The organism is Thalassococcus arenae, assembly GCF_019104745.1.
Classification (GTDB): Bacteria; Pseudomonadota; Alphaproteobacteria; order Rhodobacterales; family Rhodobacteraceae; genus Thalassococcus_B; species Thalassococcus_B arenae.
This window is the reverse complement of the sequence record NZ_JAHRWL010000002.1, coordinates 278,646-334,564: the sequence shown is the minus strand read 5'-3', so window position 1 is coordinate 334,564 and position 55,919 is coordinate 278,646. Positions and strand designations below refer to the sequence as shown.

The 55,919-nt window shown below is 64.9% G+C and carries 57 protein-coding genes (2 of these 57 cut by a window edge); 27 read left to right on the top strand and 30 right to left on the bottom strand.

Annotated features, from left to right (window positions below; genetic code table 11):
- Positions 1-46, bottom strand: partial view of an NAD(P)-dependent oxidoreductase gene (locus KUH32_RS12965; RefSeq protein ID WP_217779005.1) — the 5' portion only. 827 nt of this gene lie to the left of the window's left edge; 46 of the gene's 873 nt are visible here — the first part of the coding sequence; its start codon is at positions 44-46; the stop codon falls past the left edge of the window.
- A 112-nt stretch (positions 47-158) separates the two neighbouring features.
- Between KUH32_RS12965 and KUH32_RS12960 the strand changes: the two genes are divergently transcribed.
- Positions 159-2,621, top strand: coding sequence for a penicillin acylase family protein (locus KUH32_RS12960; RefSeq protein WP_217779003.1), 2,463 nt, complete (start codon positions 159-161; stop codon positions 2,619-2,621).
- Complete coding sequence (locus tag KUH32_RS12955; protein ID WP_217779002.1) at positions 2,618-3,538, top strand: aminoglycoside phosphotransferase family protein; 921 nt, start codon at positions 2,618-2,620, stop codon at positions 3,536-3,538. Before KUH32_RS12960 ends, KUH32_RS12955 begins: the two co-directional genes overlap by 4 nt.
- On the opposite strand, the gene hflX is transcribed toward KUH32_RS12955, so the two are convergent.
- The 9 genes from hflX to dusB all read right to left on the bottom strand — a co-directional run bounded on the left by hflX (position 3,535) and on the right by dusB (position 15,426).
- Complete coding sequence (hflX, locus tag KUH32_RS12950) at positions 3,535-4,788, bottom strand: GTPase HflX (RefSeq protein WP_217779818.1); 1,254 nt, start codon at positions 4,786-4,788, stop codon at positions 3,535-3,537. The genes KUH32_RS12955 and hflX overlap by 4 nt on opposite strands.
- A gap of 17 nt (positions 4,789-4,805) precedes the next feature.
- Positions 4,806-5,045, bottom strand: a complete 240-nt coding sequence (gene hfq, locus KUH32_RS12945) for an RNA chaperone Hfq (RefSeq protein ID WP_217779000.1) — start codon at positions 5,043-5,045, stop codon at positions 4,806-4,808.
- Positions 5,046-5,185: 140 nt separating this feature from the next.
- The gene (locus KUH32_RS12940; protein ID WP_217778998.1) at positions 5,186-6,700 is read right to left on the bottom strand and encodes a TrkH family potassium uptake protein; all 1,515 of its coding nucleotides are present in this window, start codon (positions 6,698-6,700) and stop codon (positions 5,186-5,188) included.
- 3 nt (positions 6,701-6,703) lie between these two features.
- Positions 6,704-8,080, bottom strand: a complete 1,377-nt coding sequence (trkA, locus tag KUH32_RS12935) for a Trk system potassium transporter TrkA (protein ID WP_217778996.1) — start codon at positions 8,078-8,080, stop codon at positions 6,704-6,706.
- A 97-nt stretch (positions 8,081-8,177) separates the two neighbouring features.
- Positions 8,178-9,593: a nitrogen assimilation response regulator NtrX gene (gene ntrX / locus KUH32_RS12930; RefSeq protein WP_217778993.1), complete on the bottom strand. Its 1,416-nt coding sequence runs from the start codon at positions 9,591-9,593 to the stop codon at positions 8,178-8,180.
- A 22-nt stretch (positions 9,594-9,615) separates the two neighbouring features.
- Positions 9,616-11,895, bottom strand: coding sequence for a sensor histidine kinase (locus KUH32_RS12925; protein WP_431358192.1), 2,280 nt, complete (start codon positions 11,893-11,895; stop codon positions 9,616-9,618).
- Between the two features lie 98 nt (positions 11,896-11,993).
- Positions 11,994-13,364, bottom strand: coding sequence for a response regulator (locus tag KUH32_RS12920; RefSeq protein ID WP_217778992.1), 1,371 nt, complete (start codon positions 13,362-13,364; stop codon positions 11,994-11,996).
- A gap of 11 nt (positions 13,365-13,375) precedes the next feature.
- Complete coding sequence (locus KUH32_RS12915; RefSeq protein WP_217778990.1) at positions 13,376-14,443, bottom strand: two-component system sensor histidine kinase NtrB; 1,068 nt, start codon at positions 14,441-14,443, stop codon at positions 13,376-13,378.
- Positions 14,440-15,426 carry a tRNA dihydrouridine synthase DusB gene (gene dusB / locus KUH32_RS12910; RefSeq protein WP_254899164.1) on the bottom strand — a complete coding sequence of 329 codons (987 nt, stop codon included), beginning with the start codon at positions 15,424-15,426 and terminating at the stop codon, positions 14,440-14,442. The genes KUH32_RS12915 and dusB overlap by 4 nt, the downstream gene beginning before the upstream one ends.
- Before the next feature lie 173 nt (positions 15,427-15,599).
- On the opposite strand from dusB, the gene KUH32_RS12905 reads away from it, so the two are divergent.
- From KUH32_RS12905 to KUH32_RS12890, 4 genes are all read left to right on the top strand, one after another.
- Positions 15,600-16,730: a bifunctional 2-C-methyl-D-erythritol 4-phosphate cytidylyltransferase/2-C-methyl-D-erythritol 2,4-cyclodiphosphate synthase gene (locus KUH32_RS12905; protein WP_217778985.1), complete on the top strand. Its 1,131-nt coding sequence runs from the start codon at positions 15,600-15,602 to the stop codon at positions 16,728-16,730.
- Positions 16,727-17,221, top strand: coding sequence for a phosphatidylglycerophosphatase A family protein (locus tag KUH32_RS12900; RefSeq protein WP_217778983.1), 495 nt, complete (start codon positions 16,727-16,729; stop codon positions 17,219-17,221). Before KUH32_RS12905 ends, KUH32_RS12900 begins: the two co-directional genes overlap by 4 nt.
- A complete protein-coding gene (locus tag KUH32_RS12895; protein WP_217778981.1) occupies positions 17,218-17,691 on the top strand; it encodes a CinA family protein in 474 nt (157 codons plus the stop codon). The genes KUH32_RS12900 and KUH32_RS12895 overlap by 4 nt, the downstream gene beginning before the upstream one ends.
- A 172-nt stretch (positions 17,692-17,863) precedes the next feature.
- Positions 17,864-19,045: an ammonium transporter gene (locus tag KUH32_RS12890; protein WP_217778980.1), complete on the top strand. Its 1,182-nt coding sequence runs from the start codon at positions 17,864-17,866 to the stop codon at positions 19,043-19,045.
- Between the two features lie 45 nt (positions 19,046-19,090).
- Here KUH32_RS12890 and KUH32_RS12885 read toward each other — a convergent pair whose 3' ends face one another.
- Positions 19,091-19,543 (bottom strand): type II toxin-antitoxin system RatA family toxin, encoded by a 453-nt coding sequence (locus KUH32_RS12885; protein ID WP_217778978.1) that lies wholly within the window; start codon positions 19,541-19,543, stop codon positions 19,091-19,093.
- 83 nt (positions 19,544-19,626) lie between these two features.
- Here KUH32_RS12885 and hpt point away from each other — a divergent pair, with 83 nt between their 5' ends.
- The 7 genes from hpt to KUH32_RS12850 all read left to right on the top strand — a co-directional run bounded on the left by hpt (position 19,627) and on the right by KUH32_RS12850 (position 22,932).
- On the top strand, positions 19,627-20,166 hold the full coding sequence (hpt, locus tag KUH32_RS12880; protein ID WP_217778976.1) for a hypoxanthine phosphoribosyltransferase: 540 nt from the start codon (positions 19,627-19,629) through the stop codon (positions 20,164-20,166).
- Entirely contained in the window at positions 20,163-20,342 is a 180-nt protein-coding gene (locus KUH32_RS12875; RefSeq protein ID WP_217778975.1) for a hypothetical protein, read from the top strand. Before hpt ends, KUH32_RS12875 begins: the two co-directional genes overlap by 4 nt.
- Positions 20,343-20,403: 61 nt before the next feature.
- Entirely contained in the window at positions 20,404-20,766 is a 363-nt protein-coding gene (locus tag KUH32_RS12870) for an SUF system Fe-S cluster assembly protein (RefSeq protein WP_217778973.1), read from the top strand.
- A gap of 50 nt (positions 20,767-20,816) precedes the next feature.
- Positions 20,817-21,431: a MarR family transcriptional regulator gene (locus KUH32_RS12865; protein ID WP_217778971.1), complete on the top strand. Its 615-nt coding sequence runs from the start codon at positions 20,817-20,819 to the stop codon at positions 21,429-21,431.
- Between the two features lie 62 nt (positions 21,432-21,493).
- Complete coding sequence (locus KUH32_RS12860) at positions 21,494-22,195, top strand: DUF3307 domain-containing protein (RefSeq protein ID WP_217778969.1); 702 nt, start codon at positions 21,494-21,496, stop codon at positions 22,193-22,195.
- A 29-nt stretch (positions 22,196-22,224) separates the two neighbouring features.
- Positions 22,225-22,605, top strand: a complete 381-nt coding sequence (locus KUH32_RS12855) for a HesB/IscA family protein (protein WP_217778967.1) — start codon at positions 22,225-22,227, stop codon at positions 22,603-22,605.
- Between the two features lie 3 nt (positions 22,606-22,608).
- Positions 22,609-22,932 carry a TfoX/Sxy family protein gene (locus tag KUH32_RS12850; protein WP_217778966.1) on the top strand — a complete coding sequence of 108 codons (324 nt, stop codon included), beginning with the start codon at positions 22,609-22,611 and terminating at the stop codon, positions 22,930-22,932.
- 117 nt (positions 22,933-23,049) lie between these two features.
- Here KUH32_RS12850 and KUH32_RS12845 read toward each other — a convergent pair whose 3' ends face one another.
- Positions 23,050-23,943 (bottom strand): isopenicillin N synthase family dioxygenase, encoded by an 894-nt coding sequence (locus tag KUH32_RS12845; RefSeq protein ID WP_348541138.1) that lies wholly within the window; start codon positions 23,941-23,943, stop codon positions 23,050-23,052.
- A 106-nt stretch (positions 23,944-24,049) separates the two neighbouring features.
- On the opposite strand from KUH32_RS12845, the gene tpiA reads away from it, so the two are divergent.
- Positions 24,050-24,796, top strand: a complete 747-nt coding sequence (gene tpiA, locus KUH32_RS12840) for a triose-phosphate isomerase (RefSeq protein WP_217778962.1) — start codon at positions 24,050-24,052, stop codon at positions 24,794-24,796.
- A 160-nt stretch (positions 24,797-24,956) separates the two neighbouring features.
- On the opposite strand, the gene KUH32_RS12835 is transcribed toward tpiA, so the two are convergent.
- The 5 genes from KUH32_RS12835 to KUH32_RS12815 form a co-directional block, all read right to left on the bottom strand.
- Positions 24,957-26,333, bottom strand: coding sequence for a TRAP transporter large permease (locus tag KUH32_RS12835; RefSeq protein WP_217778961.1), 1,377 nt, complete (start codon positions 26,331-26,333; stop codon positions 24,957-24,959).
- A gap of 4 nt (positions 26,334-26,337) precedes the next feature.
- A complete protein-coding gene (locus KUH32_RS12830; protein WP_217778959.1) occupies positions 26,338-27,027 on the bottom strand; it encodes a TRAP transporter small permease in 690 nt (229 codons plus the stop codon).
- A gap of 83 nt (positions 27,028-27,110) precedes the next feature.
- Positions 27,111-28,115 carry a DctP family TRAP transporter solute-binding subunit gene (locus KUH32_RS12825; protein ID WP_217778957.1) on the bottom strand — a complete coding sequence of 335 codons (1,005 nt, stop codon included), beginning with the start codon at positions 28,113-28,115 and terminating at the stop codon, positions 27,111-27,113.
- Between the two features lie 282 nt (positions 28,116-28,397).
- On the bottom strand, positions 28,398-29,630 hold the full coding sequence (locus KUH32_RS12820) for a sigma-54-dependent transcriptional regulator (protein ID WP_217778955.1): 1,233 nt from the start codon (positions 29,628-29,630) through the stop codon (positions 28,398-28,400).
- A gap of 67 nt (positions 29,631-29,697) precedes the next feature.
- Positions 29,698-31,449 carry a sensor histidine kinase gene (locus KUH32_RS12815; protein WP_217778954.1) on the bottom strand — a complete coding sequence of 584 codons (1,752 nt, stop codon included), beginning with the start codon at positions 31,447-31,449 and terminating at the stop codon, positions 29,698-29,700.
- A 60-nt stretch (positions 31,450-31,509) separates the two neighbouring features.
- Between KUH32_RS12815 and KUH32_RS12810 the strand changes: the two genes are divergently transcribed.
- Positions 31,510-32,682, top strand: a complete 1,173-nt coding sequence (locus tag KUH32_RS12810; protein WP_217779816.1) for a cytochrome P450 — start codon at positions 31,510-31,512, stop codon at positions 32,680-32,682.
- A 31-nt stretch (positions 32,683-32,713) separates the two neighbouring features.
- On the opposite strand, the gene KUH32_RS12805 is transcribed toward KUH32_RS12810, so the two are convergent.
- Positions 32,714-33,175, bottom strand: a complete 462-nt coding sequence (locus tag KUH32_RS12805) for an Lrp/AsnC family transcriptional regulator (RefSeq protein ID WP_217779815.1) — start codon at positions 33,173-33,175, stop codon at positions 32,714-32,716.
- A 139-nt stretch (positions 33,176-33,314) separates the two neighbouring features.
- Between KUH32_RS12805 and cobA the strand changes: the two genes are divergently transcribed.
- From cobA to KUH32_RS12775, 6 genes are all read left to right on the top strand, one after another.
- Positions 33,315-34,103, top strand: coding sequence for a uroporphyrinogen-III C-methyltransferase (gene cobA, locus KUH32_RS12800; protein ID WP_217778952.1), 789 nt, complete (start codon positions 33,315-33,317; stop codon positions 34,101-34,103).
- Entirely contained in the window at positions 34,103-34,405 is a 303-nt protein-coding gene (locus KUH32_RS12795) for a DUF2849 domain-containing protein (RefSeq protein WP_217778951.1), read from the top strand. Before cobA ends, KUH32_RS12795 begins: the two co-directional genes overlap by 1 nt.
- A complete protein-coding gene (locus KUH32_RS12790; RefSeq protein ID WP_217778949.1) occupies positions 34,405-36,072 on the top strand; it encodes a nitrite/sulfite reductase in 1,668 nt (555 codons plus the stop codon). Before KUH32_RS12795 ends, KUH32_RS12790 begins: the two co-directional genes overlap by 1 nt.
- Before the next feature lie 3 nt (positions 36,073-36,075).
- Complete coding sequence (locus KUH32_RS12785; protein ID WP_217778947.1) at positions 36,076-36,855, top strand: phosphoadenylyl-sulfate reductase; 780 nt, start codon at positions 36,076-36,078, stop codon at positions 36,853-36,855.
- The gene (locus KUH32_RS12780) at positions 36,852-37,217 is read left to right on the top strand and encodes a DUF934 domain-containing protein (RefSeq protein WP_217778945.1); all 366 of its coding nucleotides are present in this window, start codon (positions 36,852-36,854) and stop codon (positions 37,215-37,217) included. The genes KUH32_RS12785 and KUH32_RS12780 overlap by 4 nt, the downstream gene beginning before the upstream one ends.
- Positions 37,218-37,288: 71 nt before the next feature.
- On the top strand, positions 37,289-38,146 hold the full coding sequence (locus tag KUH32_RS12775) for a ferredoxin--NADP reductase (protein WP_254899162.1): 858 nt from the start codon (positions 37,289-37,291) through the stop codon (positions 38,144-38,146).
- 85 nt (positions 38,147-38,231) lie between these two features.
- Here KUH32_RS12775 and KUH32_RS12770 read toward each other — a convergent pair whose 3' ends face one another.
- Positions 38,232-39,179 (bottom strand): translation initiation factor 3, encoded by a 948-nt coding sequence (locus tag KUH32_RS12770; protein WP_217778943.1) that lies wholly within the window; start codon positions 39,177-39,179, stop codon positions 38,232-38,234.
- A gap of 191 nt (positions 39,180-39,370) precedes the next feature.
- On the opposite strand from KUH32_RS12770, the gene infC reads away from it, so the two are divergent.
- Entirely contained in the window at positions 39,371-39,916 is a 546-nt protein-coding gene (gene infC, locus KUH32_RS12765) for a translation initiation factor IF-3 (RefSeq protein ID WP_217779813.1), read from the top strand.
- Between the two features lie 48 nt (positions 39,917-39,964).
- On the opposite strand, the gene KUH32_RS12760 is transcribed toward infC, so the two are convergent.
- The 4 genes from KUH32_RS12760 to dksA form a co-directional block, all read right to left on the bottom strand.
- Complete coding sequence (locus tag KUH32_RS12760; RefSeq protein ID WP_217778940.1) at positions 39,965-40,954, bottom strand: molybdopterin-binding protein; 990 nt, start codon at positions 40,952-40,954, stop codon at positions 39,965-39,967.
- Positions 40,951-41,919, bottom strand: coding sequence for an XdhC family protein (locus tag KUH32_RS12755; protein ID WP_217778938.1), 969 nt, complete (start codon positions 41,917-41,919; stop codon positions 40,951-40,953). Before KUH32_RS12755 ends, KUH32_RS12760 begins: the two co-directional genes overlap by 4 nt.
- A 69-nt stretch (positions 41,920-41,988) precedes the next feature.
- On the bottom strand, positions 41,989-43,164 hold the full coding sequence (locus KUH32_RS12750; protein WP_217778936.1) for an FAD-dependent monooxygenase: 1,176 nt from the start codon (positions 43,162-43,164) through the stop codon (positions 41,989-41,991).
- Positions 43,165-43,233: 69 nt separating this feature from the next.
- Positions 43,234-43,656 (bottom strand): RNA polymerase-binding protein DksA, encoded by a 423-nt coding sequence (dksA, locus tag KUH32_RS12745; protein ID WP_217778934.1) that lies wholly within the window; start codon positions 43,654-43,656, stop codon positions 43,234-43,236.
- Positions 43,657-43,856: 200 nt separating this feature from the next.
- Between dksA and KUH32_RS12740 the strand changes: the two genes are divergently transcribed.
- On the top strand, positions 43,857-44,696 hold the full coding sequence (locus tag KUH32_RS12740) for an AAA family ATPase (protein ID WP_217778932.1): 840 nt from the start codon (positions 43,857-43,859) through the stop codon (positions 44,694-44,696).
- A gap of 4 nt (positions 44,697-44,700) precedes the next feature.
- Here the strand turns inward: KUH32_RS12740 and KUH32_RS12735 are convergent, their stop codons facing one another.
- Positions 44,701-46,518 carry a serine hydrolase domain-containing protein gene (locus KUH32_RS12735; protein WP_217778930.1) on the bottom strand — a complete coding sequence of 606 codons (1,818 nt, stop codon included), beginning with the start codon at positions 46,516-46,518 and terminating at the stop codon, positions 44,701-44,703.
- Between the two features lie 162 nt (positions 46,519-46,680).
- Here KUH32_RS12735 and KUH32_RS12730 point away from each other — a divergent pair, with 162 nt between their 5' ends.
- The 4 genes from KUH32_RS12730 to KUH32_RS12715 all read left to right on the top strand — a co-directional run bounded on the left by KUH32_RS12730 (position 46,681) and on the right by KUH32_RS12715 (position 50,990).
- Positions 46,681-47,583: an AEC family transporter gene (locus tag KUH32_RS12730; protein ID WP_217778929.1), complete on the top strand. Its 903-nt coding sequence runs from the start codon at positions 46,681-46,683 to the stop codon at positions 47,581-47,583.
- Between the two features lie 473 nt (positions 47,584-48,056).
- Positions 48,057-49,433: a DUF2927 domain-containing protein gene (locus tag KUH32_RS12725; protein ID WP_217778927.1), complete on the top strand. Its 1,377-nt coding sequence runs from the start codon at positions 48,057-48,059 to the stop codon at positions 49,431-49,433.
- Positions 49,430-49,597, top strand: coding sequence for an apolipoprotein acyltransferase (locus tag KUH32_RS12720; protein WP_217778925.1), 168 nt, complete (start codon positions 49,430-49,432; stop codon positions 49,595-49,597). Before KUH32_RS12725 ends, KUH32_RS12720 begins: the two co-directional genes overlap by 4 nt.
- Before the next feature lie 208 nt (positions 49,598-49,805).
- Complete coding sequence (locus tag KUH32_RS12715; RefSeq protein WP_217778923.1) at positions 49,806-50,990, top strand: vWA domain-containing protein; 1,185 nt, start codon at positions 49,806-49,808, stop codon at positions 50,988-50,990.
- Positions 50,991-51,033: 43 nt separating this feature from the next.
- Here KUH32_RS12715 and KUH32_RS12710 read toward each other — a convergent pair whose 3' ends face one another.
- The 6 genes from KUH32_RS12710 to otnC all read right to left on the bottom strand — a co-directional run.
- The gene (locus KUH32_RS12710; RefSeq protein ID WP_217778921.1) at positions 51,034-52,494 is read right to left on the bottom strand and encodes a TRAP transporter large permease; all 1,461 of its coding nucleotides are present in this window, start codon (positions 52,492-52,494) and stop codon (positions 51,034-51,036) included.
- Positions 52,494-53,057 carry a TRAP transporter small permease subunit gene (locus KUH32_RS12705; RefSeq protein ID WP_217778919.1) on the bottom strand — a complete coding sequence of 188 codons (564 nt, stop codon included), beginning with the start codon at positions 53,055-53,057 and terminating at the stop codon, positions 52,494-52,496. Before KUH32_RS12705 ends, KUH32_RS12710 begins: the two co-directional genes overlap by 1 nt.
- A gap of 103 nt (positions 53,058-53,160) precedes the next feature.
- Positions 53,161-54,189, bottom strand: a complete 1,029-nt coding sequence (locus KUH32_RS12700) for a TRAP transporter substrate-binding protein (RefSeq protein WP_217778917.1) — start codon at positions 54,187-54,189, stop codon at positions 53,161-53,163.
- A 79-nt stretch (positions 54,190-54,268) separates the two neighbouring features.
- Positions 54,269-54,592 (bottom strand): putative quinol monooxygenase, encoded by a 324-nt coding sequence (locus KUH32_RS12695; protein ID WP_254899161.1) that lies wholly within the window; start codon positions 54,590-54,592, stop codon positions 54,269-54,271.
- Positions 54,589-55,629 carry a Gfo/Idh/MocA family protein gene (locus KUH32_RS12690; protein ID WP_217778916.1) on the bottom strand — a complete coding sequence of 347 codons (1,041 nt, stop codon included), beginning with the start codon at positions 55,627-55,629 and terminating at the stop codon, positions 54,589-54,591. Before KUH32_RS12690 ends, KUH32_RS12695 begins: the two co-directional genes overlap by 4 nt.
- 2 nt (positions 55,630-55,631) lie before the next feature.
- Positions 55,632-55,919 carry the end of a 3-oxo-tetronate 4-phosphate decarboxylase gene (gene otnC / locus KUH32_RS12685; RefSeq protein WP_217778914.1) on the bottom strand. It continues 351 nt past the right edge of the window, so only the last 288 of its 639 coding nucleotides appear in the window; the start codon falls outside the window, past its right edge; its stop codon occupies positions 55,632-55,634.

The following is a 55,919-nucleotide window of genomic DNA, read 5'->3' as shown; positions in this document are numbered from 1 at the left end:
TCGGATAGCCCATCACGCCCAAACCCAGAAATGCGACCTTTGCCATGACACCCTCCCTGATCGAGTTTCCGCCCGCACCGCCTGCGCCCCTTGGCATCGTGGCGGGGTCGGGCTAAGCCGTCTGGCATCCCAAGTATCGCAGAAGGACGCAAAGGGAAATGGCGCGCGTGTTCCGATGGTTGCTCAGGCTGGTCAGCGCCGCGCTGGTTCTGTCGGTGCTGGCCGTGCTGGTGGTCTATTACCTCGCCTCGCGGTCGCTGCCCGACTACGACAACACCCGTCCCACCGCCGGGATCACCGGCGATATCGAGATCGTGCGCGACAATGCCGGTGTGCCGCATATCTTCGCGCTGTCCGACCGCGACGCGTTCTTCGGCCTGGGTTATGCCCATGCACAGGACCGGCTGTGGCAGATGATGCTGCTACGCCGCACCGCCCAGGGCCGCCTGTCCGAGATGTTCGGCGAACGCACGGTGCGCACCGACACGTTGCTGCGCCGGCTGGATCTCTATCCGCTGGCGGTGCAATCCGTGGAGGCGCAGGACGCCGCGACGCTGGATGCGCTCGAAGCCTATGCCTCCGGGGTCAACGCCCGCATCGACGAAATCAATGCCGACAGTCTGGGCCGCGGCGCACCGGAATTCTTCCTGTTCAGCGCCCCCGTCGCACCGTGGAAACCGGCCGACAGCATCGCCATCGTCAAACTGATGGCATTGCAATTGTCCGGCCATCTGAACGAAGAGGTCCTGCGCGCCCGCACCTCGCTACTGCTGGACGATGCGGCGCGGCTGGCCGATATCCTGCCCGACATGCCCGGCCAGGGCACCGCCGCCCTGCCCGACTATGCCAGCCTGGCGCCCGGTGCACCCGGTCCGACCCGCAGCGCCCGCGCCGATCTGCCGCCTTTCTGGCCGGTGGCACCGCGCGGTCTGGCCGGCGCATCGAACGGCTGGGCCGCGGCGCCGGAACGCTCGGCCGGCGGCGGCACGCTGCTGGCCAATGACCCGCACCTGGGCTTCACTGCGCCCGCGATCTGGTATCTGGCAAGGCTGCAACTGCAATCGGGCGGCGTGATCGGCGGCACGATCCCCGGCATCCCCGCGGTGATGGTGGGACGGTCGGAAAAGCTGGCCTGGGGTCTGACCTCCAGCTATCTCGACGATCAGGATCTGTTCATCGAGGAACTGAACCCCGACAACCCCGAAGAATATCGCGGACCCGACGGGTTCAGGCCCTTCGTCACGCGCAAGTCGATCATCGAGATCAAGGACGCGCCGGCGGTCACCGTTACCCTGCGCTTTACCGATAACGGCCCGGTTCTGCCGGGTTCTCAATTCGACCTTGCCGAAATCACCCCGCCTGGACATGTGGTGTCACTGTCCTGGACCGCGCTCAGCCCGCGCGACACCTCGATGACCGCGGCGATGGGCCTGATGACGGCCGGGTCGGTGCGCGAGGCGATCGAAGTCAGCGCGGCCTATGTCGCACCTTCGCAGGTGTTGACCCTGATCGACCGCGACACGATCGGCATGAAGCTGGTCGGCACCATGCCGCGCCGCGACGCCAACCACCAGAGCCAGGGCCGTCTGCCCAGCCCGGGCTGGATCGCGGCCAATCGCTGGCAAGGCGTGCTGCCCTACAGCGCCAATCCCGGTTTCCTGTCGCCCAGCGGCGGCATCGTCGGCAATACCAACAACAAGATCCTCGACCGTCCTTTCCCGCTGCATGTCAGCTTCGATTGGGGCGACAGTCAGCGGGTGCAGCGCTGGCAGGCGCTGATGCAGGGCCGCAAGGTCCATACCCGCGAAAGTTTCGTCGAGGCACAGCTCGACACCGTTTCACCCGCCGCGCGCACGCTGTTGCCGCTGATCGGTCGCGATCTCTGGTTCACCGGAGAAGCGGCACCCGAAGGCACACCGGAACGGCAGCGCAGACGCGCGCTCGACCTGCTGGCCAACTGGTCCGGCGAGATGAACGAACATCTGCCCGAACCGCTGATCTATGCCGCCTGGATCCGCGCCCTGCAAGACCGACTGATCCGCGACGACCTGGGCCCCTTGGCCGACGCGTTCACGCATGTCGAACCGCTGTTCATCGAACGGGTCTACCGCGACATCGACGGCGCCAGCGCCTGGTGCGACGTGATCCGGTCGGCCGCCGAGGAAAGCTGCACAGACATCGCCCGGCTGGCGCTGGATGATGCCCTGGTCTGGATCGATGAGACCTACGGCACCGCATTGGAAAGCCTGCGTTGGGGCGATGCCCACCAGGCCACCCACGACCACCCGGTCCTGGGCGACGTGCCGTTGCTGCGCCAATTCGTCAACATCCGCCAAAGCACCAGCGGTGGCGATCACACGCTGCAACGCGGACGGACCTCGGGCGATGATCCGAACCCGTTCCTGAACGTGCACGGGGCCGGCTATCGCGGTGTCTACGATTTCGCCGATCCCGACAGTTCGGTCTTCGTCACCTCGACCGGGCAGTCGGGGCATTTCCTGTCGCGGCATTACGACGATCTGGGTCAGCTCTGGCGGCGTGGCGAATACATCCCGATGTCGCTCGACGAAGATCTTGCGCGCGCCGCCTCGGTCGGCATCACGCGTCTGGTCAAGCCGTGACACGGCTGACGATTGCCGAAGCCGAGACACTGGTCCGCGACGCGCTGCGCGCGGCAGGCTGGCCCGCGGATGCGCCGCTCGTCTCGCTCAAGCCGCCGAAAGCCACGCGGCCATCTTGCGTCTTTCGCCTGGACAGTCCGACCCGCCCTGCCGTGCTCAAGGTCTGGTCGCCCGCAATGTCCGCCAAGGCGGCACGGCAAGTGGCGCGACAGGATGCGGTGGCACGCGGTCTTGGCGACGGAGCGTTCCGCGCGCCGGCGATCCTGTTCTTCGACCCCGATCGCCACGTCGTTGCGATGGCACTTGTGGCAGGCCGCGATGCCGGTGCGCTCTGGCAGGACAGCGGTGATCTCGCGCATCTGCGCCGCGCCGGTTCCTGGGTCGCCGCACTGCACGGGCTGAGCGCGGAACAGGTGGCGTTCCGGCCCGCGGGGCTGCTGAACTGGCTGGACAGGTTGCAGGCGGAACTGGTCGAAGGCGGGCGGCCGATTCCGGACGCGGAGAGTTTTCGCGAAGCCGCGGCCGGCGTCCAGGCGCTGGCAAGCACGGTCCGAAAGGCACCGGCGCGCCGCGCCATCACCCACCGCGATCTCAACCTGTCGAACATGATCATCGGCGATATGGTCTGGGGGCTGGATTTCGAAAACGACCGACCCGACGACGCAGCGCGCGACATCGCGCATCTGGCGCTCGATGCCATGGCCCGCGCACCGCAAGCCATCGCGCCGCGAGCCGTTCTGGCGGCGCTGCGTGATGGCTATGGCGACAGCGGCACCGCGCCCGAGGTCACGCTGTTCCTGCAACGCTGTTTTTGCCTGGGCGTCTGGGCCAACACCAAGTTGCAGCCGTCGCGGGTCAACCAGGCTCGGCTGGATGCAGCCCGCTGGCTGCTGAAACAGGACGAACCGCTGATCTAGAGCGCTTCGAACCGCGCGCGGTCGCGGGCCGACCACAGCACATGCAGTCGGACGCCATCCTCGGCCTGTTCCTCGCGCTCGACCAGCCCCTTGTCGAACAGCCACGCCCGGCGTTTGCCATCGGCATGGGCCAATGTGACGACATCGTGCTGCCGCGCACCGCCAAGCGCCTCGGTCGCCGCCTCGAGAAACCGGTCCAATCCCGTCCCTGTCCAAGCCGATACGGCAAAGACGCTGTCCGTCCGGGCGGCGCGCACGCGCACTGCCTCGGCATCGGCTTCCGACAACAGGTCGATCTTGTTCCACAATTCGATCAGCGGAACGTCGTCGCGAACACCAAGCCCATCAAGGATTCCGCGCACGTCCTCGGCCTGCTCCTCGGTGTTGGGATGGGCGATGTCACGCACGTGCACGATCAGATCTGCGGCCAGCACCTCTTCCAGAGTCGCGCGGAAAGCGGCGACCAGTTCGGTCGGCAGGTCCGAGATGAACCCCACCGTATCCGACAGGATGACCTCGAGTCCTGTCGGCAACGTCACCGCCCGCATGGTCGGGTCGAGCGTGGCGAACAGCATGTCCTTGGCCATCACCTCGGCCCCGGTCAGGCGGTTGAACAGCGTCGACTTGCCGGCATTGGTATAGCCCACCAGAGCAACGATCGGATACGGCACCTTGGCGCGCGCCTTGCGGTGCAGGTCGCGCGTTCTGACGACCTTGTCCAGTTGCCGGCGCAGGCGCACCAGCTGTTCGTCGATGGCGCGGCGGTCCGCTTCGATCTGCGTCTCGCCGGGGCCGCCGACGAAACCCAGACCGCCGCGCTGACGTTCCAGGTGGGTCCATGCCCGCACCAGCCGCGTGCGCTGATAGCTGAGCGCCGCCATTTCCACCTGCAACACGCCCTCGCGGGTCGCCGCGCGGTCCGAGAAGATTTCGAGGATCAGCCCGGTCCGGTCCAGCAGCTTCACCCCCCATTCCTTTTCCAGGTTGCGCTGCTGCACGGGGCTGACCGGGCCATCGACGAGCACCAGCTCGACATCGGCGCTTTTCAGCCGACCCTTCAGTTCCGCGATCTTTCCCGACCCGAACAACATGCCGGGTTGCGGTTTCGGAAGCGGCACGACTTCCGACCCCACGACTTCGAGCCCGGGCAAGGCAACGGCCAATGCCACGGCCTCTTCCAGGGCCATGACGGCGTTGCGGCGGTCACGGTCGGACTTGATGTCGGGATGCAGGACCCAGGCGCGGGTCACCGGCGGAGCGTGGTTCTTCAAGCGCCCTCGTCGCCGTCATACAGGTTCACCGGCTGTGACGGCATGATCGTCGAAATCGCGTGTTTGTAGACCAGTTGCGACTGCCCGTCGCGGCGCAGCAGCACGCAGAAATTGTCGAACCAGGTGATGACACCCTGCAGTTTCACACCGTTGATCAGGAAAACGGTGACGGGCACCTTGGTCTTGCGGACATGATTCAGGAATGCGTCTTGCAGATTTTGTCTGTCCGAAGCCATTGAATTGCCTTTGTTCTTGCTTCGCGCCGCATTCGGCACGCCCTCGTTTCAGGCCGGAGTATGTCGCGCAAGGTTCGGAACTTCCAGCGGAAAAAGCGGCGCACCGGCCAACTGCACAAGGATTGGGCAATGCCTTGCCGTCAGTCGCGCCAGATTTCCGGCGTCAACATGACGATGATCGCCAGCAATTCGAGACGGCCCAGCACCATGGCGACGCAAAGCAGCAGCTTGGCGCCCGGTGCCAGGGCGATGAAATCGATCGGCGCCGCCGACGCGATCCCGATCAGCGGACCGGTGTTGGACAGCGTCGCGATGGTCAGCACCATGGCCGGCTCGAACGCGATGCCGAACAGGCCAAGGGCCACGCTGATCGCCGCAATGCAGATCGCGAACAGCATGAAGAAGACCCAGGCGATAAAGGCACCCTCGCGTCGGATGCGCCGGCTGACCAGGCCCGAGCGTGCAACGGATGACGGGTAGACCAGTTTCTCGATCTCGCGCATCCCGTTGACATAAAGCGCGTAGACCCGCAGCAGCTTGACGCCGCCCGCTGTCGTCGCCACCCCGCCGCCGACGATGGCCAGCCCCATCAGGATCAGACCCGGTGTGCTCAACCCCGACCAAGCCTGCGCGGTGTCCCAGTCGGCACTGACAAAGCCGGTCGTGGTCAGAAAGGACAACGCCGTGAACAAAGCCCCCCACAGCGCCCGAAGCCCAAGAACGATGTTTTCTTCTTCGCCGACATCGAAGGCCGCAACCCAATGCCGCACGAACAACGAGGTCGGCACGATCAGAACGATCACCAATCCCAGCCTGAATTCGGGGTCGAACAACAACCCCGTGCGCACCGCCTGAACGGTATCGCTGGAAAAGGTCAGCCGCGACAAAGCGAAGAACAGGAAGCAGAACAGGATCATCTCGCCGGGGATGCCGCTGGTGGCGCCGGTGAGCTGCCCCAAGGGCGAGATTCCCGACGTCGCCATGACCGACATTGCATGGCTGATCGCCACCAGCGGCGGATCGCCCGCCACCAGCAGCATAACGCACAATGCGCCGGTCAGGCCGATATAGGTCGGCAGCAAGGCCCGCGCGCCGCGCGCCAGTCGCTCGGCCGGGTCGGCCTGATCGCGGCGCATAGCACCGTGCGACGGGGTCTGTCCGGGTTCGCCGCTGGCCGTCACCTCGAATCCACCCAGCGTCAGCGGCGCCATGATCGCCGCCGCCGCGACCCACATCAGCGCGCCGCCCATCCAGCCGACCTGAGCCCGCCAGAGGTGCTCGGGCCCCGACAGGCGCGCGGGCTCGAACATCGTCAATCCCGTCGTGGTAAGGGACGACACCATCTCGACATAGGCGCTGAGATAGGTCGTGCTGCGGACCGCCTCGTAAAACGGCACGGCCAACACAGCCGGCAGGGCGATGAAGACGCCAAGCAGCGCCAGCAATTGCCGTAGCGCGCTGCGATTGTGGCGCTGCCCGGCCTGGGCAAGCGCGATCAGCGTCGTCAGCGTCAGGCCCAGAACCGCGGCATAGAAGAACGACCGTGCATCGTGGAAATCCTCTATCGCCAATGCGAAGGCCGCCGGAACCAGCATCGACGCACAGGCGATCCCGAGGATCAGCAGGAACAGCGGCAATCGGTGCAGCGTCGACATCGCTCAGAAGAAATCGATCGAGACCTGAAGCAGGCGCTCGACCTCGGGCACATCCTTGGCCATGGCGAAGATCACGACATGGTCGCCATCGTCGATGCGCAGGCTGCCGGTTGGCTTGACCACCTTGCCCTGCTTGCTGACGGCGCCGACCAGCACGCCTTCGGGAAAGTCGATCTCGCGGATGCGCAGCCCGGCCATGGGCGAGGTAGACAGGACTTCGGCTTCGATCACCTCGGCTTCGGCATCGCCGATGGAATAGACCGACCGCACCTTGCCATGCCGGATGTGGCGCAGGATCGAGCTGACCGTTGTCGCGCGCGGGTTGATATAGGCGTCGATGCCGAGCGGCTCCATCAACGGCACCAGCGTCGGGTCGTTGATCAGCGCGATGGCCATCGGACAGCCCTCGGCCTTGGCGCGGACGGCGGCCAGCATGTTGGTCTTGTCGTCGTCGGTCACGCATAGGATGGCATCGGCGCGGTCGACGCCGGCCTCGGACAGCAGCGCGACGTCAAGACCATCGCCGTTCAGCACGATGGTCCGTTCGAGCGCCTCGGCGGCGCGTTCGGCGCAGGCCCGGCTGCGTTCGATCATCTTGGCGCGCACACGCTCGGGGCGTTCTTCCAGCGATTTCGCCACCATCAGTCCGACATTGCCGCCACCAACGATGATGATGCGTTCCTGCTTGCGCACCGTCTTTCCGAAGATCTCCATCGTGCGCCGGATATCGTCGGAATGCACCACCATGTAGGCGCTGTCGCCGACGAACATCTGGTCGCCGGCCTCGGGCGCGAACAACGTGCCATCGCGGCGAACACCCACCACCACCGACCGCAACGTCGAGAACAGGTCGGTCAACTGCCGCAGGGGCGTGTTGACGATCGGACAATTCTCGTCCACCGAAAGTCCCAGCAGATGTGCCTGACCGCCCAGGAACACCTCGGTGTCAAAAGCCGCTGGCGCCGACAGGCGTTGCAACGCCGCCTCGGCGACTTCGAGTTCGGGGCTGATCACCACGTCGATGGGCAGGTGGTCACGGCGGTAAAGGTCCGAATAGATGGCCGTCAGGTAGCTGCGCGCGCGCAGCCTGGCGATCTTGCGCGGTACGGAAAACACCGAATGGGCCACCTGGCAGGTGACCATGTTGACCTCGTCCGAATAGGTCGCGGCGATGACCATGTCGGCGTCGCGCGCCCCGGCTTTTTCCAGAACGTCGGGGTAGGACGCGAACCCGGCAATGCCCTGCACGTCCAGGGTATCCGTCGCGCGGCGAACCAGATCGGGATTGTTGTCCACAACGGTGACGTCGTTGCGTTCACCCGACAGGTGCCTCGCGATCTGCCAGCCGACCTGCCCTGCGCCGCAAATGATGACCTTCATGCCCTGTCCCTTGCGGTCCCACCCCCGATGGCATGGCACGGCACCGCGCCATGGTCAATTGCCGCCGCGGCGGCAATCCGGCCTGTTCAAGACCCGTTCAGGTCGCCTCTTCCATGTCGCCCTCGACGCGCGCGACCCGGGCGCCGGCCTTTTGACTGGTGACCACACCCAGCGATTTCAGCTTTCGGTGCAAGGCCGAGCGTTCCATCCCGACAAAGGACGCGGTGCGCGAGATGTTTCCGCCAAAACGGTTGATCTGGGTCAGCAGATATTCCCGCTCGAACGCTTCGCGCGCCTCGCGCAGCGGCAGCGTCGCCAACTGGCCCGACAGGACGACGCGATCCTCGCCTTCCTGCTCGGGTGCGGTATCCTGCGGCAGTTCGCGCGCCTCGATCGGACCGGTGCCGTCGCCCAGGATCAGCACCCGTTCCACAAGGTTCTTGAGTTGGCGGACATTGCCCGGCCACAGCATGGTCTGCATCAACGCCTCGGCCTCTTCGCTGAGTTCGCGCAACGGCAGCCCCTGGGCGCGGTTACATTCGGCGATGAACAGCCGCGCGAGCAGCGGGATGTCCTCGCGCCGGTCTGCCAGCGACGGAACGGCGATCGGGACCACGTTCAGCCGGTGATACAGCTCCTCGCGGAACCGGCCCGCTGCGATTTCCGCTTCGAGGTCGCGGTTGGTCGACGATATCACCCGCAGATCGACCCGCACCTTGTCGGCCCCGCCGACCCGTGTGAACTGCTGGTCGACCAGCACCCGCAGGATCTTGGACTGGGTGCCGGTGGGCATGTCGGCCACTTCGTCGAAATACACCACGCCGCCATGCGCCTGTTCCAGCAGCCCCGGTTCGACGCCGCGCTCCGGCGTCTCGCGGCCGAACAGCACCGCTTCCATCGTCTCGGGCGCCACGCCGGCGCAGTTGACGGTGACGAAAGGTCCCGCAGCCCGGTTCGACTTGGCGTGGATATAACGTGCGGCAACCTCCTTGCCCGATCCTGCCGGGCCGGTCAGCATCACCCGGCCGTTTGACTTGGTCACCTTGTCAAGCTGGCCCAACAATGCCCGGAAGGCCGGGCTTTCGCCGACCATCTGCGCCTGCTTGACCTCGCCGCGCTTGAGCTTCTGGTTCTCGCGACGCAGGCGCGACGTCTCCATCGCGCGCCGGATCACCACCATCAGCTGGTCGATGTTGAACGGCTTTTCGATGAAGTCGTAGGCGCCCTGCTTGATCGCCGCCACGGCGATTTCGATGTTGCCATGGCCCGAGATGATGACCACCGGCACATCCGGATTGTCGCGCTTGACGGTCTTGAGGATGTCGATCCCGTCCATCTTGCTGTCCTTCAGCCAGATATCCAGGATCAGCAGCGCCGGTGCCTCGGCGTTGATCTGCGCCATCGCTTCGGACGAATTGCCGGCCAGCCGCGTCGTGAAGCCCTCGTCCTGCAGGATGTCCCCGATCAGTTCGCGGATGTCCCGTTCGTCGTCGACTATCAGAATGTCGCTCATGCGCCTCTCTCCACCAATCCTGTCATACCGCCAAGGCGGTCTTGTCCTGCAACGCCGCCGCGGCCTCTTGGCTGAGGGGCAGCCGAATGACGGCCATCGCACCGGCATGGTCGTTGCCATCGAAAACCGGCGCATCCTCGAGCGTCAGCGTACCGCCGTGCTCCTCGATGATCTTCTTGACGATCGGAAGGCCCAGCCCGGTGCCCTTGTCACGCGTCGTCACGTAGGGTTCGAACAACCGCGCCCGGTCTTCCGGCAGCCCGATGCCATTGTCCATGATCCTGATCTCGGCCTTGCCATCGTCGACCGCGCAGATCACGCGGATTTCCGCGGAAAGCCCAGGTTTTTCGCCTTTTTCAACAAGGCTTTCAATGGCTTCTCCGGCGTTCTTTATCAAGTTCGTCAGCGCCTGCCCGATCATTGTCGCGTCCAGTTCCGCCGGAAGCGACGTTTCCGGCAGATCGGTGACGAAATGCACATCCGGCTGGCCGGTTTCCTGCAACAGAACCGCCCCGCGCAACAATTCACGCAGGTCTTCGGGTTTGCGATCCGGTTCGGGCATCCGCGCGAACTTGGAAAACTCGTCGACGATCCGGCGCAGATCGTTGGTCTGGCGCACGATCACCTCGGTCATCTGTTCCAGGCTTTCGGCATTCTCGCCTTCCAGAACCCGGCCGAACTTGCGCCGCATGCGTTCGGCGGACAACTGTATCGGTGTCAGGGGGTTCTTGATTTCATGCGCGATGCGCCGGGCGACGTCACCCCAGGCGGCCATCCGTTGCGCACTGACAAGGTCGGTAACGTCGTCGAAAGCCACGACATAACCCTCGAGCCCGCCATCCTGACGGCGCCGCGTCGCCAGCCGCACCAACAGGTGTTCCAACCGCCCGGCACGGCTGACCTTGATTTCTTCCTGGGCGGTTTCGCCGCCCTCGGTGCGCAGCCGGTCGAACAACGCGCCGAATTCCGGCACCGCAACCGGCAGGGGCACGTCCGATCGGCTCTTGTGCCAATCCAGCAACCGCTCGGCCGACCGGTTCACGAAGGTCACGCAGCCCTGCGCGTCCAGTCCGACAACCCCCGAGGTCACCGAACTCAGCACCGAATCGAACAGTCGCTGGCGGCGTTCGATCTGCCGGGTGTTTTCCAGAAGCGTCTCGCGCTGACCCTTGAGTTGCCGGGTCATCTGGTTGAAGTAGCGCCCCAGCATGGCGATTTCGTCGTCGCCCTCTTCCTCGATCACCTGCACGTCCAGATCGCCCGCACCGACCCGCTGCGCCGCGCCGGTCAGTCGACCGACCGGGCGGCTCAGCCGTTCGGCGAACCACAGACCTGCCCAGGTCGCGGCCAGTATCAGCAATACCGCGAAACCAAGGTAGAGCAGCGCGAAATCGAACAGCAACCGGCCCCGCTCGCTTTCCTGTTGCTGGTAGAACTGCGCGGTTTCCTTTGTTTCGTCCAGCAATGCCAGAAGCCGCCCGTCGACCTGCCGCGACACGTAGAGATAGCGATCGACAAAGGCCGAAAGCGGCAGCAGGGCGCGAAATTCGTTGTTGGCCCAGTCCTCGATCACCGTGACACCCTCGGCATCGGCAATGACGAAATCGGCCGGAGCGGGGCGTTCGTAATCGAACAGGTAGGAGCGCTCGCCGCGGGCCCGGATTTCTCCAGCGCCGTCGATGACATAGGCCTCGCGCAGCCCGCGCTGGATCTGGCCCTGGCCCTGGCTCAGCACCCGGCGCAATTCGCCATCATCCATGATGAACGTGGCGCGCCGGCTGGCATCGAGAAAGCCGCCAAGCGCGCGGGCATCCTGAACAAGCCCGGCGCGCTGATCGGTCTCATAGGCTTCGGCGGCGGTGCGCGACGCGGCAACGACGTTCTGCACCCGCGTCGAAAACCACGTCTCGAGCCCGCCATTGATGGTCAGAACCGCGAAAACGGCGACCGTCACGGCCGGCAACAACGCCATCAGAACGAACGCGCCGGTCAGGCGCAGATGCAGCCGCGAACCCGCCGATTGCGCCCGTCGGTCGGCGACCATGCGCGCGGCGCGCGCCAGAACCAGCGCCGCCAGCAGCAGAACATAAACCAGATCGGCCAGCAGGACGAGCCGCAGGGTCAGGCGGCTGCCCACGCCGGTATCCAAGGGGCCAAGCGCGAGGAATGTCAGCAAAGCCAGCACGGGCCCCAGCAGGACCAGGCCCAGCGTCGCAATATTCTGCACCCGCCGCTGCCGCCGCAGACGGCTGAGACGCGCCCAGGTCGTGCCTCGTGTCGTGCCCCGTGCCCGTGTGGCCACAGATGCCCCCGCTCAGATGTGCTGCTTTGCGCAGCGGACCGCCATATCTTGTGGTCTTGCTACCGCGATTTGCGGCATCGCCACAGTATGTGACCCTTTTACATCAACTTGCGGCGCCGTGTCACCCGGATATCCAGATCGGTGATCTTCTTGCGCAAGGTATTGCGGTTGATACCCAGCAGATCGGCGCATTTCGCCTGGTTTCCGCCGGTCGCGTCGAGGGCGATCTCGATCAGCGGCGCTTCTACTTCGCGCAGAATCCGTTGGTACAGGCCCGGCGGCGGCAGCATCGCGCCGTGCAGGTCGAAATAGCGGCGCAAGTGCCTTGCTACGGACGTGCCCAGCTTTTCGCCGTCTCCGCCGCGCAGGATCGGCCCGGTCTCGGGCTGGTGGCCCAACACCGCTTCCACTTCGGACCGGGCGATTTCTTCGCCGCGCGCCGTCAGCGACAGGCGGCGCACGACGTTTTCCAACTGCCGCACGTTGCCGGGCCAGCTATAAGCGCGGAACAGTTCAGCCGCGTCCTTCGACAGCCAGCGCTTCGTGCCCCCTTCGCGTTCGGTGCGGGCAAGGAAATGGTCGGTCAGCAGCGCGATGTCCTCGACCCGTTCGCGCAGGCTGGGCACCGCCAGGGTGGCGCCGCTGAGACGGTAGAACAGGTCGCGCCGCACCTTGCCTTCCTCCATCCGGCGCGCCAGATCGCCCTGCGACGTGGCCATGAACCGCGGCACGTGTTCGCCTGGCACGTCCATCATCCGCACGATGCGGGCCTGGATCTCGTCGCCGATATCGCCCAACTCGTCGATCAGCAGCGTGCCGCCCTTGACCCGCGCCAGCACCCGCGCCGGGCCTTCGAGATCGGCAAGGTCCGCCGCGGTCACCGTCACGAAGGGCAGCGTCCGGCGGTCCGAGAAATCGTGGATCGCCCGCGCGATCAGCGACTTGCCGGTGCCGCTCTCGCCCGAGATCAGCACTGGCAGGTCGGTGTTCATCACCTTGGCCACCAGCCGGTACAGCGCCTGCATTGCCGGCGTCTTGCCGACCAGCGGCAATTCCTCGGGTCCGTCGGCATCCAGCACCGGGTCGTCGCGACGCGGCAGTTTCTTGCGGTTCTCGAGCGCCCGCGCGGTGCGTTTCATCAGGTCGGGCAGATCGAATGGCTTGGGCAGGTAATCATAAGCCTCGGCCTCGGCCGCCTGGATCGCCGTCATGATGGTGTTCTGGGCCGAAATCACGATCACCGGCAGGTCCGGCCTGTCAGCCGATATCTTCGGCAACATCTCGAGCCCGTTCCCGTCGGGCATCACCACGTCCGAGATCACCACGTCGCCCTTGCCCTCGCCCACCCACCGCATGAGCGTGGTCAGCGAGGACGTGGCATGCACCTTGCAGCCCGCGCGCGTCAGCGCCTGGGTCAGAACCGTGCGGATCGTGCGATCGTCGTCGGCGACCAGAACCGTGCCATCCATGATGCGTCTCCTTATTTTTCCCGCGGCGCGCGCGGCAGTGAAATGCGGAACACCGTGCGTCCGGGCACGGAATCGACGGAGATCCAGCCGTCGTGATCCGAGATGATCTTGCTGACCAGCGCCAGGCCCAGCCCGGTGCCGTTTTCCTTGCCGGACACGAACGGATCGAAGATGTCGCCCTTGATTTCCGGCGGCAGGCCGGGGCCGTCGTCGATGACCTCGATCTGCAACGGCAGCGATTGCCCGGTGCCGTCGGCGCGGCGCAGTCGAAACGAATGCTCGAAATAGGTGTGCAACCGGATCGTGCCGCCCTTGGGCGATGCCTCCGAGGCATTCTTGAGCAGGTTCAGCACCACCTGCAGCAACTGGTCGGGATCGCCATGCGCCATCGGCAGCGACGGGTCGTAATCCTCGACGATCTTCATGTGTGCGCCGAAGCCCAGCAGCGAAGAGCGCCGCGCGCGATCGAGAACGTCGTGGATGTTGACCGGCTTGCGCTCGGGGGCGGACAGGTTGCCGAATTGTTCGACCTGTTCCAGCAGCTTCACGATACGCCGCGTCTCGGCCACGATCAAGTCAGTCAACTCAAGGTCTTCGGGACCAAGGTTCATGCTCAGCAATTGCGCCGCGCCGGTGATGCCCGCAAGCGGGTTCTTGATTTCGTGCGCCAGCATCTCGGCCATGCCGATGGCCGACTTGGCCGCCGACTTGACCGAATGGCTTTGCGTCATCCGGCCCGCCAGTTCGCGCGGGCTGATCAGCACGATCATCCAGCCCGGTTTGCCTTGCAGCGGCGCGATCTGCAGGTTGCAGACCAGCGGCGGGCGGCTGCCGGTTCCCACATCGACATCATTCACGAAAAGCGGGGTGCCATTCTCTCGCGCGCGCACCATGCTTTCCTCGAGCGGTGCATCGACGGCCAGCCTGTCCCAGATCGGCTGGCCGACCAGCCACTTGGCGGAATTGTTCATGAAGCCTTCGGCCGCGGGGTTCAGATCGGCGATACGTTCCTCGGCGTCCAGCAGGATCGCGGGAACCGGCAGCGAAGACCACAGCTGCAGCTCGAGTGCGGTGTTCATGCCGCCTGCCTTGCGCGGCCGGCGGCCAGCGCGTCGGGCAAAAGCGCGATGACTTCGGTCGGATCTTTCGATGTCAGCACGCGCCGGCGCAGCCCGGCACCGGTTCCGGCGCGGTCCATGTACCAGCCCAGATGCTTGCGGGCGCAGCGCAGGCCCAGATCGACGCCGTAGAAGGACAGCATCGCCTCGTAATGCGCGATGACCATCTCGACCAACGCCATGCCTTGCGGGATGCGGGGCGCCGGAACGCCAAAGAGCGAATGGGCGATCTCGGCCAGACGCCAAGGTGCGCCCTGCGCCGCGCGGCCCACCATCACGCCATCGGCGCCCGAGGCGTCCATCGCGTCGCGGGCGGTGCCGGCATCGACGATATCGCCATTGGCGATGACCGGTATCGACACGGCCTCCTTGACTGCGCGGATCGCCGCCCAGTCGGCCCGGCCCTTGTAGAACTGGCAACGGGTCCTGCCGTGGATCACCACCATGCGCACGCCGGCCGCTTCGGCCCGGCGGGCCAGGTCGGGCGCGTTCAGGCAGCCGTCATCCCAGCCCAGCCGGGTTTTCAGCGTCACCGGCAGGTCCACCGCGCCAACCACCGCCTCGATCAGCCGCAACGCGTGGTCTGGCACCTGCATCAGGGCCGAGCCGGACCAGCCGCCGGTCACCTTCTTGGCCGGGCAACCCATGTTGATATCGATCACCCGCGCGCCCATGTCCGCGACCATCCGTGCCGCTTCGGCCATCGGTCCGGGTTCGCGACCCGCAAGTTGCACCGACGTGTTGGCGATCCCGGCGCCCAGTTCGGCCTTTTCGCGGGTGCCGGGCCGCGCCGTCAGGAATTCTCCGCTGGCGATCATCTCGGACACGACCAGACCCGCGCCGAACCGGCTGACCAGCGTGCGGAACGGCAGATCGGTGATCCCCGCCAGCGGCGCCAGCAGAACCGGAGGCGTCACCACTCTGTCTCCCAGGTCGATCGTCAATTGCCCATTCCTTGTGCGCATGGCTTCGAGGTAGCGTGCCCCCCGTCAATTAACAACGATTGCACCGGAATTCCGGTCGGTCTCGCGCCACTGATGCCTAATTTTTAGGCGTTTTGCCCCGGGTGATTGCACCCGGTCAAGCCTCGCCCTATGCAAGGAGAAACGGAGAAACCATGTCGACAGCCGCCCTGATCGTTGCCGCCGGCCGCGGCTCCCGCGCCGGGGGTGAGTTGCCGAAGCAATGGCAAGTCGTGGCCGGACAGCCCGTGGCACGCTGGACGCTGCTGGCCCTGTCGCACCTGCCGCGCATCGTGCTGGTCATCCACCCCGACGACAGGGATTTTGCCGAAAACGCAGCGCGGGGCCTGCCGGTTGCGCTGGTCCTGGGCGGTGCCGACCGCGCCGCGTCGGTGCGCGCCGGGCTGGAAGCGCTGTCCGACGATCCGCCACAACTTGTGCTGATCCACGACGTCGCGCGGCCCTGCATCGACCGCGTGACGATCGACGCCGTAGAAACCGCCTTGCGCGATGCGCCGGGCGCCGCTCCGGCACTGCCTGTCACCGACGCGCTGTGGACCGGTGCGGATGGCGTGGTGACGGGCACCCGCGACCGGCAGGGTCTGTTCCGGGCGCAGACCCCGCAGGGTTTCCGCTTTGCCGACATCCTGGACGCGCACCGACGGAATGCGGGCGATGCGGCGGACGATGTCGCCGTTGCCCGCGCGGCGGGCATGACGGTTGCGATCGTCCCCGGATCGGAGCAGAACCTGAAGATCACCGGCCCCGAGGATTTTTCCAGGGCCGCCCGCATTCTGGAGACCGGCATGGATATCCGCCTAGGCAACGGCTTTGACGTGCACGCCTTCGAACCTGGCGATCACGTGACCCTCTGCGGCATCCAAGTGCCGCACGACCGCGCGTTGAAGGGGCATTCCGACGCTGATGTCGGCCTGCATGCAATCACCGATGCGATCTACGGCGCGCTGGCCCAGGGCGATATCGGGCGGCATTTCCCGCCATCGGACCCGCAATGGAAGGGCGCCGCCAGCGATATTTTTCTGCGTCATGCCGTTGATCTGGCACGCGAAATGGGATTCGGCATTTCGAATGTCGATCTGACCCTGATCTGCGAACGCCCCAAGATCGGCCCGCACGCGCCCGCGATGATCGCCCGGGTCGCCGCAATCATGGCGCTCGACGAAAGCCGCGTTTCGATCAAGGCGACCACATCCGAGCGGTTGGGCTTTACCGGCCGCGAAGAAGGCATCGCGGCGCTGGCCACGGTTGCGTTGGTGCGGGCATGACGCTTTCCGCACTCGTCGCGACCTTCTTCTACAGCGGTCACCTGCGCCCCGCTCCCGGCACCTGGGGATCGCTGGCTGCCCTGCCCGCGGCCTGGCTTGTGGCGGAATGGGCAGGTTTCTTCGGCCTGCTTTTCATTGGCGCCATCCTGTTCTTCCTGGGTCTTTGGGCCACCAGGAAAGAAACCGCCGGCAAGGCCGACCACGACCCTTCGGAAATCGTGATCGACGAGGTGGTCGGCCAATGGATCGCGCTGGCGCCGGTGATCTACGGCGCCAATATGATGCAGGCCGACCTGTTGGCGCTTTGGCCCGGATGGATCGCGGCGTTCTTGCTGTTTCGTCTGTTCGACATCTGGAAACCCGGGCCGGTGGGCTGGGCGGACTCGCTAGGCGGCCCATTGGGCGTTATGCTGGACGACGTAATAGCCGGGTTCTTCGCCGCTGTCGGCGTGATCGGCCTGGCACTGCTGGCGCATGGGGTGCTGATGTGACCGAAGCCTTGGCCCGCGACATCCTGACCGCCGCGCGGGCGCGCGGTTGGACGGTGACAACGGCCGAAAGCTGCACCGGCGGCAAGGTGGCCGCGGCGCTCACCGACATCGCCGGGTCGTCCGACATCTTCCAGCGCGGCTTTGTCACCTATTCCAACGCGGCCAAGCAGGATCTGCTGCACGTCCATTCCGAAACGCTCGAGGCGTTCGGCGCGGTCTCCGAACAGGTCGCACGGCAGATGGCCGAAGGTGCCCGGATCGCGGCCCATGCCGATGTGGCCGTGGCGATCACCGGCATCGCCGGGCCCGGCGGGTCAGAAACCAAGCCCGAAGGCCGGGTCTGCTTTGCCGTCGCCACCGCGTCCGGAACAAGCAGCGAAACCGTGGAATTCGGTGCGCTTGGCCGCAGCGCCGTTCGGGCGGCCGCCACATTGCACGCTTTGCAAAGCATTCTGTCGGCGCTGAACTGACAGGTCACATTGCGCGCAGAAATCAGGCAATCGCACCGATTGACCGGCTGTTTTTTGGGCAGTTGCAAAACCGCCCCCGAATTGCGCGCCCCGATACCGTCTCGCCGCTTTTTTCCGCGTCCGAATCCCGCTTTGACCGCCGTCAAATCAGACAAACGGGAAGGATGGGACAATGAACGGAGCCGATACAGCGTGGATCATCGTGGCCACGGCCCTGGTGCTTTTCATGACGCTGCCGGGGCTTGCGCTGTTCTACGGAGGGCTTGTGCGGGCCCGCAACGTGCTCAGCGTCTTCATGCATTGCTACGCCATCGCCTGCCTGATGAGCGTGTTGTGGCTGGCGCTTGGCTATTCCATCGCCTTCGGCGGCAGCGACAGCGGATACTGGGGCGGCTATGACAAGATGTTCCTGTCGGGCGTGACGTCAGACAGCCTGTCGGGCACCCTGCCCGAGGTGCTTTTCTTTGCCTTCCAGATGACCTTTGCCATCATCACCCCGGCGCTGATCGTCGGCGCCTATGTCGAACGCGTGGGTTTCGGCTTTGTCCTGCTGTTCTCTGCGCTCTGGATGCTCTTGTGCTACGCGCCGGTGGTGCATTGGGTCTGGGGCGGCGGGTTCCTGGCCGATGGCGGGATCTTCGGGGAAACCGGCGTGCGCGACTTCGCCGGCGGCATCGTGGTGCACGAAACGGCCGGGCTGGCGGCGCTGATCATCGCCGTCTTCCTGGGTCCGCGTCGCAACCGAACAACCCCGCCGCACAATCCCGGCTTTGTGATGATCGGCGCGGCGATGCTGTGGGTCGGCTGGTTCGGCTTCAACGGCGGTTCGCAGCTGGCCGCCGATGGCGGTGCCGCCATGGCGCTGACGGTCACGCATATCTCGGCCGCAACCGCCTCGCTGAGCTGGGCGTTCTGGGAGCGCGTCAAGTTCGGCAAGGCGTCACTGGTGGGCATGGTTACCGGCACCATCGCCGGTCTGGCCTCGATCACGCCGGCCAGCGGGTTCGTCGGCCCGGTCGAGGCGCTGATCATCGGCGCGGTGGCGGGCATCCTGTGCCAGGAGGCCGTCAACGTCATCCGCAACATGCTCAAGATCGACGACACGCTTGACGTTTTCGCCGTGCACGGTGTGGGCGGCATCTTCGGCACGCTGATGATCGCGGTCTTCGGTGCAGGAAGCTTTGCCGCGCAGGTCGGATCGCTGCTGATCGTGGGTCTCTTCACAATCGTCGTGACGGTGGTTCTGATCCTGGTTGTGCGCACGGTTACCGCTCTGCGCGTCGATGCAGACATCGAAACCCAGGGCCTCGACATCACCGTCCACGGCGAACGGGCCTACGACCACGCAAGCTGATTGGCCTTCGGATACGCGACGGAACGGGCCCTGCGGGGCCCGTTTTCAGCTCTGCCGGTACAGCTCGGCCGCCCGACGTTCGAAGGCGCGGACGATACGCTGCATGGCCTCGTAGAAGAACATGCCCGCGGCCCCCTGCAGGATGCGGTTGCGGAATTCGAAATCGACGAAGAAATGCACGTCGCATCCGCCTTCGGCCGCATCCTCGAACCGCCATTGCGACCGCATGTGTTTGAACGGGCCGTCCAGGTATTCGGTGTCGATGCGCCGGTCGTCGGGCCACAGCGTGACCTTGGACCCGAACCGTTCTCGGAACACCTTGAAGCTGATGACCAGGTCGGCCAGCATCACGTCGTGATCGCCGCGCTCTTCGCGCGACCGGATGCGCGCGGCGGCCGTCCACGGCAGGAATTCGGGATAGCGCGCCACGTCGGCCACGAGATCGTACATCTGGGCGGCCGTGTACGGCAGGCGTTTGGTTTCGGAATGGGTCGGCATGTCGCCCGTCGATCTTTCCGTCTATCTGCGTGACATTGCCGGGCCTTTTCGTATTGTGCGATCGGAATTTCAAGGGAAGACCCATGCCGCAGCGACCCTATGTCGTAGACGAGATGATCTCGGCCAAGGCCATCGCCGCCCGGATCGAGGCGTTGAGTCGGGAGATCGCAGAGGAATTCGCCGATACCGACAAGCTGGTCGTCGTCGGCTTGCTGCGCGGCTCTTTCGTGTTCATCGCCGATCTGGTGCGCGAACTGGACCTGCCTGTCGAGGTCGATTTCCTGGAAGCCTCCAGCTATGGCGACGCGATGGAAAGCTCGCGCGAGGTGCGCATCCTGAAGGACCTGCGCGGCGGGATCGAGGGCCGCGACGTGCTGGTGGTCGAGGACATCATCGATACCGGCTATACGATGAAGCACGTCTTGGGCCTGCTCAAGGCGCGCAAACCGCACAAGCTGCGTTCGATCGCGCTGCTGGACAAACCCACGCGGCGCGAAGTCGATGTGCGCGCCGACTGGACAGGGTTCGAGATACCCGACGAATTCGTCGTGGGCTACGGCATCGACTACGCCCAGCGCAACCGCAACCTGCCCTATATCGGCAAGGTCCGGTTCACCGCATGATCTGGCTGATGCGGATGGTCCGCTGGGTGCGGCGCCCGCCATCCCGGCAGTATCGCAACATGGTGGCCATCGTGCTGGTGGTCTGCGCGGTGCTTTTCGCAGTGGAACGCTGGGTGGGCTGGCCCGATTGGGCCACGGCCGAGCGGTTCCGCGGATTGCCGCAGGTCGCGCGCTGACCCTTTACCCCCCGGCCCGCTTTTCCTATATATTCGCTCAGGTAAGGAACGAGGATAGGTCATGACCGAAGCCACGCCGCCGCTTGAGGGCACGCCGCTGATCGCACCTTCCAGCACGGATCACCCGCTTTACGACCAGGTCGTCGAAGCGTGCCGGTCAGTTTATGATCCTGAGATTCCAGTCAATATCTACGATCTGGGCTTGGTCTACACGATCGACATCTCGCCGGAAAACGCGGTCAACATCACGATGACCCTGACCGCTCCGGGCTGCCCGGTCGCCGGCGAAATGCCCGGCTGGCTGGCCGAAGCGATCGAACCTTTGCCCGGCGTCAAGCAGGTCGATGTCGATATCACCTGGGATCCGCCCTGGGGCATGGACATGATGTCCGACGAGGCCCGGCTTGAATTGGGCTTCATGTAAGGCAAGTTAAAATACTTGCTTTTCACTGATGCAAGTGCTATCACTTGCTTATGGACATCACGGTTTTCACAGGCGATATCGTCGCGTCTTCCGATATGGATGCCGACCGACTGGATGTTTGCCTAGCCACCTTGTCAGAGGGTTGTGATCGGATCGCCGAATGGACCGGTGCGACGGGTCACGCCAGTTTTGCCCGGCGGGGCGGCGACGGCTGGCAGGCGGTCTTTCCGACCGGCATTCCGACGCACCGCGCCGCGCTGTTCCTGCAGGCCCGACTGCGACAGCAAGGCGACGATATCGCGACCCGCATCGCCATCGCGACCGGCGAGGGCCGATTGTCCGACCCAACCGATCCGAATTCGGGTCACGGCACCGTCTTCACCGCGTCAGGCCGCCTTTTGACCCGGCTCAAGGGCAAGCGACTGCTTGGCGATGCGGCGGGCGGTGTCACGCAGGCCTTCCTGCGATTGGCCGACCACATCGCGCAGGGCTGGACGCCAGCCCAAGCGCGCGCAGTGGCCGCGATGCTGCCGCCAGGCGCAGGTCCTCGCGTCGCGGCCGCCAAGAAACTGGGAGTTTCGCGCCAGGCTGTCGATCAAGCCTTGCATGCGGCCGGATATCCTGCGTTGATCGATGCGCTTGAACTGATTGAGACAAAGAATTAGCGCAACCCTTTAGACTTGCATTCAAGAAAGGCAAGTTATTCTGCTTGCGGAAAGACCGTTAAATGATTGCGACTTTTACCGCCCTGCTGTTGGCTCATGTTCTGGCCGACTTCGTCTTCCAGCCCGACTGGATGGTCGCCCGGAAAGGCAACGTCTTCATTCTCTTGCTGCATGCCGCAATCGTGCTGGTATTCAGCACCGCAGCGCTTGGCGGCATATGGGAGGTCGCGCTGGTGGTGGCCACGGCCCATCTGGCGATCGACGCGATCAAGGCCTGGGCCCTGCCCCGCACCTTCACCGCCTTCGCGATCGACCAGTCCGCGCATGTCGCCACCATCGCAGCGGCGGCCTATTACTGGTCCGGCGCCTTCGATGCCGGTCTCTGGGCGCCCTGGGGCGACCAGGCACTGGCCCCCGCGCTGATCCTGTCGGGCTTCATCGTCACCGTTTTCGCCGGTGGATTCGCAGTGGGCCTGTTGACCACCCGATTCCAGGAAGAGGTGCCGCAGGACGGCCTGGCCGATGCCGGGCGCCTGATTGGCCGGCTGGAACGCACTCTGATCTTCCTGCTGGTCTTCATCGAACAGCCCGCCGGCATCGGTTTCCTGATCGCCGCCAAGTCGATCCTGCGTTTCGACACCGCCGCACAGGGCCAGAAGGCCGGCGAATACGTCATCATCGGCACGCTGGCGTCGTTCGCCTGGGCGATGGCCGCTGCATACGGCACCGTGGCACTTCTTGAGATCGCTGCCGCCGGACCCTAGATTGGAGACCAGAGGAAAAGAGGTATCCGATGTTCGGCATTCCCGGAAAATCCCCCGTCACCCTGACCGACGCCGCCGTGCGCCAGGTGGCCAAGCTGATGCAGCGTGACGGCCGCTTCGGTCTGAAGATCGGCGTCAAGAAAGGTGGCTGCGCGGGCATGGAATACACCATGGACTATGTCGACGTCGCCGATCCCAACGACGAGGTGGTCGAACAGGACGGCGCGCGCGTTCTGATCGCACCCATGGCACAGATGTTCCTGTTCGGAACCGAAATCGACTACGAAACCTCGTTGCTCGAATCGGGCTTCAAGTTCCGCAATCCCAACGTGACCGAAGCCTGCGGCTGCGGCGAGTCGATCAAGTTCAAGGATGTCGACGAATTGGCCGCGGAACAGGGCAAGAGCTGAGCGATGTCGGTCACCGACGAAGAGGGCGCCTTTGCCAGGGAACTCTTTGCCGGATTGGGTGACATCACGACGCGCAAGATGATGGGCGGGCTGTGCCTGTATCACGAAGGTACGATCTTTGCGATCGTGCATTCCGATCTGGGGCTCATGATCAAGGGAGCCGGCGCATTCATCGACCGGCTGGAAGACATGGGCTGCACCCGCTGGACCTATACCCGCGACAACGGCAAGACCGCGTCGATGCCGTACTGGACGATGCCCAGCACCGCCCTGGACGACCCAGAAGAAGCGGCGGCAATCGCGCGCGAGGCGCTGCGGTATCTGTGACGCAAAAGGGTTGGGGCCCGTAAAGCGGATTCGCCGAATCCGCCTGTCGGCTAGGCGATCGCGCCATTGCCGTCCGGCCTCGGCCCCGAGCCGACAAACAGGCCCGCCCTCCCGCCGCTAGCCCGTCTGAAGATGTGTGTAGGTCTCGGCGAACCGTTTCGACAGGTGTTCGCCCGCGGTGATCGTCCTGCCCGAGCCCATCGGTGCAACGTTGGTCTCGTAATTCGGGTTGAAGAACAACGGCACCGAAAGCCGTTCGGCATTTCCGCCGACCACCCGGTGCGGCGTGGCCTTGACCCGACCATCGGTCCACATTTCGAGCATCTCGCCGAAATTGATCACGAATGTGCCCGAATCGGCATTCACCGCAGCCCAGCCGCCGCCCCGAAGACGCACCTCGAGCCCCGGCACGCCGTCCGTGGCAAGAAGGGTCAGGCAGCCATAGTCGGTATGCGTGGCGATGCCGAAATCCTTGGCCCCCGCCCAATCGGGACGCGGCGGATAGTAATTGCCCCTCAGCAGCGCCATGGGCCGGTCGAACTTGTCGTCGAAATAGCCGCGATCCTCACCGATCGCCTCGGCGATGCCGCGCAGCAGACCCAATGCCACGGCGCAGGCATCGCGGTAATAGGCTTCGATCACCGCGCGGAAACCTTCGGGCCTTTCCGGCCAGAGGTTCGGCGCGTAGACCGCCAGATCGCTGCCCGCCAGTTCAAAGCCGCAATCGAAGACCTGCTTGAAATCGGGATTGGCCTGCGGATCGACCTGTTCCGACCCCGACGCGCCCCAGCCCCGGTTCGCCCCGGTCCGCGCCATGTCGACCGCGCGTTTCTCGGCTTCCGGCCGGTCGAAGAACGCCCGGTAGGCAGCCAGCACGAAACGCATCCGCGCCGGCGACAACCCGGCATTCCCGACCTTGAGAAACCCGACACCTTCCGCCACGTTGCGCAGCACATCGAGCGCGTCCGCATCGCGTGCCGCGATCCGGGCGGCATCGAGGGTGGGAATGATGTCCTGTGCCATGACGGTCTTCTAGCGCCTGGTTGCGCCGACACAAGCACCCTTGACCTCGCCCCCCGCGGCGCAATGATGGCGCCAGTCACCGAGGGAGATTGGCATGCGACGCAAACTGGCCGCCGGGAACTGGAAGATGAACGGCACGAGCGACGCGCTGGCCGAACTGGATGCCATGGCGCAGGCCAGCGGCGGGGCCGAAGTGCTGATCTGCCCACCCGCGACGCTGATCGCACGTGCGGCCGATCGCGTGCGCGGTGCCATCGCCATCGGCGGTCAGGATTGCCACGCCAAGGCTTCGGGTGCTCATACCGGCGACCTCTCGGCCACAATGCTCAAGGATGCCGGGGCGAGCCATGTGATCCTGGGCCATTCCGAACGCCGAAGCGATCATGACGAACATGACGAGGACGTCCGCGCCAAGACCCAGGCCGCCTGGGATGCCGGCCTGGTCGCCATCGTCTGCGTCGGCGAAACCCTGACCGAACGCGAGGCGCAGAACACGCTCGACATCATCGGCGGTCAGCTTGCCGGATCGGTCCCGGACAGCGCCACCGGCCACAACCTCGTCGTCGCCTATGAACCGGTCTGGGCGATCGGCACCGGCAAGGTGCCCGACACCGAACAGATCGGCGATGTGCATGATTTCATCCGCGCACGGCTCGAACGCCGCTTCGGCGCCGGTGTCGGCCGGTCGGTCCGCATCCTGTATGGCGGATCGGTCAAGGCCTCGAATGCGGCCGAGATTTTCGACGTTTCCAATGTCGACGGCGCGCTGGTCGGCGGCGCTTCGCTGCGGGCCAGTGACTTTGTCCCGATCATCGACGCATTGAACGCCAGCGCTGGCTGACGCCGCAGATTGCGTATTTGCGAAAGAGAAGAATTGTCTGGCTTCTTCTCTTTGCAAAATACGCGTTCACGACGTCACAAAAGGAAACGACGCCCCGGACAGGGCGTCGCAATTTCACTTGATCGCAGTTGTCGCGCGCAGGCGCTCGACCGAAATCGCCCTATCGCACGATGATCTCGGGCCCCATGAAGGTGGTCGGAAGGAAGGTCGACAGCCACGGGATGTAGGTCACCATGATCAGGAAGACGAAGAGCACGCCGAGGAAAGGCAGCGCGGCGCGCACGACCCGCATCATCGGCATACCGGCCACGCCCGAGGTCACGAACAGGTTCAGACCCACCGGCGGCGTGATCATGCCAATTTCCATGTTCACCACCATGATGATGCCCAAGTGAATGGGGTCGATACCCAGTTCGATGGCGATCGGGAACACCAGCGGCGCCACGATCACGATCAGCCCCGAGGGTTCCATGAACTGTCCGCCGATCAGCAGGATGACGTTCACGATCACCAGGAACATGACCGGCCCGAAGCCCGCGTCCAGCATCATCCCCGCGATGGATTGCGGGATCTGTTCGTCCGTCAGCACGTGTTTGAGGATCAGCGCGTTGGCGATGATGAACATCAGCGTGATGGTCAGCTTGCCCGCCTCGAACAGCGTGTCCTTGGTGTCGCGATGCACGAAGGCGGTGACCAGCGCGATCGGTTTCTGCCAAAGCGCCAGGTTCGGCGCGCCGTTCTTCCCGGCCAGCGGCCCCATGTCGCGATAGACGAACGAGGCGATGAGGAAGGCATAGACGGCCGCCACCGCAGCGGCCTCGGTCGGGGTGAAGATGCCGCCATAGATGCCGCCCAGGATGATGACGATCAGGAACAGGCCCCACCCCGCCTCGGATCCGGCCTCGAACACCTCGCGCCAGCCCTTCCACTCGCCCTTGGGCAGGTTGCGGAACTTGGCGATGACATAGATCGTCACCATCAGCATCGTGCCCGCCAAAAGCCCGGGGATCACGCCGGCGAGAAACATCCGACCCACACTGACATCGGTGGCCGAGGCGTAGACGACCATCACGATGGAGGGCGGGATCAGGATGCCCAGCGTGCCGGCATTGGCGATGACGCCCGCGGCGAAATCCTTGGAATAGCCCACCTGCCGCATGCCCGCGATCACGATCGAGCCGATCGCGACCACCGTGGCGGGCGACGAGCCCGACAAAGCGGCGAACAGCATGCAGGCGAAAACACCCGCGATGGCCAGGCCTCCGGGGAAATGGCCCACGAGCGCGATGGAAAAACGGATGATCCGCCGCGCCACCCCGCCGGTCGACATGAAGGACGACGCCAGGATGAAGAACGGGATGGCCAGCAGCGTGTAATGCCCCGCCATCGCCTGAAAGAAGCTCTGTGCGATGGATGCCAGCGACGTGTCGCTGAGCACCAGCAGGAAGATGGTCGACGAAAAGCCCAGCGAAATGGCGATCGGCACACCGATCAGCATCAGGCCGATGACCATGGCAAAGAGAATGGCGACTTCCATTGGATCAGCCCTCGCGGTTCATGTGGGCGACGTCTTCGACGGCGTCTTCGGCTTCGTGGCTGACGATCAGGCTTTCGGCCTCGCCCTTCCAGATCCGCAGGGTGACCTGGACGAAACGGAACAGCAGCAACGCACAGCCGAAAGGCAGGATGAAATAGGGGATGAAGCGCGGCAGCTTCTCATAGTCTTCGCCCTCGTTCATGATCGGCTGGATCCAGCGCAGCCATTCCGGGAACGGGATATCGACGACTTCGTACCAGCCGCGGTACGAGGTCCGCTTCATCTCTTCCAGGCCGGTCGGAAACCAGCGTCCGGTGGTCTGGGGCAGATTTGCGAAATTCGCCCAGTAATCCCACGCGCCCTTCAACAGCAGGAACGCGTAGGCCAGGCAAATCGCCGCCGCCAGCAGCGCCAGCGCCCGGCGCGCGGCGGGCGACACCAGGTTGGTGATCGCGTCGACGCCCAGATGCGCTGTGGTCTTGACCGCGTAGCTGACCCCGAACAGCACCAGCCAGGCGAACAGGAACGTGACGACCTCGAGACCCCAGATGAATCCGGTGTTGAAGCCGTAGCGCAGGACGACGTTGACAAAGGTCACGATCACCATCGCGCCGAGGATGATCGCGATGACCGTTTCCTCAAGCTCATGGATGAACCGGCCGAACGCCGATTTCGGTTCGTAATGTGACGACATGCTGCCCCCTTGCCCGGTTGTTCCGGGCCATCAAAAACCCGGCTCCGAATGGCACGGAGCCGGGCAGATCGTTTCAGGATCGATTACATCGAGGCGTTGATCGCCTGGGCCGCGTCGATGTTTTCCTGGCCCACATCGTCCTTGAACTGCTCCCAGACCGGCTTCATGGCATCGACCCATTCCTGGCGCTGCTCGGGCGTCAGTTCGCGGATCGTCGCGCCGGCATCGAGCACCGCCTGGCGGGCATCGGCATCGACCTGGCCGACCGCGGCGTTGCGCTCGACCGTCACCTCGTTGAGGATCGTGCGCAGCTGGCTGCTGACATCCTCGGGCAGGCTTTCCCACCAGTCCACGCTGGTCACGACCATGTAGTCGATGATGCCGTGGTTGGTTTCGGTGATGCCGTCCTGCACCTCAAAGAATTTCTGGCCGTAGATGTTGGACCAGGTGTTTTCCTGGCCATCCACGACGCCGGTCTGCAGCGCGCCGTAGACTTCCGAGAAGGCCATGGGCTGCGGGCTGACGCCGATCGCTTCCATCTGCGCCTTGATCACGTCCGAAGGCTGCACGCGGAATTTCAGACCGGCAGCGTCGGACGGCGAGATCAGCGGCTTGTTGGCCGACATCTGCTTCATGCCGTTGTGCCAGAATTCCAGGCCCAGCAGACCGCGGCGCACCATCGATTCCTTCATCGCCTGGCCGGTTTCGGAGTTCTGGAACGCGTCCACGGCTTCGATGTTGCGGAACATGAAGGGCAGGTCGAAAATGCGGAACTGCTTGGTGAACTGCTCGAATTTCGACAGCGACGGCGCCGCCAGCTGGACGTCGCCTTGCAGCATCGCCTCGAGCACCTGGTCGTCATTGTAGAGTGTCGAGTTCGGGAAGACCTCCATGCAGGCCTTGCCGTTCATCTCGGCATTGACGCGCTCCATCAGCAACGACGCGGCGATACCCTTGGGGTGCTTGTCGGAGTTGGTGACGTGGCTGAACTTGATGACGATCTCGTCGCCTTCGCAAGCCGCCATCGCGCCGGTCGCACCCGTCATCAGGGCAGTGGCCGCCACGGCGGTCGTTAGAAACTTCTTCATGATGTCCTCCCGGAACTTCGTAAATCACAGCGGTCCGACCCCTCCGTCGAACCTGCCGGGTAAGAGAATCACCACGGCGGGGAATCACCGCAAGCGTTGAGTCAAACCACTCTATGGGAAGGATTTTTTATAATTGTAATATATAGTTACACCGTGAAGCTTGTGTAGCTTTTGATGCTGCATCGCGGCTATGTGCGGTTCACCGCACAGCCGTTTGCGCCAACAGTGCGGAAATCCGCACAGTTTTCTCACGGGCGCGTGAGATCGTCGAATCGGCGCGGTTCAACCGTCCCGGCGGTAGGTTTCCGGCTTCAGCCCGTACTTGGCGAGCTTGTCGTAAAAGGTCTTGCGCGGCAGTTTCAGCGCTTGGGCTGCTTGCGCGGCACGGCCGTTGTGACGCCCCAGAGCGGCGGCCAGCAGCGACCGTTCGACCTGTGCCATCTGCTCGGCCAACCCCAGATCGCGCGCCTGAAACACCTCCTCGGGGACCCCCAGCACGAACCGCATGGCTGCCGACATCAGCGATCGCGCGTTGCCGGGCCAATCCTGCGCCATCAACGCGGCAAGGTGATCCTGGGTGATCTCGGGCGGCGCGATGCCGGCATTTTCCGCGGCCTGAGCCACGTAATGCCGGAACAGGACAGGGATGTCTTCGGGTCGTTCCGACAACGCCGGAATTCGCACCTGCATCACCTCCAGCCGATAGAACAGGTCCGAGGACAGCATGCCCTGCGCCACGGCCGCAGCGATATCGCGCACGGACCCCGCGATCAGCCGCGCCCCGCCATGTTCGAGAGCGTCCAGCAAAGCCATCTGCGTGTCGACCGGCGCGGCGGCGATTTCGTCCAGAAACAGCGTCCCGCCGGTACATGCCGCCCAGACTGCCTCGAACCCGGCGCGGTCCAGCCCGGCAGCCGCGCGCTTTTCGAAGGGACCCTTGGCGTTCGGCGAACACAGATGCACGACCTCGGCCACCTTGGATATCCCGGTACCGGGCGCCCCCGTGACCAGCACTTCGGTTCCGGCGCGGGCGGCAGCGCGCACCCGGGCGCGCAGCGCCTCTGCTTGTTTGGAGATACCGAAAATCAATCGCGCCGCCGGATCGCCGGTTTCGAGCTGCGCCTTGAGCCTGCGGTTTTCCAGCACCAGGGCGCGTGTGCGCAGGGCACGTTCGATCACCGTGCACAGATCGTCCGGTGCACAGGGTTTTTCCAGGAAATCGAATGCACCGGCCGACATCGCCCGAACCGCCATCGGTATGTCGCCTTCGCCGGTCAACAGGATCACCGGCAGGTCGGGATCGGTCTCGCGGGCGTAGTCCAGCAGGTGGAACCCGTCGCGGCCCGGCATCCGGATATCCGAGACGATGACACCGTCGAATGCCGGCCGGATATGGTCCTTGGCCTCGACAAAGGAACCGGCGGTGATCGCCTGGAACTCGGCCAGGTCCAGCGTCTGGCCCAGGGCCGCGCGCACGGCCGCGTCATCATCCACCAGCAACACCCGGCGGGTCATCGTTGCGCCTTGCGGGACGGCGGGCGGGGCGATGCGCCGGCGGCGCGAGCGGCGCATCGCCGTCCCGTCATGCCGCCACCTCTTCCTGCCAGGGGTCCAGTTCGACCGTGAACATGGCGCCGTTCTCCGTGTTGCTGCCGCGAATGTTGCCGCCGAAACTCTGCACCAGCCCGTACGAGATGGACAGCCCCAGCCCCATCCCGTCACCGCTGCCCACCGCCTTGGTGGTGTAGAACGGCTCGAACACCCGTTCGGGGTCGGCGATGCCCGGGCCGACGTCGCGTACCGTCACCACCAGCTTGGCGCCGCGCTGCAGGGCGATGTCGATGCGCTTGTTCTGCTGCCCGGTCATCGCGTCGGCCGCGTTGTTGATGAGATTGACGAAAACCTGCGTCAACCGCACTTCGCCGCCGCGTGCCCAGACCGGCCCGGACGTTTGACCGGGCCGCCAGTCGAGGACCACCCCTTCCGAGCGCAACCGCGCCTCGGTCAGCTCCGCCGCGCTGTCGATGACCGCAACAAGGTCGACGCGGCCCATCGGTTCGCTTTCGTTGCGGGCGAAGGCCCGCAGGTTCTTGATGATCCGCGCGGCCCGCGCGGCCATGTCGGAAATGCGCCGCAGGTTTTGCCCGGCCTCGCCGGTCCGGCCCTTGTCCAGCAACGATGCACCGTTGTCGGCATATTGCCGGATCGCCATCAGGGGCTGGTTCAGTTCGTGGCTGATGCCCGCCGACATCTGGCCGAGCGCGCTCAGCTTGCCGGCCTGGACCAGTTCGGCCTGTGCGCGTTTCAGCGCGGCCTCGGCCTCTTCGCGTTCGTGCACTTCGCGGCGCAACGCCATGTTGGTGCGCTCCAGCGCCCGGGTCCGGGCCGAAACGCGTTCCTCGAGCACGGCGTTCGCAGCCGCCAGCACCCGGCGTCTCTCCGTCACCAGCCACAGCGCCGCGCCGAAGACCAGGCAGACCGCCATCACCACGGCTGCCTGCAGCAAGGCCAGGCGCTGCGCCGGCGCGACATCGACCAAAGCCACGCCGGTCATGTCGATCACCGGCAGATCCTGTACCAGGTGCAGGGCTTGGGCGGGAATGTAGCGGCTGAAATCCTGACGCCAGATCGTGTGTCCCTGAAACTGGCGGATCGTCGCCGCCTGCTGCGACCCGTCCGGCAACGCCATGCGGCCTGCGCCGGTGTCCCGCCATCCCAGGATTTCGCTGCGGTTTGTCACGAAGACAGAGTCGTCGGATGCCAGGAAATAGACGCTGGGCACAGAGGCGCGCCAATCCTGTTCCAGGCTTTCGATATCGGCCACCACCACAAGCACCCCGCGGACCCGGCCATCGGGACGGAAGGTCGGCGCAGCAAAGCTGTAGGTCCGCCCGCGCCCGTCCTGTCGCGGCCCATGCGCGGCCCCCAGGGCCCCGTTCAGGGCGCGCTTGAAATACGGCGCCTCGCGCAAGCCTTCCGGTACCGGGCCGGCCGAGGATGCCAGCACGCGCCCCGCGGGATCGGCATAGAAGGCCGCCAATGGCCCGATCTTGTCGACTGCGCCCTGCAGCACCGCGGCGGCCTGGTCCGCCTCTGCGCCGTCATGCAAGGGCGACAGCACGGGGTGTTCGGCCATCAGCACGGCGAACTCGCGGTAACGGCGCAACTGCGTCACCAACCGGTCCGCCGCCAGCGCCAGGTCCGATTGCCCGCGCGCCGCCACCTGGTCCAGCGCCTGGCCATAGCCATACCGCCAGACCGCGCCGCCCAGGGCCGCGGTCAGCGTCAGGAACAGCGCAAGCAGCAGCGCAGGATGTACCGGTTTGCGTGTCATGCCCTTTTCCTAACAAGCCCGGCCTTGCCAAGCCAAGCGCCCTGCGACAGCGTGACGATCATGCAGCGCATAGCACAAGACCCCGGGGACCCCGGTTTCGTCCAGAACCCCTACCCGCACTACCACGCGATGCGCCGCCTGGGCGACATGATCTGGTGGGACGAATTCGCCATGCCCTGCGCGGTCTCGCATCGCGCGGTGCAGGCCTTGCTGCGCGATCGCCGCTTCGGGCGGGAAATTCCCGCCGAAATGGCCCCGGCCATCCCCGCCCGCCTGCGCCCCTTCTACAAGGTCGAAGCGCATTCGCTGCTCGAAGCCGAACCGCCGCGCCACACCCGCCTTCGCGGCCTGGTTCTGCGCGCCTTCACCTCGCGTCGCATCGCGGCCCTTGGCCCGGAAATCGCTGCGCTGGCCCACGCGTTGTTGCGCGACGCGCATACCGGGCCGTTCGACCTGCTGGAGCATTTCTGCACGCCGATCCCGGTGCGCATCATAGCCCGGCTTCTCGGCGTGCCCGAAGCGATGGCACCGCAACTTCTGGCCTGGTCGCACGCCATGGTCGCGATGTACCAGGCCGGTCGCACCCGCGCCGTCGAAGACGCCGCGGCCGCCGCCGCGGACGAGTTCAGCGCGTTTCTTGCCGACTATATCGAGACCCGCCGCGCCGATCCGCGCGACGATCTCATCACCCACCTGATCGCTGCCGAGACCGACGGCGACAGGCTGAACCGCGACGAACTGATCGCCACCTGCATCCTGATCCTGAATGCCGGACACGAGGCGACGGTTCACAGCCTGGCCAATGGCGTCAAATCCCTGCTGCAAGCCGGCACGACGATCACGCCCGACACCGCCGAGCCAATCTGCGAAGAGATCCTGCGCTTCGACCCGCCGCTGCACATGTTCACCCGCCACGCCTACGAAGAGGCCGAGCTGTTCGGCCATACCTTCCGCCGCGGCGACCAGGTGGCCCTTTTGCTGGCCGCCGCCAATCGCGACCCGGCGATCTGGCCGGACCCCGACCGGTTCGACCCTGGGCGCGCACCGGTCACGCACCATACCTTCGGCGGCGGGTTGCATTTCTGCGTCGGCGCACCGCTGGCCCGGCTCGAGATGCGGGTCGCGTTGCCGATCCTCTTCGATGCCCTGCCCGGGCTGCGCATCGTCGCCCCCCCGGTCTACGCGGACAGCTACCATTTCCACGGCCTGACCCGGCTGATGGTCAGCGCCTGACCAGGCTTGCGGCCCGGCGATCCGGCGCGCGTCACAAGGGCAGCGCCGTGGTCGCCTTGATTTCCTCCATCGACAGCAGCGCGGTGACCTCGTGCACCCGCACCTCGGAAATCAGCGCCTGGTAAAAGGTGTCGTAGGCCCGCGCGTTCTGGACCCGCACCTTGAGGATATAGTCGATATCGCCGGCCAGGCGGTGCGCCTCCTGCACTTCGGGCCGCGCCCGCAACGCCTCAAGGAACCGCTTCTGCCAGGACGCTTCGTGTTCCGAGGTCCGGATCAACACAAAGAACGTCGCTTCAAAGCCGAGCGCCTCGGCATCCAGGATCACCGTCTGCGCGCCGATCACCCCTGCATCACGCATCTTGCGGATGCGATTCCAGACCGGGGTCTTGGAAGACCCCACGGTCCTGGCGATTTCGTCCAGAGATTGCCCGGCATCGCGCTGCAGCTCGCGAAGGATTTTCCGGTCGGTTTCGTCGATACGCATCAGAATTCCCTTTTTCCGGCGTTTCCGGGATGGCAATCGCAATTACGGCACCAAGTGGAACGCTTGTCCTTTTTCAACCGGATATCTGGCCCAATCAAGGGAAAATATTCTATATTCGTTGTGAACGTGACAGGAAAGTCGAACCATGCGCTTCACGCTGCCCCTTTTCTCGCGCCGCCGGTCTGCCCCGGTGCTGTTCGTCGGCGCCGGCCCCGGAGACCCGGGCTTGCTGACGCTGAGCGCGCTGCGGGCGCTGAAATCGGCGCAGGTGGTGATCCATGACCGGTTGGTCGGCGACGGTGTTCTCGCGCTGATCCCCCGCCGCGCCCGTCGCATCGCCATGGGCAAGGCAGGCTTCGGGCCTTCCACCGCGCAGTCCGAGATCTGTGCCCGCCTCGTGGCGGAAGCGCAAGGCGGGCAGCGTGTCGTGCGCCTGAAAGGCGGCGATCCGATGATCTTCGGCCGCCTCGACGAAGAGATCGACGCGCTCGACGCCGCCGGGCTGGCCTGGGACATCGTACCGGGCATCACCGCCGCGGCGGCCGCCGGCGCGGCGCTCGGTCAAAGCCTGACCAAGCGCGGGCGCAACGCGTCGTTGCGCATCCTGACCGGGCACGACATGGCGGGTTTCGCCGACCATGACTGGCGCGCGCTGGCCCGTCCCGGCCAGGTCGCGGCGATCTACATGGGCAAGAAGGCGGCTCGGTTCGTTCAGGGCCGGTTGCTGATGCACGGTGCCGATCCCGCCACACCGGTTTGCGTCGTCGAAAACGCGTCACGTCCCGACCAGCGTATCCTGGCCTCGTCCCTGGGCCTGTTCCCCGAGGCGCTGGCCGGGGCGAACCTCGGTGGTCCGGCCATCGTCATGCTGGGCCTCACAGCCCGCAGTGCTGCGGCAGAAATAACTGATATCATGCAACAAAAGGTGTCCTGATGCCCAAAGCCTTCACACCCAAGGTTGTCACCGCCAATGCGCTTCTCGAAGGCGATGTCGTGTACCTGTCCGAGGACGACCGCTGGGTCCGGCGGCTGAACGAAGCCGAGCTGCTGACCGACGAGGCCCATGCCGATCTGCGCCTGATCGAGGCGCAGGCGCGCCATGCCGAAGTGGTCGGCGCCTATCTGGCCGACGTCAAACCCGGCCCGAACGGCCCCGAACCCACGCATTTCCGCGAGGATTTCCGCCGTACCGGGCCCTCGAACCACGCCCATGGCAAGCAGGCAGAGGCAAGCTGATGTACCGCTACACCGATTTCGACGCGGCCTTCGTTGCCGAACGCAACCGCCAGTTCCGTGCCCAGGTCGAGCGCCGCATCAACGGGTCGCTGACCGAAGACGAGTTCAAGCCCCTGCGCCTGATGAACGGACTTTACCTGCAACTGCACGCCTACATGCTGCGCGTCGCCATCCCCTATGGCACGTTGTCGGGCAGCCAGATGCGCCAGCTGGCCTATATCGCCGACCGCTGGGACAAGGGGTATGGCCATTTCACCACGCGCCAGAACATCCAGTTCAACTGGCCGAAACTGCGCGACGTGCCCGACATGCTGGATGCACTGGCCGAAGTACAGATGCACGCCATCCAGACCTCCGGCAACACGATCCGTAACGTCACCGCCGACCATTTCGCCGGCGCGGCAGCGGACGAGATCGCCGATCCCCGCCCGGTGGCCGAGCTGATCCGGCAATGGTCGACCGATCACCCGGAATTCCAGTTCCTGCCCCGCAAGTTCAAGATCGCGGTCTCGGGATCGGAAAACGACCGCGCCGTTCTGCGTGCCCATGACGTCGCGGTTCAGATCGTCGAACAGGATGGCGAAATCGGCTATCGCATCTTCGTCGGCGGCGGCCTGGGCCGTACCCCGATGATCGGCAAGGTGCTGCGCGATTTCCTGCCCGAGGCCGATCTGCTGCCCTATCTCGAGGCGGTGGTCAGCGTCTGGAACCTGCTGGGACGGCGCGACAACAAGTACAAGGCCAGGATCAAGATCACCGTTCACGAGCATGGAATTTCAGAGATTTCTCGCCTGGTCGAGGATCGCTTCGCAGTGCTCCGGCCGGCCTTTTCCGGCATCGACCAGGCATTGTTCGACACGATCAAGGCGGATTTCGCGGCCCCCGATTTCGCGCACCGCGACAGCGCGGATTTCGACCGCGCCTATGACCGCGACCCGGTCTTCCGCGCCTGGGCCGACACCAACCTGTCGGATCACCGCATTCCCGGCTACGCCATTGCGCAGATCAGCCTCAAGGCGCATGGCGCGACACCCGGCGATGCGACGTCGAGCCAGATGCGCGTGCTGGCCGATCTGGCCGAACGCTATGGCCATGACGAATTGCGCATCAGCCACGAACAGAACGTCGTGCTGCCCCATGTCCACAAGGCGGACCTGCCGCAGATCCACACGATCCTCAAGGCGCACGGGCTGGCCACCGCCAATATCGGCAAGATCAGCGACATCATCGCCTGCCCCGGCATGGATTACTGCGCCCTTGCCACGGCCCGCTCTATCCCGGTCGCGCAGAAAATCGCGACGCGCTTCGACGCGCTGAAACTCGAACACGAGATCGGCGATCTCAAGATCAAGATTTCCGGCTGCATCAACGCCTGCGGGCATCACCATGTCGGCCATATCGGCATTCTGGGTCTCGACCGCGCGGGGGTCGAAACGTACCAGATCACCCTGGGTGGCGACGCCACGCAGGATGCCGCCCTTGGCGACCGCACGGGACCGGGCTTTGGCTATGACGAGATCGTGCCGGCGATCGAACGGTTGATCGGCACCTATCTCGACCTGCGCGGCGATGCCCAAGAGACCTTCCTGCAAACCTATCGCCGGATCGGCATGGCACCCTTCAAATCCGCGCTCTACGACAGCGAAACGCGGGTTGCGGCGGAATAGGCCATGACCCTTCATCTTGCCCAGAAAACTCCCCCCGGAGGGCCGGGTATCCGCCTGGACGCGCTGCGGGACAAGGTCGCGACGCTCAACACGCGCTACCGCCACCACGGCGCCACCGCGGTGCTGGAAGGCGCCCTGCGCGATCCCGAGGCCGGGCGCATCGCGCTGGTGTCGTCCTTCGGGGCGGAATCGGTGGTGCTGTTGCACCTGGTGGCGATGGTGGACCGCGCGACGCCGGTGCTGTTCATCGACACGCGGCTTCTGTTCACCGAGACCCTCGTCTACCAGCAGGAACTGGCCGAACGGTTGCGTCTCGAGGACGTGCGCATCATCAAGGCCGACCGCACCGCGCTGCAAGACCGCGACCCCTATGGCGCATTGCGGTTGAACGACCCCGACGCCTGCTGCGCGCTGCGCAAGACCGAACCGCTGGAGACGGCCCTGCAGGGCTTCGACGGCTGGATCACCGGGCGCAAGCGGTTCCAGAATCGCAGCCGCGCCGCGCTGGATTTCTTCGAACTCGAAGAACCGACCGGCCGGATCAAGGTCAATCCGCTGGCCCGCTGGGCGCCCGAAGACGTGCGCGCCTACATGGAGGAAAACCGCCTGCCCCGGCATCCGCTGGTGGCTCGGGGGTATCCCAGCATCGGCTGCGCTCCCTGCACGTCCAAAGTGGCGCCGGGCGAAGACCCCCGTTCAGGGCGCTGGCGCGGTCGGGACAAGGACGAATGCGGCATCCACTTCGTGAACGGACGCGCCGTCAGACAAGGAGAAAGCGCATGAGCGTGATCGTCACCGATAGAGGTTTTGGGCAGGACGAATGGCAGGGCCCGATCATCGATCTGTCCCCGGACACCGACCCGGCCAGCCTGACCGCGGCCGGCGATGCGCTGATCCGCATCGATTTCCCCAGCTTCGCCGATGGCCGCGGCTTCACCCTCGCGCGTTTGTTGCGCGCCAGCGGGTTTTCCGGACGGTTGCGCGCCCGCGGTCACGTGATCGCCGACCAATACGCGATGGCGCGTCGATCGGGGTTCGACGAAGTCGAGATCTCTGAGGAACTGGCCGCCAGGCAACCCGAGGACCAATGGCTGGATCGCGCGAATTGGCGCGCGCATGACTACCAGACCCGCCTGCGCGGCTAAGCCGCTTTGCCCTGACCTATATCAATGTGTAGATGTGAGGCGCCGGTTAAACCGACCGGCGAAGAATGACCATGACCGAGTTGACCGCTGTGACCGACGCCACCCCCGTGCAGACCAAGCCGGCCAAGATGGCCATACCCGACGCCCAGACCGTGACCGCCGTCCAGCACTGGACCGACCGGCTGTTTTCCTTTCGCGTGACGCGTCCGGCCTCGCTGCGCTTTCGCTCCGGTGAATTCGTGATGATCGGTCTCATGGTGCGTGACGACAAGTCCGGCAAGGACAAGCCGCTCTTGCGCGCCTATTCCATCGCTTCGCCGTCCTGGGACGAAGAGCTGGAGTTCTACTCGATCAAGGTGCAGGACGGGCCGCTGACCTCGCGCCTTCAGCATATCCAGCCCGGCGACCAGATCATCCTGCGTCCCAAGCCCGTCGGCACGCTGGTGCATGATGCGCTGCTGCCGGGCAAGCGGATCTGGTTCTTCGCGACCGGAACCGGCATCGCGCCCTTTGCCTCGCTGCTGCGCGATCCGCAAACCTACGAGGATTACGACGAGGTGATCCTGACCCATACCTGCCGCGAGGTGGGCGAATTGCAATACGGCAAGGAACTGATCGACACGATCCGCAGCGACGAATTGCTGGCCGAACTGATCGGCGATGGATTCCACGAAAAGCTGCGCTACTACCCCACGACCACCCGCGAGGAGAGCCCGAAGATCGGCCGCATCACCGATCTGATGCGCTCGGGCGAAGCCTTTGCCGATCTGGGCGTCGCGCCGCTGAACCCGGAAACCGACCGCGCGATGATCTGCGGCAACCTCGCCTTCAACCTCGAACTCAAGGCGATGCTCGAGGAATACGGGCTGGAAGAAGGCGCCAATTCCGATCCGAAACACTACGTCGTCGAAAAGGCGTTCCTGGACTGAAGCTGCACCGGACAACGGCCCGTTTCACAAAGAAAACCGCCGCGCGAGGGGATCGCGCGGCGGTTCGTTCGTTTCAGACGCCTGGTTACTCGACGCCCAGAGCGACCTTGAGCTGATCCAGCACGGCGGCCAGCGCGTCGGGATTGTCGCGGGCCTGCTCGGCCAGGCTCTTGGCGGCGGTCTTGGCCAGCGCGTTCAACTCGCTTCCGTCGATATATTCGACCATCTTGTCATAGTCGAAGCCGTCCGTCGTCAGCAGATCGGTGATCGCGACTTCTGCGGCTTCGGCCGTGTCGGCCGTCGCGTCGGCAGCTGCTGCGGCCGTGTCGGCCGTCGCGTCCGCGGCTTCCGCGGCCGTGTCGGCCGTTGCGTCCGCGGCTTCCGCGGCGGTGTCGGCCGCACCCTCGGCGGCGTCGGATGCGGTATCCGCTGCCGCATCGGCTGCTTCGGCTGCGGTGTCCGCGGCGGCGTCGGCGGCCTCGGCGGTGGTGTCGGCAGCGGCATCAGCAGCCTCGGTCACGGTATCCGTCGCGGCTTCGGTGGCTTCCGCAGCGGTGTCGGTGGCGGTCTCGGTGGCGTCCGCAGCGGCATCGGCTGCGCCCTCGGCGGCTTCGGTGGCGCTCTCCGTCGCGCCTTCGACGGCCTCGGCGGCGCTGTCCATCGCACTTTCGGCGGCTTCGCCGGCCTGTTCGGCCAGGTTCATCGCGCCTTCGGTCGCCGCTTCGGCGGCTTCGGTGGCGCTGTCCACGGCGCCCTGCACGGCTTCGGTTGCGGTTTCGACGGCGGTTTCGGCCGCTTCGGTCGCGGTATCGACGGCCGTATCGGCCGCTTCGGTCACCGCTTCGGTGGCCTCGGTGGCCGTTTCGGTTGCCGCGTCGGCAGCTTCCGTCGCAGTGTCGGTGGCCGCTTCGGCCGCTGTTTCGGCGGCCTCCGAGGCCTGTTCCATCGCTTCTTCCGGTGTCTGCCCGGAATACCAGAGATAGCCGCCCACGCCGATGGCCGCTATCACGGCAACCACGATCAGGTTACGCATCCTAACTCTCCTGTCTTTTTGCATTGCAGCATGAAAAGCTGCATCTGCGGCACATGTGACGACTGGACCGCGAAAGGACAAGGGGAAAGCCTTGAAAACCGGCGCATACCCGCCGATTTGCCGCTTGAACAAGAGCGGGGCCAAGTTTACCTTGCCGCCCTGACAACGACCACCATGCAAGGACCAAAACCATAGCCCGCAGACCGCACAACGCGCCGCCAACCCGCGACACCGGCCCCCGCGTCAACGATCGTATTCGCGCCCCGGAAATCCGCCTGATCGGCGCCGATGGAGAAAATGTCGGGGTCGTCACGCCCTCTCGCGCCATGGAGATGGCCGAGGAAGCGGGGCTGGACCTCGTGGAAATCTCGCCCAACGCCAATCCGCCGGTCTGCAAGATCATGGATTTCGGCAAGTTCAAATACGAACAGCAAAAGCGCGAATCCGAGGCCCGGAAGAAGCAGAAGATCATCGAGGTCAAAGAGGTCAAGTTCCGGCCCGGCACCGATACGCATGACTATGACGTCAAGATGCGCAACGTGATGCGGTTCCTCGAAGGCGGCGACAAGGTCAAGATCACCTTGCGCTTCCGCGGGCGCGAGATGGCGCACCAGGAACTGGGACGCGATCTGTTGGAACGTGTGGCCGAGGACGTCAAGGAAGTCGGCAAGATCGAGAACATGCCGAAGATGGAAGGCCGCCAGATGGTCATGATGATCGGCCCGGTCACCAAGTAACGGCGTCGCACGCGCAAGCCAGGAAACCCGCCCGCAAGGCGGGTTTTTTCATGCCTCGCGCAGCCGTCCGCGCTGTGGGATTTCCTTGAGCAATCCGCCGACGCCCATCGCCGCGATGTCGGCGGGCGTGACCGTCACGCCGCAGATCAGCCTTTCCAGCACCCAATCGGCGCCGTTCAGAGCAGGCGACCGGGCGCAGCCCGGCAGGCCGATCACGGGCCTGTCGCCCAGTGTGCCGAAAAACAGCAGGTTTCCCGGATCGACCGGCATGCCGAAATGGGTGACCGTGCCGCCGGCCGCGCGCACCGCCTGCGGTGCGACATCGTTCAGGTCGGATGTGGCTGATCCGGTGAGGATGAACAGCACTTCGGCATCCGACGCCGTCAGCGCCTGCGCCAGCGGTTCGATGCGGTGCGGCACGACCTTCTTCGGCGCCAGAGGCACTGCCAAAGCCTCGAGCCGCTTGTGCAACGCGCGGTGGCCCTTGTCGCCGTCGTCGTCGTCCACGCTTGTCTGGATCAGCGCGGCGCTGCCATAGGCGGTGGGCCGCATCCGCATCGCGCCCCGCCCCACCGCGCAGGCGCGGTCCAGGTCGTTCCGAGGCACTGCATAGGCGATGATCTTGACGGTGGCGACCATGCCGCCCGGCCCCATGCGTTGCCAGCGCGGCACGGTGGCCACGGTGATCATCGGATTGACCGCGTTGACCGCATTTATGGCCGCGGCGTCGATCTCGGCCACGCCGATCACGGTGGAAAACAGGTTGGCGCGCCCCGTCGCAGCCTTGCCGATCCGCAACCCGGCAGCGTCCGCCTCCGGTGCCAATGCACAGGCCAGTTGCGCGGCGGCATCGTTTTCGCCGACATCGCCGGGATCAAGCCGCGCAACGATGATTTCGCTCAATCCGGCGGCCTCGAGCGGACCAAGATCGGCGGCCTCGATCACCTTGCCCTTGCGCAACCGCCCGTCCGGCAAGGCCACGGAATGCGCCAGGATGGCACCCACGGCCTGGTCGATGGGCACGGGGCCGAATTTCATGCGCCCTTCCTCAGAACCCGGGTCATTTCTGCGAGGATCGACACCGCGATTTCGGCCGGGCCGGCGGCGCCGATATCCAGGCCGATCGGTCCGTGGATCTGCGCGATCTCGTCCGCGGTGAACCCGGCCTGAGCCAGCCGCTCGACGCGTTTGGCATGGGTGCGGGTCGAGCCGAGCGCACCGATGTAGAACACGCCCGACCGCAGCGCCGCCTCGAGCGCGGGATCGTCCAGCTTGGGATCGTGGGTCAGCAGCACCAGCGCCGTGCGCGCGTCCAGCCCCAACTGCGCCACCGCCTCGTCCGGCCAGTCGTGCAGGATGCGTTCGCCGGGAAAGCGCGCCGCCGAACCAAAGGCTTCGCGCGGATCGACGATCACCGGATCATAGCCCGCGATACGCGCCATCGGCACCAAAGCCTGGGCGATATGCACCGCGCCCACCACGATCAGCCGCAGCGGCGGGTTGTGGATGGCGACGAAGGTTCGGCTGTCGTCCTCGAAACCCGAACGGTCCATGCGGAAACGCGTCTCGTGCCCGGTGAAATCCAGCCGCCGCTTGCCCTTGTCAAGATCGACGACATAGGCCGCCGGTTTGCGGGCCGCACGGGCCGCGACCAGGTCGGCCAGCATCGGTTCCGGCAGGACCGAACCGACCGGTTCCACCAGCACACGGATCGTGCCGCCGCAGGCCAAGCCGACCGCGAAGGCATCGTCGTCGCTGACCCCGAATTCCAGTTCGCGCGCTTCGCCTGTTTCGAGCGCTTCCAGCGCCTCGACGATCACCGCGCCCTCGACACAACCGCCCGAGACCGAGCCCTCGATCGTGCCCTGCCCCGAGATCGCCAGTTGCGCGCCGACGCGTCGCGGTGCCGAACCCCAGGTTTCGATCACCGTGGCCAGCGCTGCGCCGTCGCCGTCGCGATGCCAGCGCAGGGCGGTTTCCGGAATCGCATCGAATGTGTCCATGTCCAGGCCTCCCCGGTTCGTTCTATCACGACGCGCGGGACTGTCGCCCCCTTCGTTGGTCGTGCCCGGTCAGGTTGCGGAGGTGACGTCGTGCCCGTAGAGCCAGTCGAACTGGCCCAGCATCCGGTCGGGCGCCAGCCGTCCCGCGAGGCCCAGCCCAAGATGCGCCGCGGCGCGGACCACCGGGTTGCGCAGGTGATATTTCCAGGCATTGCCATTGGCCGCCTCGATCACCCGCACCACCCGGTCGCGCCGACGCGCCTGGTAGGCGATCAGCCCGTCCCGTATTGTGTCGGCCCGGTCCAGCGCGTCGGCCAGAACCCAGGCGTCTTCAAGCGCCATGTTCGCACCCTGCGCCATGAACGGCAGCGTCGGATGCGCGGCATCGCCCAACAGCGCCACGCCCGGTCCATGCCAGACCTTCGCCACCGGGTGGCGGAACAGGCCCCAAAGGCCCGGTGCCTCGGCCGCGTCCAGCAATGCCGGGACGATGCCTCCGAAACCGGCGAAAGCCGCGCGCAGATTTGCCGGGTCGTCGGTCTGGCTCCAGCTTTCCGCTTGCCAGCCCCGGCGCTCTTCGACCGCCACGAGATTGACGACCGACCCGTCGCGCAGCGGATAGCAGACCAGGTGCCGCCCCGGCCCCATGTAAACCTGCGCCTCGGCGCCGAGGCCCGCATCGTTGGGAACCACGGCGCGCCAGGCGACCTGACCGGTGAAAAAAGGCGCCACGGTGCCGTTGAGAACCGGGCGCAGCACCGAATGCAGACCATCGGCGCCGATCACCAGATCGCCGTCGCAGAGATCGCCATTGGCCATCTGCACATACGGCTTGTCCCCGGGAACCACGGTCTGCACCTTTTGCAGCAACCGGACCTGCACGCCTTCCGCGCGCACCGCTTCGGCCAGAAGGGCCAGCAGATCGGCGCGGTGGACGAAACGGTAGGCCTGCCCATCGGGCAACCGGCGCAGATCGAGCCGCAGCACTTCGTGGCCCCGCCGAAAATCCCGCAACGACACCGCCTGCCCGCGCGGCGAGCAGTCTGCAAGCGCATCGGCAAGGCCCAGGGCTTCGATCACCCGCAGCCCGTTGGGGCTGACCTGGATGCCGGCGCCGACCTCGCGCAGGGCCTCGGCCTGCTCCAGGACCGTGACCCGAGCGTCGCGCTGCCGCAGCGCCAGCGCGGCGGCCAGCCCGCCGATACCACCGCCGATCACCGTGATGTTGCGTCCCGCGAGGGCCATCGCATTCTCCAGACAAAAAACGCCGGAGCGTGGGCCCCGGCGTTCGATCCGTTCCAGCCTGCGCGCCGGTCAGTCGTCGCGATGGACCTTTTCGCGGCGCTCGTGTCGTTCTTGCGCCTCGAGGCTCATCGTCGCGATCGGGCGGGCATCCAGCCGCTTGAGGCTGATCGGTTCCCCGGTCACTTCGCAATACCCGTATTCGCCTTCGTCGATCCGCCGCAGCGCCGCGTCGATCTTCGAGACCAGCTTGCGCTGCCGGTCGCGGGTTCGCAGTTCGATCGCGCGGTCGGTTTCCTCGCTCGCGCGGTCGGTGACGTCGGGAATGTTCCGTGCTCCCTCCTGCAGGCCCTCGATCGTTTCGCGGTTGTCCTCGAGGATTTCCGCCTTCCAGGCCAAGAGCTTGCGGCGGAAGTATTCCACCTGCCGCTCATTCATGAATGGTTCGTCTTCGGCTGGCTGATAGTCTTCGGGAAGAAACGACTCGGGTTTCATGTTGGTTCCCTTTTTCACGCCAATACCTGCCATAAGCAATTCCCCAGATATCCGGCACCCCTGCGCGCAGCCTCTATCGCAAGGGCCGGGGGATGTCACTAGCCAATCACGGGAAATTTGACGCACGGGACGACCGCTTGCATTGCCGGACGCCGGCGTCTACCCCGCAAGAACGAACCAGGATGACGAGGACCGGCGCGATGCGTTTCGATGGCACCCAGGACTATGTTTCGACGGACGATCTGACGATGGCGGTCAATGCCGCGATCACGCTGGAACGGCCGCTGCTGGTCAAGGGCGAGCCGGGCACCGGCAAGACCGAACTGGCCCGACAGGTGGCGGCGGCGCTTGGCCTGCCGATGATCGAATGGGCGATCAAGTCGACCACCAAGGCACAGCAGGGGCTGTACGAATACGATGCCGTTTCGCGTCTGCGCGACAGCCAGTTGGGCGACGAGCGGGTCAACGACGTGGCGAACTACATCAAGCGCGGCAAGCTGTGGCAGGCCTTCGACGCCGACGGCAAGGTCGTGCTGCTGATCGACGAGATCGACAAGGCCGATATCGAGTTTCCCAACGACCTGCTGCAGGAACTCGACAGGATGGAGTTCTTCGTCTACGAGACCGGCCAGACGGTTCGGGCCAAACACCGGCCCATCGTCATCATCACCTCGAACAACGAAAAGGAACTGCCCGACGCCTTCCTGCGTCGCTGTTTCTTTCATTACATCAAGTTTCCGGACCATGACACGCTGCGCCGCATCGTCGAGGTGCATCACCCCGGCATCAAGGACAGCCTGCTGACCACCGCGCTGACCCAGTTCTACGAATTGCGCGAACAGCCGGGGTTGAAGAAGAAGCCATCGACCTCGGAAGTGCTCGACTGGCTCAAGCTGCTGCTGGCCGAGGACCTGACCGCCGAGGATCTCAAACGCGACGCGGCCTCTGCCCTGCCCCGCCTGCACGGCGCGCTGCTGAAGAACGAACAGGACGTGCACCTGTTCGAACGCCTGGCCTTCATGGCGCGTCGCGAGCGCTGAGGCGTCACCGCGCGAGATCGTCGCAATCGTATTGCCGGCCGGTGAAGTCGCGCGTCAGGTTGGTGCTGCTACCGGCGCTGTAGGTGCAATCGTCGTAATAGGCGAAATGCTGGCGGTCGTTGCTGACGATGGCGACGATGTCACCCGCCACCTTGCCGTCAGGCAATGTCACGACTTGCGCCCGTCGGCGACCGGCGATGTCATGAGACAGGCCCGCGCTGACGTATAGGAAATTGCTGGCCCGGTACCAGCCGAAATGCATCTCGTCGTTCGACGAGATGAAAATCAACTGGGTGGATGCGAAATTCGGGTCCCAGCGACTGGTCAGGATGTCGCGATTGCGGTCCAGGTCCGTGCTGCTGCCCGCCATCACCCGCAGCCTGGGCACCGCGCCGCCATCCTTGAACCAGGTGAAATGCATCCGGTCGTTGGCCGAGATATCGAAGACCTGTTCCCACAATCGGCCCTGCCCCAGCGTCGCACGGTAGAAACTGCGTTCACTGCGATGACTGTCGCTGGTTCCGGCGGTCACGTAGACCCCGTCGCGATAGGCGAAGTGATAGCGGTCATTGGCCGACAGGTGTTCGGCCGGCAAACCCTTCACCGCGTAGACGAAGGCGTAGTAAAGCGCACTGGCCAGATCGGTCGACGATATCGTCTGCGTGTTTGCCAGGGCCGCGGCGAAATGGCCATCGGGCAGCGCGACAAAGGCCGCGGCATACCCCTTGAATGAGCCGCCGTGATACACCCAATGCTCGCGGCCCGTTTCAGCGATGAAATCATCGCCGGTGATGACGTTGTTGAACACCAGCCGGTCATCGATGTTGGCGGGCTGCATCATCCGGTTTCGAATGCCGTTGCCCACCAGCTTGTCGGTGTCACCGAACACCTTGGCGAACCGTGCGAACTGATCGGCCGAGAAATAGAACCCGCCCTGCGGAGCGCAGAAATCCGGCCGCGGGAAATAGCCTTCGTCGGCCTCGATCCCGGGCAGCGGCAGATCGTAGGACTTGGCAAAGCTGCGCGGACCCAGTTCGTCATGCGGATTGCAGACTGGAACGGTGCCGGAAAAGATCTCGGGGAAGAAGGTCACGGTCATGTATTGCTTGTAGAGCGCGTTGTATTGCGGCAGCAGCGCATCCCAATAAGCCTTTTCCGGCTTGCCGGCATGCAGGTCGTCCAGAAAGGTGGTCTCGTTCGGATAGGCGATGCGCGGGATCACGAACCGCATGACCGAGATGTTGTTGTTGTTGTAGTCGCGCCTGGTGCCGGGCGTCCTTTGCGTGCCTTGCCGCAATGCCCAGTGCAGCGCCTTGAAGCCGTCTTCCTCGTCGCCCTCCTCAAGCAGACCGCTCTTGTGCTGCAACAGGTGTTTCAGCGTCAGCCCGCGCAACCCCGCGCCGTATTGCTGCCGCCAGTCGCGCGGCAGGAAATCGACCAACGGCAAATCCAACTGCTGGTTGACCGTCCCGTTGTTTCCGGGGCGTTCCCGCAGGAGGTGCATCAAGGCGACGCCCGTGACCAGTTTGCTGACCGACCCGATATTGCTGGGAATTTCAGGGCTCATGCGAACATTGCCATCGGTCGGATCCTGCGCCCATCCCATCGCGCCGTCGGTCAGCGTCACCTGCCCCTTGACCAGCGTGTAGGCAAAACCCTTGGTCCGCCCGTCAAAGCGTTCGTGCAGGAAATACTTGAAGCGCAACAGATCGGCGCCGGTCAGGTCGATGGCGTGGGACATGGATGGCGCGACCAGGACGAAAGCGGCAAGCGCCGCCGCAACAAACCGCAAGGTCCGCACGGTCGCAAGGAAACAGGACATGGCAATGGCTCCAAAGGATCGGATCAGGGAATTCTTGGCTTCAAACAATCACCAGTTGTATCACGGATCGGTCCCGCCGATCTACGCGATCCGGCCGAACGGGCGGATTGTTGCGCGCACCCGTACGATGTGTTCTGTCGGCGCAAACAGCTCCGCGGCGCCATGTTCACTGTTCTGACCCATAACATCCTGCCGGTCTTTTCGATGCTGGCGCTCGGTTTCGTGCTGGGCCGGCTTGGCACGATCAGCCGGGACGAGGCCGCGGCAGTGAACCGCGTGGCCTTTCTCATCCTGCAGCCCGCGCTGATCCTGCCGCTGATCGCCGGGCTGGATGTTGCCGCGTTCGAACTGGGCACCCTGTCGCTTTACGCCGGCAGCCAGGCAGTTGCCTTCGTGCTGGCCTTCGGTACCGCGCGATTCCTGCTGGGCCGCGAAACCGCCGAAGCGTGGTTGCTGGCGATGGCAGTCGTCTTCGTCAACACGCTGCTCTACATCTGGCCGATCTCTTTTCTGATCTATGGCGAAGCGGCGGCGGTTCCGATCACCGCTATCGTGGCCTGGGATTCCTCGGTCACCTTCGCTTTCTTCATCGCGTCGACGGCGCTGATTACCGGGCGCGGGTCCGGCCGGCGCGCGGCGGCACTCCGGGTCGTGACCAACCCGGTGCTGGTGGCCATCGCGGCCGGCGCTTTTCTGAACGCACTCGGGTTGTCGCTGCCACTGCCCTTGGCGACGGCGATGGACTTTGCCGGTGCCGCAGCGGCACCGCTGACGCTGTTCGCCTTGGGTGTCATCCTGTCAAGTCACCGGCTGACACCGACCCTGCCGGTGATGACGATTTCGGCATACAAGCTCGTGTTGTTTCCGCTTCTCGTGGGTATGTCGCTGTCCGTCGCAGACGTGACGGGACACTGGCAAGCGTTGTTCCAACTGGCCGCGGCAGGACCATCGGGTGCCATGGCCTTTGCACTGGCGTTGCTGTACGGCGTACGCACCGACGCCATCGCGCCGGTGATCGTCTGGACCAGCCTGTTGTCCCTCGTTTCGCTCGCGGCGCTGGCCTGACGCAAGGTCACGCGACAAGACGGAAACAATTGCGCCGCAATCGTGCCATTGTTGGCGGCGGCACGATGCGCGGGCAAGCCCGCCTTGTTGCCGATTTGCACCGGGAATTTACCAGCAGAACAAGGGCTTTGGCATGCCCCACAGGACACAAGCGGAAAAGCCCGGTCACGCACACCCGAGGGCTGTGCAGAAACCCCGCTTTTGCCCTATAGTCATCGCACAGAGGACAGAAAATCATCCGATGTCTTGAGCATCCGGAACAAGCAGGCAGGCTTAGCAAACGTGTCCCGAACCGAACCGAAACCGTGCCGCGTGCCTTTCGCGGGACATGACCGCCGACCGTCCGTGCAACCGTCTTTCGCGGATTGCCCGGCGCGCGACGCATGCCTTTCCGGAACCCTCGACCGCCCGTCCCCTGCTTCTTGCGATCGGGATACGGGCCGTCTTCTGGCCATTTTGTTCCGGGGATCGTGATGCGCAAACTTCTTCTTCCGCTTTGCCTCGCGCTTGGCGCCTGCATGCCGGTCGCATCGGACGACACGCCGACGCGCGCCGCGTCTTCGGTATCGATCGACAGCAGCCTGCCACCGATGAAAACCTTTGCCGTGCCGCGTCCGTCCGCCCCGGTTGCGTCCAACGCCGACATCGCGCGCGATTTCCTGGACTTGTCCTTTGCGCTGGAATCGGGGCGGCAACTGCCGGCGCTGACGCGCTTCGAAGGCCCGATCGCCGTGCGCGTTACCGGGGCGCCCAACGCCTCGCTGGCGTCCGACCTGAACCGCCTGGTGCACCGCCTGCGCCGCGAGGCGGGCATCGACATCAGGATCGCGCAATCGCCCACGGCCAACATCACGATCGAGGCCGTGTCCCGCGCCGACATCCGCAAGCACCTGCCGCAAGCCGCCTGTTTCGTCGTGCCCAACGTCTCGAGCCTTCAGGAATACCGCCAGGCGCGGCGGTCCACCCGGGTGAACTGGTCGCGCCTGCAACGCCGCGATCGGTTGGCGATCTTCGTGCCCAACGACGTCTCGCCGCAAGAGGCGCGCGACTGCCTGCACGAGGAACTGGCCCAGGCCATCGGCCCGCTGAACGATCTGTATCGCCTGCCCGACAGCGTCTTCAACGACGACAACGTTCACACGGTTCTGACCGGGTACGACATGCTGATCCTGCGCATCTACTACGATCCCGCTCTGCGCAGCGGCATGACCCGCACCGAAGTCGCGAACCGCCTGCCGGGTATCCTGTCTCGGGTCAATCCGGGCGGGGATCGCGTAGCGCCGCGCCGCCTGTCGCGCACGCCGCGGGTCTGGATCGATGCGATCCAGACAGCGCTTGGACCGGGCGCCCATCCCGCCGCCCGCAGGCAGGCCGCGACCGAAGCGTTGCAGGTTGCCACGTCGCTGGGCTGGGCCGATCACCGCCGCGGGTTCTCGCACTACGCCATGGGACGCATCCTGCAAGGATCGGATGCGCAGGCTGCCGAACAGCAATTCACCATGGCGCAACGGTTTTTCGACACCGACCCGCAGACCGCGCTGCACCGTGCCTATGTCGCGTCGCAACTGGGCGCCTACGCGATCAGCGACGGGCGCGCCGAAGACGCGCTGGCCATCATCAACCCGCATCTTCAGATCGCGGCGCGGCACGAAAACGCCGCCCTACTGGCGACGCTGATGCTGCTGCGGGCCGAGGCGCTGGACCTGTCCGGACGCGGCACCGAAGGTCGCGAGGTGCGTCTGGACAGCCTGGGCTGGGCACGGTACGGGTTCGGCTCGGATTGGGCGGTGCGGGCCAAGATGCGCGAAATCGGTGCGCTGAGCCCGCTGAAACGACAGGGTGCCTTATGATCGTTATCGCGGGGGCCATTCTGGGAGCCCTGATCGGCGGTTTCACCGCCAAGCGCCGCAAGGGCAACCGTCTGGACATCGCGCAATACGCCGCGGTGTACGCAATCGCGTTTTCCCTGATGGGGTTGATCGCGACGATCGTGATCGAGAAGTCCATCACCTGAATTCGCGCGCGCCCTCCGTTTTGGGGGGATGGCATGTCTGCTGGCCGACGCCGACATCGGCTGTGCCAATGACGCTGCGTGCCGGCAGGCCGCAGCACGGCAATTCGCAACGCGTTCGACGCCGTTCCCGCATGGTGCTTGTTTCGCCCGTTGCTGCGAAGCCAAAGCCGACATTGCCCACCGCAGCACCCTGCGCTACCACACCCTCATGTTCGTACCCTTCTTCGAAAACCTGCGCCGGGCCGGTGTGCCGGTCAGTCTGCGTGAATACCTGACCTTCCTTGAAGGGATGCGCGCGGGTCTTGCGACCTATGATGTCGAAGCGTTCTACTACCTCGCGCGTGCCGCGATGGTGAAGGATGAACGCCATCTCGACCGCTTCGACCGCGCCTTTGCCGCCAGCTTCAAAGGCCTCGACGAGATTCCTCTGGAAGCGGTGCTCGAAGCGTTGGACCTGCCCGAGGACTGGCTGCGCAAGATGGCCGAAAAGCATCTGAGCGACGCGGAAAAAGCCGAGATCGAGGCGCTTGGCGGCTTCGACAAGCTGATGGAAACGCTGCGCGAACGGCTGAAGGAACAGCAGGGCCGGCACCAGGGCGGCAACAAATGGATCGGCACCGCCGGCACCTCGCCCTTCGGCGCCTATGGCTACAACCCCGAAGGCGTGCGCATCGGCCAGCACGAAAGCCGCCACCGCCGCGCGGTCAAGGTCTGGGACAAGCGCGAATTCCGCGAATACGACGATTCGGTCGAACTGGGCACCCGCAACATCAAGGTGGCACTGAAACGGCTCCGCCAATGGGCCCGCGACGGCGCGCATGACGAACTGGATCTCGACGGCACGATCCGCGCCACGGCCGAACACGGCTATCTGGATGTGCAAACCCGGCCCGAACGGCGCAACGCGGTCAAGGTGCTGCTGTTTCTGGACGTGGGCGGGTCGATGGACGACCACATCAAGGTGGTCGAAGAGCTGTTCAGCGCCGCACGCGCCGAGTTCAAGCATCTCGAACACTACTACTTTCACAATTGCCTGTACGAAGGTGTCTGGCGCGACAACCGGCGCCGCTGGGACCAGCAGACCGCGACCTGGGACGTGCTGAACACCTACGGGTCGGACTACAAGTGCATCTTCGTCGGCGATGCGTCGATGTCGCCTTACGAGGTCGCTTATCCCGGCGGCGCCAACGAACACTGGAACGCCGAGGCGGGCCAGGTCTGGCTGCAGCGCGCGCGCGATCAATGGCCCGATCACCTGTGGATCAACCCGGTACCGGAACGGGTCTGGGAGTACACCCATTCCATCGGCATGATCCGCGAGATCTTCGACAACCGCATGGTGCCGATGACGCTGGACGGGATCGACCGCGGGATGCGCCTGCTGGGCCGCTGACGCCCCGAACGCGAAGGGGCGGACCGAAGCCCGCCCCGCCCCGTCAGTCGAGCAATACTCGTGGCAGCCACAGCGCGATGTCGGGGAAGGTGATGACCATCGCCAACCCGATCAGTTGCAACAGCACAAACGGGATGATGCCGCGATAGATTTCCTGGATCTTCACCTCTTTCGGCGCGACGGCCTTCATGTAGAACAGCGCGAAACCGAAGGGCGGCGTCAGGAACGAGGTCTGCAGGTTCACCGCCAGCAGGATCGCGAACCAGTACGTCACCTCGAACTTGGCGACGTGGTCACCGAAATCCAGTTGCGCGATGATCGGCGCGAAGACCGGCAGAACGATCAGCGTGATCTCGATCCAGTCGAAGAAGAAGCCAAGAAGAAAGACCAGGGCGAGGATGAAGAACAACAGCCCCCACGGACCGAACCCCATGGCCTCGACCAGGTCGATCACCAGATCGTCGCCGCCAAGTGCGCGGAAGATGTAGGAAAACAGCGTCGCCCCGATGAATATGCCGAAGATCATCCCGTTGGTCATGGCGGTCGACTTCATCACCTCGCCCACCACCTTGAGGTAGTGCCGCATCTCGGCGAAAAAGCCGCCGCCGACCGGATGGTCGTCGAAATCCTGCCCGCCCGGCGTTTCGAGGATGAACGGCTTCACCCCCAGCGACGGCAACAGGACCAGGTTGAACAGACCCAACAGGATCGCGCCCATCGCGCCGACGCCCGCCGCCTCGGTCGGGGTGGCCAGGCCACCGAGGATCGAACCCAGGACCAGGCCGATCAGGATCACCGGCGGCAGGAAGCTGCGCAGCACCATGAAGAAAACCTCGACCCCGCCGGTCGGGCCGATATCGGCATCCAGCTTCGGCGCGAGCCTGGGATTGATCGAACAACGAATGACGATATAGGCGATGTAGAGACCGGCCAGCATCAGCCCGGGAAAGACGGCCGCGACAAACAGGTTGCCCACCGAACGCGACAGCAGGTCGGCCATGATGACCAGCATGATCGACGGCGGGATCAGGATGCCCAGCGTGCCGGATGCGGCGATGGTGCCGGTTGCCAGCTCGTGGCTGTAGTTGCGCTCGATCATCACCGGCAGCGCCAGCAGCGACATCATGATGACGGACGCGCCGATGATGCCGGTCGTCGCCGCGAGGATCGTGCCCATCAGGGTCACGGCCAGGGCCAGACCACCCGGAACCCGGCGCAGCAGCACCTGCAGGCAGTTCAGCAGGTCGCGCGCGATTCCGGATCGTTCCAGCATCGTACCCATGAAGATGAACATCGGGATCGCGGTCAGGATCAGGTTTTCCATGATCCCGCCGAAAATCCGGCTGGGCAACAGGCGGAACTGGATGAACATGAACTCGCCCGCCAGCATCCCGATGCCGCCGAAGGCCAGGCCCACACCACCCAGCACGAAGGCCACGGGAAAGCCGGTGAACAGCAGGATGCCCAACGCCAGGAACATGAAAAGGGGAAGCATCTCGGCCATCAGTGCGCGCTCCCCATCATTTCCTTGCGCATGTCCTCGGGCAATTGTCCGCGAATGCCCGCGATGGACTTGATCAGCTGCGAAATGCCCGCAAACAGCAGCAGGACGAACAGCATCACAAGGCCGGCCTTCAGAATCCACAGGTTAGAAAGGCCGGTTTGCGATTTGGATATCTCGCCCGACAGGAAGGACTGCTTGGCATAGGGATATGACAGCCAGATGCCCAGGGCGGAATACGGGATCAGCGCGACGGTCAGCCCGATCGCCTCGATCCAGTACTTGGACTTTTCGCTCAGCCCTTCGCGCACCAGGTCGATGCGGACATGGGCATTGCGCGTGTAGGCATAGGCGAGACAGAAAATGATCAGCGCCGAGTGCAACCAGTACTCGGCCTCCTGGATCATGGTCGAGTTGATGCCCTCGGGTTTCGGCACGCCGAAATACCGGGTGATCACGTCGTAGCAGACAAGAAAGACGAGCATCAGCCCGAACCATCCGCCCAGACCCGAACAAATCGCCAGGATGCGGTCCAGCATCCGGCTGAGGCCTAACAAGCCCTGCATGTTTCCTCCCCCGTCTCGATCGGGAGCCTAGCCGGCCCCCTTGTTGTCCCGGGTCCGGCAGCGTGAAGCCGCCGGACCCGTCGCTGCGGCCTGCGCCGTCAGATCACTTGAGATAGCCCAGGTCGTTCCACTTGGCGTATTCGGCGCGGAAGGTCTGCATGCTCTCCCAGACGTTCTTGAAATCGGGATTGGCGGCGACCTCTTCGGCCACGACTTCGTCCCAGGCGCCCTTGAAGGTGGCCAGCATCTCGTCCGACCATTTGTGGATGGTCACGCCCTGCGCTTCCATCTCGGCCAGCGCCTTGCCCTGGATCGCCTCGCCTTCGGCCAGCTGCGTGGCGGCGTTTGCGCGGCAGGCGGTGACGATCATCGCACGCTGGCGATCATCCATGCCGTCCCACTTGGCTTTCGAGATCAGCAGCTCCTGGATCGTGGACTGCTGGTGCCAGCCGGGGAAGTAGTAGTGCTTGGCGATGTTGTAGAAGCCAAGGTTCTGGTCGATGGCCGGCATCGAGAACTCGGTCGCGTCGATTGTGCCGCGTTCCAGCGCCGGATAGATGTCGCCGCCGGCCAGCAGCTGGGTGTCGACACCCAGCTTCTGCATGACCTTGGCGCCCAGCCCGAAGAACCGCATCTTGAGACCCTGAAGGTCTTCGGGCGAATTGATTTCCTTGCGGAACCAGCCCGAGGCCTCGGGCGCGATGACACCACAGACCAGCGACTGGATGCCGTCGCGGTTGTAGATCTCGTTCATCATGTCTTCGCCACCGGCATACCAATGCCAGGCAAGGTATTCGCCGGCCGACGGGCCAAAGGGTACGGCTGCGAACAGGTTGTAGGCGCTGTTCTTGGCACCCCAGTAACCGGGCACCGACCAGCCGGCGTCGATCGAACCGTTGGATACGTTGTCGTAGATCTCCAGCGGCGGCACCAGTGCGCCGGGCTCGAAGAACTTGACTTCGATATCGCCACCCGAAATCAGGTTCAGCGTGTCTTGAAGTTTCACACCGGCCTGGCCCAGCTGGATCAGCGATCCGGGGAAGGTCGACGGCATGTTCAGCGTGACCTTGTCCGCCGACGCCGAGCCGGCGGCGATGGTTGCCGCGACTGCGGCTGCGATGAGTTTTTTCATGATCTCCTCCCTTGGGACCGTTTTGTTATCGTCCCTTCTCGTGACGATAATGGTTAGAAGTATTTACCAAAAATGGCACCTATTTATTGTTTTCTGCTCCCCCTTGTCTCCAAGCGTATGTTTTCACTTGCTTTTCCACGACCAGTGGCGCGACGGCGGCGTCGAAGCGCTTGAAGTGGTCGCTGGCCAGATGCGCCGCGAACGCGTCAGAATCGGTGTACAACTCGTACAGGAACACCTCGTCCCCCGGTCCGCCGCAGATGTCGAACTGCAGGCAGCCCGGTTCGGTCGCCAGCGAAACATCGGCCTGCTGCCGCATCGGCGGCAGGAACTCGGCCATCCGCCCCTTTGCGATCACGAAGGTGACGCACACGGCGAATATCGGTTGGTCGCTCTGGCTCATGCCGCCGCTCTCAGATCGACCCGCCGGGCGTCCCGCGCCGAGCGATAGGCGGCGTCGCAGGCGCGCATGACATGCAGGTAGTCCCCGGCAAGGTTTTCCGGCCGTGCGTTCTGGCGGATCGCGGCGACCACATGGGCGATCAACGCGGCCACGCAGCCGCCACCGAACGCGTCGCGGTCGACGGGATCGTTGATCGGCACCCTGTCGAACCTGTCCGACCCGAAGGCACGGAATGACAGCCGGCCATCGCCGTCCAGCCGCAGGACACCCGCTTCGCCTTCCAGCGTGAATTCGCCCATCGTGTGGCGGGGATCGGCCGCGACATGGTCGGCCAACCGGTTGCCGTCAAAGACCGAACGCGCACCACCGGCATGGGTCAGGATCATCAGCCCGTCATCTTCACCGGCGATCACCGGGTTCAGCCGGCGCAGGTCGGTATAGACGGTTTCGATATCGCCCAGAAGCCAGCGGAACAGATCGATGAAATGCACCGCGGTTTCGTGGATCAGCAGCCGCTCCATCTTCTGAAAGGCGGGCTGACGGTCGAGATAGGCGCGCGGTCCGCGGCCGTCGCCGGGGCGCAGCGCGAAATGCGCCTGCCAGACGCGCCCCATCTTGCCGCCATCAAGAAACGCCTTGACCGCGCGATACCAGGGCTGAAAGCGGAAATTCTCGTGGATAACGATCTGTGTGCCCGCCGCCGCGGCCGCGTCGATCACCGCGCCGGCCTCGGCCAGCGAGGTGCAGAACGGTTTCTGGCAGATGACCGTGCGCCTCGGCGCCAGAACCTGTCCGATCAGCGCGGCATGGGCAGACGGGGGCGCGACGATGTCGACCACGTCGGGCTTGTGCTCGGCCACGAGTGCGGCCAGATCGGTCGCCCCGGCCACACCCCGCGACGCGGCCACGCTGGCTGCACGCTCGGCATCCAGATCGCACACCGCGACCAGGTCGGCCCCGTCCTGCCGCTGCCACGCATCCAGGTGAAACCGGCTGAAATACCCAAGACCAACCGTGATGACACGCAAACCGGCCATGCTCAGCACTCCACCGGAAAGCGTTCTGCCAGCTCTGCCACCTGTGCGGCAGTCAGTGGCCGGGTCTGGTAACCCTGCAGCATCAGGAACAGCCTGGCGGTCTCCTCCAGTTCTTCGGTGGCATAGACCGCGTCACGCAGGCTCTTGCCGGCGACGACCGGCCCGTGATTGGCCAGCAGAACAGCGTGGTGGTCCGACGCCATCTCGCGCACTGCTTTTGCGAGGTCGACATCACCCGGCGGATAATACGGCACCAGCGGCAAGGTTCCGACGCGCATCGCGTAATAGGC

Bases quoted from the DNA above. Each gene is read 5' to 3' on its own strand.
- KUH32_RS12820 (WP_217778955.1), bottom strand. From the start codon at position 29,630: ATGACCCGCCGGGTGTTGCTGGTGGATGATGACGCGGCCGTGCGCGCG.
- KUH32_RS12940 (WP_217778998.1), bottom strand. From the start codon at position 6,700: ATGTCGACGCTGCACCGATTGCCGCTGTTCCTGCTGATCCTCGGGATC.
- KUH32_RS12825 (WP_217778957.1), bottom strand. From the start codon at position 28,115: ATGAAGAAGTTTCTAACGACCGCCGTGGCGGCCACTGCCCTGATGACG.
- KUH32_RS12815 (WP_217778954.1), bottom strand. From the start codon at position 31,449: ATGACACGCAAACCGGTACATCCTGCGCTGCTGCTTGCGCTGTTCCTG.
- trkA (WP_217778996.1), bottom strand. From the start codon at position 8,080: ATGAAGGTCATCATTTGCGGCGCAGGGCAGGTCGGCTGGCAGATCGCG.
- KUH32_RS12755 (WP_217778938.1), bottom strand. From the start codon at position 41,919: ATGGACACATTCGATGCGATTCCGGAAACCGCCCTGCGCTGGCATCGC.
- KUH32_RS12835 (WP_217778961.1), bottom strand. From the start codon at position 26,333: ATGGAAGTCGCCATTCTCTTTGCCATGGTCATCGGCCTGATGCTGATC.
- KUH32_RS12750 (WP_217778936.1), bottom strand. From the start codon at position 43,164: ATGGCCCTCGCGGGACGCAACATCACGGTGATCGGCGGTGGTATCGGC.
- KUH32_RS12900 (WP_217778983.1), top strand. From the start codon at position 16,727: ATGACGCTTTCCGCACTCGTCGCGACCTTCTTCTACAGCGGTCACCTG.
- cobA (WP_217778952.1), top strand. From the start codon at position 33,315: ATGCGCTTCACGCTGCCCCTTTTCTCGCGCCGCCGGTCTGCCCCGGTG.
- KUH32_RS12725 (WP_217778927.1), top strand. From the start codon at position 48,057: ATGCGCAAACTTCTTCTTCCGCTTTGCCTCGCGCTTGGCGCCTGCATG.
- KUH32_RS12915 (WP_217778990.1), bottom strand. From the start codon at position 14,443: ATGAACACCGCACTCGAGCTGCAGCTGTGGTCTTCGCTGCCGGTTCCC.
- KUH32_RS12905 (WP_217778985.1), top strand. From the start codon at position 15,600: ATGTCGACAGCCGCCCTGATCGTTGCCGCCGGCCGCGGCTCCCGCGCC.
- KUH32_RS12695 (WP_254899161.1), bottom strand. From the start codon at position 54,592: ATGAGCCAGAGCGACCAACCGATATTCGCCGTGTGCGTCACCTTCGTG.
- KUH32_RS12700 (WP_217778917.1), bottom strand. From the start codon at position 54,189: ATGAAAAAACTCATCGCAGCCGCAGTCGCGGCAACCATCGCCGCCGGC.
- KUH32_RS12920 (WP_217778992.1), bottom strand. From the start codon at position 13,364: ATGGATGGCACGGTTCTGGTCGCCGACGACGATCGCACGATCCGCACG.
- KUH32_RS12960 (WP_217779003.1), top strand. From the start codon at position 159: ATGGCGCGCGTGTTCCGATGGTTGCTCAGGCTGGTCAGCGCCGCGCTG.
- KUH32_RS12715 (WP_217778923.1), top strand. From the start codon at position 49,806: ATGTTCGTACCCTTCTTCGAAAACCTGCGCCGGGCCGGTGTGCCGGTC.
- KUH32_RS12740 (WP_217778932.1), top strand. From the start codon at position 43,857: ATGCGTTTCGATGGCACCCAGGACTATGTTTCGACGGACGATCTGACG.
- KUH32_RS12865 (WP_217778971.1), top strand. From the start codon at position 20,817: ATGGACATCACGGTTTTCACAGGCGATATCGTCGCGTCTTCCGATATG.
- KUH32_RS12775 (WP_254899162.1), top strand. From the start codon at position 37,289: ATGACCGAGTTGACCGCTGTGACCGACGCCACCCCCGTGCAGACCAAG.
- dksA (WP_217778934.1), bottom strand. From the start codon at position 43,656: ATGAAACCCGAGTCGTTTCTTCCCGAAGACTATCAGCCAGCCGAAGAC.
- ntrX (WP_217778993.1), bottom strand. From the start codon at position 9,593: ATGAGCGACATTCTGATAGTCGACGACGAACGGGACATCCGCGAACTG.
- KUH32_RS12720 (WP_217778925.1), top strand. From the start codon at position 49,430: ATGATCGTTATCGCGGGGGCCATTCTGGGAGCCCTGATCGGCGGTTTC.
- KUH32_RS12760 (WP_217778940.1), bottom strand. From the start codon at position 40,954: ATGAAATTCGGCCCCGTGCCCATCGACCAGGCCGTGGGTGCCATCCTG.
- hpt (WP_217778976.1), top strand. From the start codon at position 19,627: ATGCCGCAGCGACCCTATGTCGTAGACGAGATGATCTCGGCCAAGGCC.
- tpiA (WP_217778962.1), top strand. From the start codon at position 24,050: ATGCGACGCAAACTGGCCGCCGGGAACTGGAAGATGAACGGCACGAGC.
- KUH32_RS12850 (WP_217778966.1), top strand. From the start codon at position 22,609: ATGTCGGTCACCGACGAAGAGGGCGCCTTTGCCAGGGAACTCTTTGCC.
- KUH32_RS12705 (WP_217778919.1), bottom strand. From the start codon at position 53,057: ATGCAGGGCTTGTTAGGCCTCAGCCGGATGCTGGACCGCATCCTGGCG.
- KUH32_RS12770 (WP_217778943.1), bottom strand. From the start codon at position 39,179: ATGCGTAACCTGATCGTGGTTGCCGTGATAGCGGCCATCGGCGTGGGC.
- KUH32_RS12795 (WP_217778951.1), top strand. From the start codon at position 34,103: ATGCCCAAAGCCTTCACACCCAAGGTTGTCACCGCCAATGCGCTTCTC.
- KUH32_RS12875 (WP_217778975.1), top strand. From the start codon at position 20,163: ATGATCTGGCTGATGCGGATGGTCCGCTGGGTGCGGCGCCCGCCATCC.
- KUH32_RS12730 (WP_217778929.1), top strand. From the start codon at position 46,681: ATGTTCACTGTTCTGACCCATAACATCCTGCCGGTCTTTTCGATGCTG.
- KUH32_RS12735 (WP_217778930.1), bottom strand. From the start codon at position 46,518: ATGTCCTGTTTCCTTGCGACCGTGCGGACCTTGCGGTTTGTTGCGGCG.
- KUH32_RS12790 (WP_217778949.1), top strand. From the start codon at position 34,405: ATGTACCGCTACACCGATTTCGACGCGGCCTTCGTTGCCGAACGCAAC.
- KUH32_RS12885 (WP_217778978.1), bottom strand. From the start codon at position 19,543: ATGCCGACCCATTCCGAAACCAAACGCCTGCCGTACACGGCCGCCCAG.
- KUH32_RS12780 (WP_217778945.1), top strand. From the start codon at position 36,852: ATGAGCGTGATCGTCACCGATAGAGGTTTTGGGCAGGACGAATGGCAG.
- KUH32_RS12710 (WP_217778921.1), bottom strand. From the start codon at position 52,494: ATGGCCGAGATGCTTCCCCTTTTCATGTTCCTGGCGTTGGGCATCCTG.
- KUH32_RS12690 (WP_217778916.1), bottom strand. From the start codon at position 55,629: ATGGCCGGTTTGCGTGTCATCACGGTTGGTCTTGGGTATTTCAGCCGG.
- hfq (WP_217779000.1), bottom strand. From the start codon at position 5,045: ATGGCTTCGGACAGACAAAATCTGCAAGACGCATTCCTGAATCATGTC.
- KUH32_RS12785 (WP_217778947.1), top strand. From the start codon at position 36,076: ATGACCCTTCATCTTGCCCAGAAAACTCCCCCCGGAGGGCCGGGTATC.
- KUH32_RS12890 (WP_217778980.1), top strand. From the start codon at position 17,864: ATGAACGGAGCCGATACAGCGTGGATCATCGTGGCCACGGCCCTGGTG.
- KUH32_RS12860 (WP_217778969.1), top strand. From the start codon at position 21,494: ATGATTGCGACTTTTACCGCCCTGCTGTTGGCTCATGTTCTGGCCGAC.
- KUH32_RS12855 (WP_217778967.1), top strand. From the start codon at position 22,225: ATGTTCGGCATTCCCGGAAAATCCCCCGTCACCCTGACCGACGCCGCC.
- KUH32_RS12810 (WP_217779816.1), top strand. From the start codon at position 31,510: ATGCAGCGCATAGCACAAGACCCCGGGGACCCCGGTTTCGTCCAGAAC.
- KUH32_RS12870 (WP_217778973.1), top strand. From the start codon at position 20,404: ATGACCGAAGCCACGCCGCCGCTTGAGGGCACGCCGCTGATCGCACCT.
- KUH32_RS12830 (WP_217778959.1), bottom strand. From the start codon at position 27,027: ATGTCGTCACATTACGAACCGAAATCGGCGTTCGGCCGGTTCATCCAT.